Source organism: Acinetobacter sp. TY2 (assembly GCF_046269225.1).
In the GTDB taxonomy this organism is placed as follows: domain Bacteria; phylum Pseudomonadota; class Gammaproteobacteria; order Pseudomonadales; family Moraxellaceae; genus Acinetobacter.
This window is the reverse complement of sequence record NZ_JBJZOR010000027.1, coordinates 1-49,149: the sequence shown is the minus strand read 5'-3', so window position 1 is coordinate 49,149 and position 49,149 is coordinate 1. Positions and strand designations below refer to the sequence as shown.

54 protein-coding genes and 1 tRNA gene are annotated in these 49,149 nt (G+C 37.6%); 36 read left to right on the top strand and 19 right to left on the bottom strand.

Features of this window, described 5'->3' with window-relative positions:
- Position 1 precedes the first annotated feature (1 nt).
- Positions 2-77: transfer RNA gene (locus ACK1JC_RS14495), tRNA-Gly, on the bottom strand.
- 226 nt (positions 78-303) lie between these two features.
- Between ACK1JC_RS14495 and ACK1JC_RS14490 the strand changes: the two genes are divergently transcribed.
- The 5 genes from ACK1JC_RS14490 (at position 304) to ACK1JC_RS14470 (ending at position 3,152) form a co-directional block, all read left to right on the top strand.
- Positions 304-612 carry a BolA family protein gene (locus ACK1JC_RS14490; protein WP_409512579.1) on the top strand — a complete coding sequence of 103 codons (309 nt, stop codon included), beginning with the start codon at positions 304-306 and terminating at the stop codon, positions 610-612.
- Positions 613-620: 8 nt separating this feature from the next.
- Complete coding sequence (locus ACK1JC_RS14485; RefSeq protein WP_409512578.1) at positions 621-1,013, top strand: SirB2 family protein; 393 nt, start codon at positions 621-623, stop codon at positions 1,011-1,013.
- Between the two features lie 92 nt (positions 1,014-1,105).
- On the top strand, positions 1,106-1,942 hold the full coding sequence (locus tag ACK1JC_RS14480) for a ParA family protein (protein WP_409512577.1): 837 nt from the start codon (positions 1,106-1,108) through the stop codon (positions 1,940-1,942).
- 13 nt (positions 1,943-1,955) lie between these two features.
- A complete protein-coding gene (locus tag ACK1JC_RS14475; RefSeq protein ID WP_409512576.1) occupies positions 1,956-2,351 on the top strand; it encodes a hypothetical protein in 396 nt (131 codons plus the stop codon).
- Between the two features lie 204 nt (positions 2,352-2,555).
- Complete coding sequence (locus ACK1JC_RS14470) at positions 2,556-3,152, top strand: LysE family translocator (protein WP_409512575.1); 597 nt, start codon at positions 2,556-2,558, stop codon at positions 3,150-3,152.
- Positions 3,153-3,168: 16 nt separating this feature from the next.
- On the opposite strand, the gene ACK1JC_RS14465 is transcribed toward ACK1JC_RS14470, so the two are convergent.
- Positions 3,169-3,807, bottom strand: coding sequence for a DedA family protein (locus ACK1JC_RS14465; RefSeq protein WP_409512574.1), 639 nt, complete (start codon positions 3,805-3,807; stop codon positions 3,169-3,171).
- 190 nt (positions 3,808-3,997) lie between these two features.
- Between ACK1JC_RS14465 and ACK1JC_RS14460 the strand changes: the two genes are divergently transcribed.
- The 4 genes from ACK1JC_RS14460 (at position 3,998) to ACK1JC_RS14445 (ending at position 9,115) form a co-directional block, all read left to right on the top strand.
- On the top strand, positions 3,998-4,414 hold the full coding sequence (locus ACK1JC_RS14460) for a DoxX family protein (RefSeq protein WP_409512573.1): 417 nt from the start codon (positions 3,998-4,000) through the stop codon (positions 4,412-4,414).
- 166 nt (positions 4,415-4,580) lie between these two features.
- The gene (gene guaA, locus ACK1JC_RS14455) at positions 4,581-6,149 is read left to right on the top strand and encodes a glutamine-hydrolyzing GMP synthase (RefSeq protein WP_409512572.1); all 1,569 of its coding nucleotides are present in this window, start codon (positions 4,581-4,583) and stop codon (positions 6,147-6,149) included.
- Positions 6,150-6,245: 96 nt separating this feature from the next.
- Positions 6,246-7,991 (top strand): McrB family protein, encoded by a 1,746-nt coding sequence (locus ACK1JC_RS14450; protein WP_409512571.1) that lies wholly within the window; start codon positions 6,246-6,248, stop codon positions 7,989-7,991.
- Positions 7,992-8,005: 14 nt separating this feature from the next.
- Entirely contained in the window at positions 8,006-9,115 is a 1,110-nt protein-coding gene (locus tag ACK1JC_RS14445) for a 5-methylcytosine restriction system specificity protein McrC (RefSeq protein WP_409512570.1), read from the top strand.
- On the opposite strand, the gene ACK1JC_RS14440 is transcribed toward ACK1JC_RS14445, so the two are convergent.
- Positions 9,054-10,067: a DNA cytosine methyltransferase gene (locus ACK1JC_RS14440; protein WP_409512569.1), complete on the bottom strand. Its 1,014-nt coding sequence runs from the start codon at positions 10,065-10,067 to the stop codon at positions 9,054-9,056. The two genes, ACK1JC_RS14445 and ACK1JC_RS14440, sit on opposite strands and share 62 nt — an antisense overlap.
- A gap of 365 nt (positions 10,068-10,432) precedes the next feature.
- Here ACK1JC_RS14440 and ACK1JC_RS14435 point away from each other — a divergent pair, with 365 nt between their 5' ends.
- The 4 genes from ACK1JC_RS14435 to ACK1JC_RS14420 all read left to right on the top strand — a co-directional run bounded on the left by ACK1JC_RS14435 (position 10,433) and on the right by ACK1JC_RS14420 (position 13,269).
- Positions 10,433-11,383, top strand: a complete 951-nt coding sequence (locus ACK1JC_RS14435; protein WP_409512568.1) for a pirin family protein — start codon at positions 10,433-10,435, stop codon at positions 11,381-11,383.
- A gap of 114 nt (positions 11,384-11,497) precedes the next feature.
- A complete protein-coding gene (locus tag ACK1JC_RS14430; RefSeq protein ID WP_409512567.1) occupies positions 11,498-11,896 on the top strand; it encodes an OsmC family protein in 399 nt (132 codons plus the stop codon).
- 113 nt (positions 11,897-12,009) lie between these two features.
- Positions 12,010-12,651 carry a glutathione S-transferase family protein gene (locus ACK1JC_RS14425; protein ID WP_409512566.1) on the top strand — a complete coding sequence of 214 codons (642 nt, stop codon included), beginning with the start codon at positions 12,010-12,012 and terminating at the stop codon, positions 12,649-12,651.
- A 6-nt stretch (positions 12,652-12,657) separates the two neighbouring features.
- Positions 12,658-13,269, top strand: coding sequence for an alpha/beta fold hydrolase (locus tag ACK1JC_RS14420; protein WP_409512565.1), 612 nt, complete (start codon positions 12,658-12,660; stop codon positions 13,267-13,269).
- 60 nt (positions 13,270-13,329) lie between these two features.
- Here the strand turns inward: ACK1JC_RS14420 and ACK1JC_RS14415 are convergent, their stop codons facing one another.
- A complete protein-coding gene (locus ACK1JC_RS14415) occupies positions 13,330-13,932 on the bottom strand; it encodes an SPOR domain-containing protein (RefSeq protein ID WP_409512564.1) in 603 nt (200 codons plus the stop codon).
- Between the two features lie 107 nt (positions 13,933-14,039).
- Positions 14,040-15,839, bottom strand: a complete 1,800-nt coding sequence (gene argS, locus ACK1JC_RS14410) for an arginine--tRNA ligase (protein WP_409512563.1) — start codon at positions 15,837-15,839, stop codon at positions 14,040-14,042.
- A gap of 179 nt (positions 15,840-16,018) precedes the next feature.
- Between argS and ACK1JC_RS14405 the strand changes: the two genes are divergently transcribed.
- From ACK1JC_RS14405 to ACK1JC_RS14395, 3 genes are all read left to right on the top strand, one after another.
- Positions 16,019-16,288 (top strand): DUF2798 domain-containing protein, encoded by a 270-nt coding sequence (locus tag ACK1JC_RS14405; protein WP_409512562.1) that lies wholly within the window; start codon positions 16,019-16,021, stop codon positions 16,286-16,288.
- 213 nt (positions 16,289-16,501) lie between these two features.
- Complete coding sequence (locus tag ACK1JC_RS14400; RefSeq protein WP_409512561.1) at positions 16,502-18,199, top strand: NAD-dependent malic enzyme; 1,698 nt, start codon at positions 16,502-16,504, stop codon at positions 18,197-18,199.
- Between the two features lie 130 nt (positions 18,200-18,329).
- Positions 18,330-18,722 (top strand): hypothetical protein, encoded by a 393-nt coding sequence (locus tag ACK1JC_RS14395; protein ID WP_409512560.1) that lies wholly within the window; start codon positions 18,330-18,332, stop codon positions 18,720-18,722.
- 78 nt (positions 18,723-18,800) lie between these two features.
- Here ACK1JC_RS14395 and ACK1JC_RS14390 read toward each other — a convergent pair whose 3' ends face one another.
- Positions 18,801-19,724: a Dyp-type peroxidase gene (locus ACK1JC_RS14390; RefSeq protein ID WP_409512559.1), complete on the bottom strand. Its 924-nt coding sequence runs from the start codon at positions 19,722-19,724 to the stop codon at positions 18,801-18,803.
- A 163-nt stretch (positions 19,725-19,887) separates the two neighbouring features.
- On the opposite strand from ACK1JC_RS14390, the gene ACK1JC_RS14385 reads away from it, so the two are divergent.
- On the top strand, positions 19,888-20,508 hold the full coding sequence (locus ACK1JC_RS14385; RefSeq protein ID WP_409512558.1) for a LysE family transporter: 621 nt from the start codon (positions 19,888-19,890) through the stop codon (positions 20,506-20,508).
- Positions 20,509-20,946: 438 nt separating this feature from the next.
- Here the strand turns inward: ACK1JC_RS14385 and znuB are convergent, their stop codons facing one another.
- The 3 genes from znuB to ACK1JC_RS14370 are packed head-to-tail and all read right to left on the bottom strand — an operon-like array spanning position 20,947 to position 23,009.
- The gene (gene znuB / locus ACK1JC_RS14380; protein WP_409512557.1) at positions 20,947-21,747 is read right to left on the bottom strand and encodes a zinc ABC transporter permease subunit ZnuB; all 801 of its coding nucleotides are present in this window, start codon (positions 21,745-21,747) and stop codon (positions 20,947-20,949) included.
- Between the two features lie 3 nt (positions 21,748-21,750).
- Positions 21,751-22,530: a zinc ABC transporter ATP-binding protein ZnuC gene (gene znuC / locus ACK1JC_RS14375; RefSeq protein ID WP_409512556.1), complete on the bottom strand. Its 780-nt coding sequence runs from the start codon at positions 22,528-22,530 to the stop codon at positions 21,751-21,753.
- Positions 22,512-23,009 (bottom strand): transcriptional repressor, encoded by a 498-nt coding sequence (locus tag ACK1JC_RS14370; protein ID WP_409512555.1) that lies wholly within the window; start codon positions 23,007-23,009, stop codon positions 22,512-22,514. Before ACK1JC_RS14370 ends, znuC begins: the two co-directional genes overlap by 19 nt.
- A 138-nt stretch (positions 23,010-23,147) precedes the next feature.
- Here ACK1JC_RS14370 and ACK1JC_RS14365 point away from each other — a divergent pair, with 138 nt between their 5' ends.
- The 11 genes from ACK1JC_RS14365 (at position 23,148) to ACK1JC_RS14315 (ending at position 32,445) form a co-directional block, all read left to right on the top strand.
- Complete coding sequence (locus ACK1JC_RS14365) at positions 23,148-23,990, top strand: metal ABC transporter solute-binding protein, Zn/Mn family (RefSeq protein ID WP_409512554.1); 843 nt, start codon at positions 23,148-23,150, stop codon at positions 23,988-23,990.
- Positions 23,991-24,160: 170 nt separating this feature from the next.
- Positions 24,161-24,553: an ATP synthase subunit I gene (locus ACK1JC_RS14360; protein ID WP_409512553.1), complete on the top strand. Its 393-nt coding sequence runs from the start codon at positions 24,161-24,163 to the stop codon at positions 24,551-24,553.
- A gap of 112 nt (positions 24,554-24,665) precedes the next feature.
- Complete coding sequence (gene atpB, locus ACK1JC_RS14355) at positions 24,666-25,541, top strand: F0F1 ATP synthase subunit A (RefSeq protein ID WP_409512552.1); 876 nt, start codon at positions 24,666-24,668, stop codon at positions 25,539-25,541.
- An 80-nt stretch (positions 25,542-25,621) separates the two neighbouring features.
- Entirely contained in the window at positions 25,622-25,876 is a 255-nt protein-coding gene (gene atpE / locus ACK1JC_RS14350; protein WP_107008918.1) for a F0F1 ATP synthase subunit C, read from the top strand.
- A 38-nt stretch (positions 25,877-25,914) separates the two neighbouring features.
- Positions 25,915-26,385: a F0F1 ATP synthase subunit B gene (locus ACK1JC_RS14345; RefSeq protein WP_409512551.1), complete on the top strand. Its 471-nt coding sequence runs from the start codon at positions 25,915-25,917 to the stop codon at positions 26,383-26,385.
- 11 nt (positions 26,386-26,396) lie between these two features.
- A complete protein-coding gene (locus ACK1JC_RS14340; protein WP_409512550.1) occupies positions 26,397-26,933 on the top strand; it encodes a F0F1 ATP synthase subunit delta in 537 nt (178 codons plus the stop codon).
- 63 nt (positions 26,934-26,996) lie between these two features.
- A complete protein-coding gene (gene atpA / locus ACK1JC_RS14335) occupies positions 26,997-28,541 on the top strand; it encodes a F0F1 ATP synthase subunit alpha (protein ID WP_409512549.1) in 1,545 nt (514 codons plus the stop codon).
- 89 nt (positions 28,542-28,630) lie between these two features.
- Positions 28,631-29,500, top strand: a complete 870-nt coding sequence (atpG, locus tag ACK1JC_RS14330) for a F0F1 ATP synthase subunit gamma (protein WP_409512548.1) — start codon at positions 28,631-28,633, stop codon at positions 29,498-29,500.
- Between the two features lie 26 nt (positions 29,501-29,526).
- Positions 29,527-30,921, top strand: coding sequence for a F0F1 ATP synthase subunit beta (atpD, locus tag ACK1JC_RS14325; RefSeq protein ID WP_409512547.1), 1,395 nt, complete (start codon positions 29,527-29,529; stop codon positions 30,919-30,921).
- 27 nt (positions 30,922-30,948) lie between these two features.
- Positions 30,949-31,368, top strand: coding sequence for a F0F1 ATP synthase subunit epsilon (locus ACK1JC_RS14320; protein WP_409512546.1), 420 nt, complete (start codon positions 30,949-30,951; stop codon positions 31,366-31,368).
- A 780-nt stretch (positions 31,369-32,148) separates the two neighbouring features.
- Entirely contained in the window at positions 32,149-32,445 is a 297-nt protein-coding gene (locus tag ACK1JC_RS14315) for a hypothetical protein (RefSeq protein WP_409512545.1), read from the top strand.
- 13 nt (positions 32,446-32,458) lie between these two features.
- On the opposite strand, the gene ACK1JC_RS14310 is transcribed toward ACK1JC_RS14315, so the two are convergent.
- A complete protein-coding gene (locus ACK1JC_RS14310) occupies positions 32,459-32,902 on the bottom strand; it encodes an AAA family ATPase (protein ID WP_409512544.1) in 444 nt (147 codons plus the stop codon).
- An 84-nt stretch (positions 32,903-32,986) separates the two neighbouring features.
- Here ACK1JC_RS14310 and ACK1JC_RS14305 point away from each other — a divergent pair, with 84 nt between their 5' ends.
- Positions 32,987-33,448 carry a hypothetical protein gene (locus ACK1JC_RS14305; RefSeq protein WP_409512543.1) on the top strand — a complete coding sequence of 154 codons (462 nt, stop codon included), beginning with the start codon at positions 32,987-32,989 and terminating at the stop codon, positions 33,446-33,448.
- 2 nt (positions 33,449-33,450) lie between these two features.
- Here the strand turns inward: ACK1JC_RS14305 and ACK1JC_RS14300 are convergent, their stop codons facing one another.
- From ACK1JC_RS14300 to ACK1JC_RS14280, 5 genes are all read right to left on the bottom strand, one after another.
- Positions 33,451-34,047 (bottom strand): hypothetical protein, encoded by a 597-nt coding sequence (locus ACK1JC_RS14300; RefSeq protein ID WP_409512542.1) that lies wholly within the window; start codon positions 34,045-34,047, stop codon positions 33,451-33,453.
- Between the two features lie 184 nt (positions 34,048-34,231).
- Positions 34,232-34,774, bottom strand: a complete 543-nt coding sequence (locus ACK1JC_RS14295) for a glutathione peroxidase (RefSeq protein WP_409512541.1) — start codon at positions 34,772-34,774, stop codon at positions 34,232-34,234.
- A gap of 192 nt (positions 34,775-34,966) precedes the next feature.
- Positions 34,967-35,161, bottom strand: a complete 195-nt coding sequence (locus tag ACK1JC_RS14290) for a hypothetical protein (RefSeq protein WP_409512540.1) — start codon at positions 35,159-35,161, stop codon at positions 34,967-34,969.
- 57 nt (positions 35,162-35,218) lie between these two features.
- On the bottom strand, positions 35,219-35,491 hold the full coding sequence (locus tag ACK1JC_RS14285; protein ID WP_409512539.1) for a hypothetical protein: 273 nt from the start codon (positions 35,489-35,491) through the stop codon (positions 35,219-35,221).
- 217 nt (positions 35,492-35,708) lie between these two features.
- On the bottom strand, positions 35,709-36,455 hold the full coding sequence (locus tag ACK1JC_RS14280; RefSeq protein ID WP_409512538.1) for an AraC family transcriptional regulator: 747 nt from the start codon (positions 36,453-36,455) through the stop codon (positions 35,709-35,711).
- Between the two features lie 299 nt (positions 36,456-36,754).
- Between ACK1JC_RS14280 and ACK1JC_RS14275 the strand changes: the two genes are divergently transcribed.
- The gene (locus ACK1JC_RS14275) at positions 36,755-37,630 is read left to right on the top strand and encodes a DMT family transporter (RefSeq protein ID WP_409512581.1); all 876 of its coding nucleotides are present in this window, start codon (positions 36,755-36,757) and stop codon (positions 37,628-37,630) included.
- Between the two features lie 468 nt (positions 37,631-38,098).
- On the opposite strand, the gene ACK1JC_RS14270 is transcribed toward ACK1JC_RS14275, so the two are convergent.
- Genes ACK1JC_RS14270 through ACK1JC_RS14260 form a run of 3 tightly spaced genes read right to left on the bottom strand, consistent with a single transcriptional unit; the run spans position 38,099 to position 41,048 of the window.
- Positions 38,099-38,668 carry an L-threonylcarbamoyladenylate synthase gene (locus tag ACK1JC_RS14270; RefSeq protein WP_409512537.1) on the bottom strand — a complete coding sequence of 190 codons (570 nt, stop codon included), beginning with the start codon at positions 38,666-38,668 and terminating at the stop codon, positions 38,099-38,101.
- 41 nt (positions 38,669-38,709) lie between these two features.
- On the bottom strand, positions 38,710-39,870 hold the full coding sequence (dprA, locus tag ACK1JC_RS14265; protein WP_409512536.1) for a DNA-processing protein DprA: 1,161 nt from the start codon (positions 39,868-39,870) through the stop codon (positions 38,710-38,712).
- A gap of 23 nt (positions 39,871-39,893) precedes the next feature.
- The gene (locus tag ACK1JC_RS14260; protein WP_409512535.1) at positions 39,894-41,048 is read right to left on the bottom strand and encodes a LysM peptidoglycan-binding domain-containing protein; all 1,155 of its coding nucleotides are present in this window, start codon (positions 41,046-41,048) and stop codon (positions 39,894-39,896) included.
- 124 nt (positions 41,049-41,172) lie between these two features.
- Here ACK1JC_RS14260 and def point away from each other — a divergent pair, with 124 nt between their 5' ends.
- The 5 genes from def (at position 41,173) to ACK1JC_RS14235 (ending at position 47,053) form a co-directional block, all read left to right on the top strand.
- Positions 41,173-41,703, top strand: a complete 531-nt coding sequence (def, locus tag ACK1JC_RS14255) for a peptide deformylase (RefSeq protein ID WP_409512534.1) — start codon at positions 41,173-41,175, stop codon at positions 41,701-41,703.
- Positions 41,704-41,792: 89 nt separating this feature from the next.
- Positions 41,793-42,350 (top strand): DUF2946 domain-containing protein, encoded by a 558-nt coding sequence (locus ACK1JC_RS14250; protein WP_409512580.1) that lies wholly within the window; start codon positions 41,793-41,795, stop codon positions 42,348-42,350.
- Between the two features lie 85 nt (positions 42,351-42,435).
- Positions 42,436-44,550 (top strand): TonB-dependent copper receptor, encoded by a 2,115-nt coding sequence (locus ACK1JC_RS14245; RefSeq protein ID WP_409512533.1) that lies wholly within the window; start codon positions 42,436-42,438, stop codon positions 44,548-44,550.
- Positions 44,551-44,656: 106 nt separating this feature from the next.
- Positions 44,657-45,823 carry a hypothetical protein gene (locus tag ACK1JC_RS14240; protein WP_409512532.1) on the top strand — a complete coding sequence of 389 codons (1,167 nt, stop codon included), beginning with the start codon at positions 44,657-44,659 and terminating at the stop codon, positions 45,821-45,823.
- 24 nt (positions 45,824-45,847) lie between these two features.
- The gene (locus tag ACK1JC_RS14235) at positions 45,848-47,053 is read left to right on the top strand and encodes a hypothetical protein (RefSeq protein WP_409512531.1); all 1,206 of its coding nucleotides are present in this window, start codon (positions 45,848-45,850) and stop codon (positions 47,051-47,053) included.
- Positions 47,054-47,072: 19 nt separating this feature from the next.
- Here the strand turns inward: ACK1JC_RS14235 and ACK1JC_RS14230 are convergent, their stop codons facing one another.
- Complete coding sequence (locus ACK1JC_RS14230) at positions 47,073-48,281, bottom strand: oxygenase MpaB family protein (RefSeq protein ID WP_409512530.1); 1,209 nt, start codon at positions 48,279-48,281, stop codon at positions 47,073-47,075.
- A gap of 86 nt (positions 48,282-48,367) precedes the next feature.
- Here ACK1JC_RS14230 and ACK1JC_RS14225 point away from each other — a divergent pair, with 86 nt between their 5' ends.
- Positions 48,368-48,964, top strand: coding sequence for a TetR/AcrR family transcriptional regulator (locus ACK1JC_RS14225; RefSeq protein ID WP_409512529.1), 597 nt, complete (start codon positions 48,368-48,370; stop codon positions 48,962-48,964).
- The last annotated feature ends 185 nt before the right edge of the window (positions 48,965-49,149 follow it).

Sequence of the window (49,149 nt, the reverse complement as noted above, 5' to 3'; positions counted from 1 at the left end):
TTGGAGCGGGAAAAGAGACTCGAACTCTCGACCCCAACCTTGGCAAGGTTATGCTCTACCAACTGAGCTATTCCCGCATGCCGTGTATAATACAGTATGAAACAAGAGGGTCAACATTTTTTTATAGCTGAATACACTATTTGCATAAAATAAAACCAAATTTGCTTAGAAAAAAGTAATTTATGCTGAAAAATGCTTCAGATTCAGTTTTTAATCGATTGTATTTTACCAATTGTAGATTTTGAGCAGATTGAAATAAAGGCTATACTTTATTTCAATCGTTCATTTCAGTAAGGAAATTCTATGAGCCTAGAACAACAACTGATTACTCAGTTAAATGCGCTACAGCCTGCACATTTACAGGTGATCAATGAATCATCGGGTCATGGTGGATATTTCCCCGGAAAAGAATCACATTTTAAAGTTATTATTGTAAGTGATATTTTTCAAGGCTTACGCTTAGTACAGCGCCATCAAAAAATTTATGCAGCAGCAACAGGGTTACTCGAAGCAGGTAAAATTCATGCTTTGGCAATTCATGCTTACGTACCTGAAGAATGGCAAGGTGAAGCACCTGCAAGTCCAGAATGTGCACACGCACCTAAAGCTTGAGAATAAATATGGATTTACATTTACTCGTTAAAATTATTCATATGACAAGTGTGAGTGTTGCAATCATTGTCTTTTTAGCGCGAGCTTTGACACTCTTTAGAGGTATTCAAAATGATCAGCCCAATCCGAAAGGGTGGGTAGCTTATGTGGCTGTGCAACATTTGTCTTATACCTTGATCGTTTTGACGGGTGTAATTCTTCTATTTATGAATAATTTTCAGGTTCAACCTTGGTTCTACGCCAAAATTGTTTTGTTCCTTGTCCTGATTTCATCATTGATTAAAACATGGCGTAAAGATGACACAATTTTATTGGCACAGCGCCGAGCAGGTCTTTTTGTCAGTGCTGTGGCATTGATTGCTATTATTTCATTGGTCATCATTAAACCTGTGTTTAATTAGACTTTTTAAAGATTGTCTGACATAAAAATCAGTACAGGTTAGGCAATCAATTAAACTTCATATTGATAAAATATTAAAATTTTGAGGGAACTATGCTGACACGTGTTGTATTTAACCAAAAAGGTGGTGTGGGGAAATCAAGTATTACGGTGAATCTTGCGGCAATGAGTGCGCATCAAGGTTTAAAGACTTTGGTGATTGACCTCGATCCACAAGCTAATTCAAGTCAGTATTTGTTGGGTGATGATGCAACTTATTCAGCAGATAAAACTGCGCTTGAGCCAAATATTGAAAATTTTTTTGATGATGTATTGGGGAATAATCAACAAAAAGGGTTGCTTGGAAATGCAATTGGCTCATTATTAAAATCTAAAAATAAAGGTTTTGATCAATATATTCATCGTTCGCCTTTTAAAAAATTGGATGTTTTACCTGCCAGCCCAACTTTGGGTGCGCTTGAACATGCATTGGTCAGTAAACATAAAATTTATAAATTACGTGATGCCATTGAAACCTTAAAAGGTCAATATGACCGTATTTTTATTGATACACCACCTGCATTTAACTTTTTTACACTCTCGGCACTCATTACCGCAGATCGTGTACTGATTCCATTTGACTGCGATGTATTTTCAAAACGTGCTTTGCAAACATTAATTGAGAATGTGATTGAAACACAAGATGATCATAATGATCGTCTAGAAATTGAAGGTATTGTGGTTAATCAATATCAAGCACAAGCAAAATTGCCACGTGAAGTCGTTCAACAGTTGAAAGATGAAGGCTTGCCTGTATTAAATACTATGTTGCCACCGTCTGTCTTAATGAAAGAATCCCATCATAAAAATCTGCCGTTGATTTATTTGGCTACAGATCATAAATTGACGCAGGCCTATCAATTATTGTTCAATGAAATTGAAAATAAATAAGCGTGGAAATGCAATGAAAACCATCAACTGGAGTCTATTGGCTCTTTCAGCGGTATTGATGACAGGTTGTGCGACAACGGTTAAACCGACTTATGTTTCTCCTACCCAATATCAAGCGATGAATTGTGCACAATTGGCACAGGAATTCGATCGTATTCAGCAATATATTAACAATGGTGTACAGCCACCGAAAAGTAAAGGTATGGGTGTTGGTCTTGGTTTAGGTGGTGGTTGGGGAAGTCATGGTGGTTGGGGCTTTGGTCCATCTATTTCAGTGAATATGGGGCAGTCTAGCAATACCAAAAAAACCGAATTGGGTCGTTTGTATGGTGAGCAAGATGCACTATCGCAAGCTGCTCAATTTAAAAACTGTCCTTATATTCCCAAACGCCAAGAAGTGAAAAAATAATTGATAGGCAGACTTTTAGTGAATGATTAAGAGTCTGCTTAATAATGGAAATGTTTCAAAATTTATTGATTAAAAATCAGTATATTAAAATAATAATTTTATATTTGAGGAGAGTATAACCCATTTTAAATTGGGTATTTTCCTTGTTTTTTTTACCGTATTTCGTTTAAGGTGTGCCTCGCTTTAAATATTTTTGCACGCTTTATGATCGAAAGTTGGTTTTTTGTTGTCGCGTTATTTGCCGTTCTACTGATTCCAGGACCAGTAAATGCTTTACTTGCCAGTTCCGCATATCATCAAGGTATTGCTAAAACCATTCATTTAATTCCGGCTGAAATTTTGGGTTATTTGTATGGCATAGCCATGTGGGCATTGTTGATTCACTTGAGTATGCCAGTGTGGCCAAATTTGATGCATTGGCTACATTTTATGAGTGCAATTTACGTGATGTGGCTAGCATTCCATTTATGGAAATCATCACAGTTAAAAAAACAAAGTCAGCTCAATTTATTGTTCAAGCCAAGTAAAGTTTTTATTCATACCCTTAAAAATCCAAAAGTTATTTTATTGACGGTTGGTGTACTTCCTGTGGAAACATGGGATTCTTTGGGGAGTTACGTCTTTATTATGGGGATTGTTTGTTTAAGTCTTTTGCCTTGCGCATTGTTCTGGATGTATTTTGGACGAGCATTATTGGCAGGAAAATTAAAGCGAATAAGCACCGACCAAATATATAAAGGGTCGGCGTTGTTATTGATGATTTGTATGTTGCCTGTGGTGTATCGTATTTTTATGGCTTAAGTAAACTTAAAGGATTTTAAGCTTCTTTTTTAGCAAAAAATTTATGACGAATATAGCCAATAATGCCCGGTAAAATGCTCAAGAAAATAATACCAAAAATCAAATGAGTAAAATTATCTTTAACAATTGGCATATTGCCAAATAAATAACCCAAAGTAATAAAAGAACCGACCCAACAAATGGCACCAATAACATTAAAGGTGAGGAAAAATTTATAATTCATGCTGCCTGCACCAGCGACAAAAGGTGCAAAGGTACGAGCAAAAGGAATAAAGCGAGCAAATATAATGGTTTTACCACCGTGGCGTTCAAAAAACTCAGATGTTTTAATTAAATGTTGCTTGTTAATCCATCGAGATTCGATTTCAAACACACGCGGACCAATATATTTACCAATGTGATAGTTTAGCGTGTCACCTAAAACAGCGGCGATAAACAATAAAATGATTAAAACGACAGGATCCATTGCACCTGTAGAGGCTGCTAATGCACCCGCAGCAAATAATAGGCTATCGCCAGGTAAAAATGGCATCACCACTAAACCTGTTTCCACAAAAATAATCAAAAATAAAATGCCGTAGATCCATACGCCATAATTTTTAATAAATTCAAAAAGGTGTTCGTCTACGTGTAAGATAAAATCAATTAAATCCATGGGACTAAAACTATGTGAAATTGTGCACAAAGCCTAGCAGTATGAGCAGGGAAAGTCAGTATGAAAAACTAAATAAATTCCGCTGATATCGTTGCATATTTAATACGATGGATACTAATTTCATATATTTATTCATTTTCTAATCAGATTAAAATAGCTTCAATTCTTAAATAATGAAAAGAGTTTTACCATGTTTAATCCCAATGTTGTTGTTAAAAATATAGTCAATCAACCGACTGCTCAAGCCGTCTTGGCATTACTTGCACGTATTCTTATGGCGTACATTTTTATTGTTGCTGGCTACGGCAAGCTTACAGCATATAGTGCAACTGTTGGGTATATGGAAGCGATGGGTGTTCCAGGTGCAATGTTACCATTGACTATTTTTGTTGAGCTAGGCGGTGGTTTGGCATTACTTTTCGGTTTTCAAGCGCGTTTTGCCGCATTGGGTTTAGGTATTTTTAGTATTATCACGGCATTTTTATTTCATGGTGGTGCAGATGATGCCACTAACTTTATGAAAAATATAGCAATGGCAGGTGGTTTGTTTTACTTGATGCTGTATGGTGCGGGTAAGTTCAGTATTGATCATGCAATTGAGAAATAATTTGTAAAATAAGTCAGTAAATAAAAGCGCAATTTTGTGCTTTTATTTATTTGAAATAAATCATCTTTTTCTTACAAAATACAAGAGTGATGAATACAGTGCGTCTTGCACTGAAAAATGCTAGAATATGGCGCTTAAATCCATTTGCCTGCATAGTTGTATAGCCATGACGACCAATACTCAAATTACTGAAGATCGTATCCTGATTTTGGATTTCGGTTCTCAATATAGCCAGCTGATTGCACGCCGTGTTCGTGAAGCGGGTGTATATTCAGAAATGTACGCATTCGATATGTCAGAAGATGACATTCGTGCATTTAACCCAAACGGGATTATCCTTTCAGGTGGTCCAGAAAGTGTTTATGAAGCTGGTAGTCCACGTGCTCCTGAAGTTGTGTTCAACTTAGGCGTACCTGTATTGGGTATTTGCTATGGTTTGCAAACCATGTCAGAACAACTTGGTGGTAAAGTAGAACCAGGTGATGTTCATGAATTTGGTTATGCCGAAGTCGACATTCAAGTGCGTGATAAACTGATTGGCGATCTTGAAGATGGTAAAGACCAATTAAAAGTGTGGATGAGCCATGGTGACAAAGTCACTGCAATTCCAGCAGGTTTCCAAGTAACTGCAAGTACGCCAAGCTGCCCATTTGCAATGGTTTCTGATGAAGAACGTCGTTTCTATGGTATTCAGTTCCACCCTGAAGTGACTCACACTGCAAAAGGTGAGCAAATTATTTCTAACTTCGTTCACAGCATTTGTGGATGTCGTAACCTTTGGAACTCTGAAAACATCATTGATTTACGTGTTGAGCAATTACGTCAACAAATTGGTGATCAAAAAGTTCTTTTAGGTCTTTCAGGTGGCGTAGATTCATCTGTTGTTGCTGCGCTTTTACACCGTGCAATTGGCGATCAATTGACATGTGTATTTGTAGATAATGGTTTACTTCGTTTGAACGAAGGCGAGCAAGTGATGGATATGTTTGCGAAGAACATGGGTATCCGTGTGATTCGTGCCGATGCTGAAAACCGTTTCTTAACTGCGCTTAAAGGTGAAGTTGATCCTGAAGCGAAACGTAAAATCATTGGTCGTGAATTCATCAATGTATTTGCTGAAGAAGCACGTAAGCTTGATGGTGTAAACTTCCTTGCACAAGGGACAATTTACCCTGACGTGATTGAATCTGCTGCAACCAAAAATGGTAAAGCACATGTGATTAAGTCGCACCATAACGTGGGTGGTTTACCAGAAGATTTAGCATTTGAATTGGTTGAGCCAATTCGTGACTTGTTTAAAGATGAAGTTCGCCGTTTAGGGACAACTTTAGGTCTTCCTTTCGAAATGCTTTATCGTCATCCATTCCCAGGTCCAGGTTTGGGTGTGCGTATTTTGGGTGAAGTGAAAAAAGAATATGCTGATATTTTACGTTTAGCCGATGACATTTTTATGCAAGAACTTCGTGCAAGCGGTTGGTATGACAAAACTGCACAAGCATTTGCTGTATTCCAACCTGTTAAATCAGTTGGTGTTGTAGGTGATGGTCGTCGTTATGCATGGGTCATTGCACTTCGTGCTGTTGAAACTGTTGACTTTATGACAGCTCGTTTTGCTCATCTTCCATACGACTTAGTAGACAAGATTTCTACTCGTATCATGAATGAAATTGCTGATGTTTCACGTGTTGTTTATGACGTGTCTTCTAAGCCACCAGCTACAATTGAATGGGAGTAATTTCCGTAGGAAATTATTTAAATGAAAAGAGCGCCGAGGCGCTCTTTTTTGTGTCTATAATATTGAAATAGAGAAAATAATTTTTACAGGGTATTTATGTCTTTTTTTTCAATTCGTACAAATGATCAGGATTCAATTAAAAAAATTTTAAGTAATGAAAAGAATATAGTCATTCCTGGAATAACTTGGTTATTTGATAAAGTTGGAATTGATGATCTAGTTTTTGTTGTATTAAGTGGGGATGAGGGTAAAAAAGAATTTCCTTACTCAAATGGTTTGAAAGCAATTGCTAGAATTGTAGATAAGATTGTTAATGAATATAAAGATGAAGCTAAAACGAAGATAAAGTCTTATTCTATTCATTTAGATATTATTAGTTTTTTGCCAAAAGTTATTACTAAAAAAGACTTTTATTTATATCCTGATTTGTTGGATTGTCCAAGTATTGGTCCTGAAACAAAAAGTTCACCGAACCAAGCATTAGGACAAGTTGAAGGAGGTATATGTGTTTTACAAGCAATTAATGATTTATATCCAAATGAATTACCACAAGAATTATTGGATTTAATTCCAAATGATTTAGCCCTAAATAAGGTTAAATTAAAAGATATTAAAAAAAGTTTAGAGAAAGTGCCTCAAATATTAGATCGAGAAGTGTTAGTTGGTGAGTTTGTAAAATGGTTTAATCAACCAAAGAACTTTAAAAACTCTTATGGTGGGCTGTTTCAAAAAAAAGTTATTTTAAGTTGGGATAAAATTTTTTTTGATAATAAACTTTTTGAATTTGATTTAAATAACATTCAATTATCCATTGAAAATATTAAGAAATTAAAGAAAAATTATGATGATACTAGTATTGAGTGGATTTCTTTTAGTGGTGGTGTGAGTCGAGGGGCACCTAAAGCTGTCTTAGGGGATAACAATTATTTAAAGTTTTTAGATGAGTTTGATTTCAGCCAATTCATACAATATGAAAAATATGAGTTAAAGCACGTAATTGAAAAAGGATGTTTCATAGACGAAAATGTTTTATCTAACTATCTTCTACAGTTAAAGCAGAAGAAAAATATTATTTTACAAGGTCCGCCTGGAACAGGAAAAACATGGTTAGCACAGCAACTAGCTAAAGTTATAGTTCAGTATCCTAATCAGCAAAATATTCAAAATGTTCAATTTCACCCTAATTATTCTTATGAAGACTTAATTCGGGGGTGGCGACCACGTTCAGATGGCAAGCTGGAATTGGTTGATGGACCCTTTTTAGCAATGATTGATTTAGCAAAACAGTACCCAGATCAAAATTTTGTTTTTATTTTTGATGAAATTAACCGAGGGGACCCGTCTGTGATCTTTGGTGAGATGTTAACTTTACTGGAAAACAGTAAGCGTAGTGAGCAACATGCACTTAGTCTGACTTATCGTAAGCATGAACTGGAAAAGGTTCACATTCCAGACAATCTTTATATCATTGGTACGATGAATACAGCAGATAAGTCACTTAATCATATGGATTTTGCATTTAGACGTCGCTTCGGCTTCTTTAATTTGAAACCAATGCTAAATGAGGCTTGGTCGAGTTGGTTGAGTGACAAATTGGATGTCGAGTTAATAGTGATTGAAAAAATTCGCAGTTTTGTAGGTGATTTGAATCAACAGATTGAAAAGAAGAATGGCGTTGCTTATATGTTAGGCCACAGCTTTTTTGTCCCCATTGAAAAAGTTGGAGATACAGCAGAACAACTTCTGTGGATGCAGAATGTGGTGGAAAATGAGATTAAACCGTTATTGGCAGAATATTGGTATGACGATATAGAAAAAGTACAAAGTATAAGTTTTGAATAATTAGGGGAGTTGCTATGCCAAATATTCCTATTCAAAATTTATGGTTTTTAATGTTATATGCTTCTAAATACTTACATCAAGATTTAACTGATCAATTTCAATTGGACCAGATGGAAGGTTTGGAAGCATTGATAGGAAAAGTATTTTCTCAGCATTTGTCAGATTATATACATCAACATTTAAGAAAACAGTTAAAGGCTAAATCAAAAGAGCTTGCTGTAGTAAAAGGAAAAATTGATTTTTATCAAACAGAAATCCGTCAGTCGTTGGCGAAGGGACGGGTCTATTGTTCATATAATGAAACAACGTACAATACAAATCGTCATGCTTATATGATGAGTGCCTTAGAGTTAATTTTGACATTTGATCTTTCGACAATAGTTCGTAAACAGTTAATGAAAGATCAATTTGAATTGAAAAGTTATGGTGTAATAGCAAATTCAAGATATCGCTTAGATAGAGATCATTTTTCCAGTTTTGAGCATGTGTGTAAACATGTTATCCATTTATCAAAATTGATACATGATATGAAATTATTATCTACAGAAACTGGTGATTCGATACAGCCAAAATTGATGTTAACAAATGAAAAAATAAGAAAAATTTTTGAAAAGGGAATTGCTGGATTCTTTAAATTAAATCTAGATAAAGGAAAATATAGGTTTATTTCTGAGCAAGGTTCTAAAGTTGATTTAGATTTAGACAATCCTTATGGAGGTGTTCATAAATGCTTTCCAAATATGTATCTTGATATGATGATTCAATCAAAAACGAAAGATTTTGGATTGATTATTGATACAAAATTTACAGATATACTCAAAAATGAAAGGAATGGTAAGCGACAAATTAGCAGTGAATATATTCGCCAAATTTATACGTATACAATGAGTTATAAAGTCGCGAATCCACGTAATCATTATGCAGGAATGTTACTTTACCCTATTATTGACGAAAATTTTGAAATGAGTATAAAAATGCTAGGTGTTCCCCTTTATTTTTATACGGTGGATTTAAGTCAAAAAATACCGGATATCCACCGACAATTAATTCAAATGATTGATACTATTTTTGAGGAACTAACACTTCCAAAATCTTTTCTCCAATCCGTTGAATTAAAGGCATAGTGACAGAGTTACCTGCTTGCATATACAAAGCACTATTTGCCATTTTTTCAGGAAAAACCATTTTGTCTACAGGGTAGCCTTGAAAAGCAAAACACTCTTTCGGGGTAAGTTTACGGATCCCAAAATCATCAATCAATAACGGCACATTATGACCACCTGCACCCATATTTGCTGTTAAGGTTGGGCAAACATTACTCTTATTTTCACGTACATAAACACGACGCCACTGATATAAAGTATCACGAGAAGTCATACTTTCTTTCAATGTAGGGTAATACATGTGATCAGGTTTGTAATAATACTTCTGATCAACTTTTTCTGTTTCTAGAAAATCATGAATGGTTTTCGTCAGTGGAATTGCTTCAGGAAATTGAAACTCGGCATGATTAGGAACAAGTGCTTCATTAAACGCTACAATAAAAATACGTTCACGGTTTTGCGGTACATTGGCATGAGTCATACTATTTAAAACTTGAAAATAGACTGCATAACCAAGCTCTATTAACGTATTTTTAATGACTTCAAATGTATTGCCTTTATCGTGAGAAATTAAATTTTTTACATTTTCTAAAAAAATTACACGAGGTTGGTGTCTTTCTGCAATATCTACAATATCGAAAAATAATGTCCCACGTGTTTCATTAAAACCTTTTTGATTACCCGCAATAGAAAAGGCTTGGCAAGGAAAGCCACCACATAAAATATCAAATTTTTGAGGGATTTTTTCTTTAGTGTCATTTAATGTGATATCGCCATCTGGTTTTTCACCATAATTTTGAAAGTATGTCTCTTGAGCATTTTTATTCCATTCACTACTAAAAACACAGCTACCTTTTAAATTTTGCAAAGCCATTCTAAATCCACCTACGCCTGCAAAGAGGTCAATGAATTTAAATTGAGTATTAGCCTGTTCAGCAAATTGAACATTGACTAGCTGAGGCTGAGCTTGCATTAATGGTCTCACGATGTAAGGTAAAAATAAATTTTCTGATAGTAAGCTATATTAAAGTAATTTGCAGCATTTGATGTTAGGTTTTACGAATATTGTTAAAAATAATGGATGGGTTCTGTTTTTGATTAGCTTTTTTAGGACGATTTTTTTAAAAAGCAAAGTTAAACCAAAGAAACCCTGCAAATCAAAACTGGACACAGTTCAAAACGATTTACAATAAAAACAAAACTGTTATTGTCCTATAAACGGGTTTCATCGTATTAACATACGAGTAGGACAATGCAGGCTGAACCGCTAAGATGAAGTGAAATAGGATGTTGCTCGCCTCAACATCCTGAGCTCGTGAACAACTTTAGGATAATAATATGACCAATACCCATGACACTGAAATTTCCCATTCGGATGACTGTGAAAAGTACGTGAATAAATTTATTCAAGACTTTCAAATTCGTTCTGCGGAAATTGGCAAAGGCACAGTCATTAAACGTGCACTACCAAGCCGTGAAAAACGCATGATTGGCGCATGGTGCTTTCTAGACCATGCGGGTCCAGTTCATTTTAAACAAGGTGAAGGGCTTGATGTTGGACCACATCCGCATATTGGTTTGCAAACCTTTACATGGATGATTGAAGGCACGATGTTGCATAGCGACAGTCTTGGAACAGTAGATCAGCTGATTCGTCCAAAACAAGTCAACTTAATGACGGCAGGTCATGGTATTTCGCATACCGAAGTTGCACCTGCAACTGAAACTAAAATGCATGCTGCACAGCTTTGGATTGCATTACCAGATGCCAAAATTGATATGGCACCGCAGTTTGATCACTATCCAGAATTGCCTGTAGTAGAAAAAGATGGCGTTGAATTTACCATTCTTGTCGGTGAGTTTTTAAATACGACATCACCTGTAAAAGTACATACAGAACTTTTAGGTGTGGACTTAACGGCGAAGGAGAAAACAAAAACACGTTTAAGTTTAAATCCGAAATTTGAATATGCATTTATGGCATTGGAAGGTACAGCAGTGGTGAATGGTCATGAACTTGACCAAGATAATCTTGTTGTTCTTGAGCCAGGTTTGACTGAACTTGATATTGAAATTCATGAAGGCGGTCGCATCTTATTGCTCGGTGGTGAACCATTTGAATCACCAATTTTACTGTGGTGGAACTTTGTGGGTCGTACCCAAGAAGAATTACGTATTGCCCGTGAACAATGGATCAATAAAGATCCTCGTTTTGGCAGTATTCCAAGTTATATTGGTGAAAGCTTAAAAGCACCAGTATTCCCAGATAGTATGCGCCCATCAAAATAACTCGGTTATGTATTAATAATTTATATTTCAATAAATTATGTTTTAAAAGTTAGTGGCTTTATTTGGAATTTAAAGCCACTAATTTTGAATAATTAAAAATAAAGGATAATGATCATGGGTACGATTGCCACTGCAAAAGTAAAAAGCTTGCCTGAACCATGGGCAGGTGAAATCATCAGTCATAAACATCAATTTATTACCGATAAACCTGAATCGTTTGGTGGTCAAGACAAAGGTCCTGCACCGTATGACTTTATTTGTTCAGGTCTAATTTCATGCACCATGATCACCTTGCGTATGTATGCAGAACATAAAGGTTTTGATTTGGGCGAGTTTACGGTAGAAGCAGATTTTAAAGCCAACATAGAAGGCAAGGAATGGATTGAACGCCGTTTGTCTTTTGTCAGTCCTTTGGATGAAGAGCTGAGTGCAAAAATCCTGGCGGTTTGTCAAAAAACGCCTGTCACCAAGACTTTATTGCGTAGTGTTGAAATCAATACATCTATTGTTTAAGCAATTGATTAATGAATAAATTTAAAAAATATAGATGCTATTTTGTAAAAAACAGGGTGTCATTTTTTAATCTCTTTAGGTTATATTGAAAGAAACCTAAAGAGATCACAATAATGATTACACTACATCATCTAGAACAGTCACGCTCACTCCGTATTATTTGGGCGTTGGAAGAGTTGGGTGTGGAATATCAAATTAAGCACTACAAACGTTTACCCACTTTTGCTGCACCGCCTGAGTTAAAAGCTATTCATCCTCTAGGTAAATCACCTGTATTGACCGATGGTGATCTGACGATTGCTGAATCTGCCGTAATCCTTGAATATTTACAGGCGACCTACGACAAAGACAATAAATTTAAACCTCAAAATCCTAAAGATTTAATGCAATACAATTATTGGATGCATTATGCAGAGGGTTCACTCATGCCTTATTTGGTCATGACGCTAGTGATGACCAATATGTCAAAGCATGTTCCTTTTATTATTCGACCTATTGCAAAGAAAATTTCAGATGGAGTGAAAGGTGGTTTTATCAATCCACGATTAAAAGAACATACAGCTTTTCTCGAAGATTATTTTTCCAAAAATGAATATGCAGCAGGGCAATTTTCCTTTGCAGATATTCAACTGAGTTTCCCTGTGGTTGCGATGCAAGAGCGAATTAAAGGAAATAAGCCACAAATTGTTGCCTATGCTGAAAGAATACAGCAACGTCCAGCCTTTCAAAAAGCCAAAGCCAAAAGTGGTTTTTAGATCTAAATGAATATGATTTTTTTACCGGGTGCATCGGGTAATACTGAATTTTGGCAACCGCTAATGGATTTATTACCTGAACAAGATGGCAAAACCGTTATTGCTTATCCGAGTTTTGGTGGTTATGGCGATCATGCCAATGTAAATAATTTTTTAGATTTACAGCGCTATGTCCTAGATCGAATATCACAGCCTTCGATCATTGTTGCACAGTCAATGGGTGGCATATTTGCTGTTCAAGCTGCTTTGCAAAAGCCTGACCTTGTTGATGCTTTAGTTTTAGTTGCGACATCGGGCGGAGTTGATTTAAGTACTTTTAATGTTGCTGATTGGCGAAAGGACTATCAACAGACATTTGATGTACCTGATTGGTTTGTACAGCCTCAGGTTTATTTGGATAATTTGCTGTATAAAATTGAATGTCCTGTATTGTTGATTTGGGGAGATGCCGATCCCATTAGTCCTGTCGCGATTGGACAGTACTTACATGGAAAAATCATTTTGTCTGAACTTCATGTAATTCAACAAGGGCAACATGATTTGGCACAGCTACATGCTGATCAAGTAGCATTTTTACTTCAGGCATTTATTGAAAAAATTATGTCAATCGAAGAATAAAGTGCAATAAAAAAAGATGCCTCGGCATCTTTTTTTATTTAAGGTCTGTATTAAGCAAGATTAGCGTTTCACCACAATCGAGTCGATACCGCTATGTTGCAAAGTTTGTTGTGCCATCACCGCTGCATTTTCAGAAGCATATGGTCCTGAAATCACACGATACCAAACCTTATTTCCTTCAGAACTTTGTACAACATCGGCTGAAAGACCATTCAAAATAATTTCAGCACGGCGAGCATCGGCAGCATCAGGATCATCATAGCTTTTCACCTGTAAAATAAATTCAGGTTGTTGGACTACAGGCGCTTGCTCATTCGCATCTACACTCGTATTGACCTCTTCAGTTTTGGCTGGAGCTTCAATAATTAAAGGTTGTTGCTGTGTTTTAGTTTCAGGCACAGCTTGTTCAGGAATAGGCGTGACTTGTTGCTGCGGAAGTAGGTCATAAAAACGGTAGTCTTTATTAGTATCTTCCTGATAATGCGGTGACGTCACTGTATTGTTGCGTGGTTGTACAGGTGCCCAAGGTTTCCACAGGAGCAATGCCACTGCAAAACTTAACACGATTAAAATGACCACGAGCATGCCTAACCATTTTGGTATGAGTGGCTTTTTCGGTTTATTCGGTCTTTCTGATACACCGCGTTGCGTTTTTCCAAACACGAGGAACCTCTAATTATTTTTAAACATCGGGTTTAAGCATAATTTTGCTTTAGCCCGATGTAAAGTAACGATTTATTGTATTACTGATGTATCAAAGAGTACTTTGCTTACATGCTTTCAGGAGCAGATACGCCAAGCAATGTTAAACCATTTCGAAGCACTTGCTGTACATTTGATGATAACAGTAAACGTGCTTGTGATAATGTAACATTTTGATCATCAATGAATTTGATACCATCTTGCGCATACCAACCATGGAACAAGGCAGCCAATTCTTTCAGGTAATTACCAATTTGATGTGGTTCATAACTATTGGCAGCACGAACTAAAACTTCAGGATAAGCAGCAAGCTTCGCTAAAATTTCAGTTTCAGTGTCTAAAGTTAATAAGTTTGCGTGTTCACGAGCAGTAGCAACATTTAGCTCAAGATTTGAAGCTTGTGCTTTTTGCAAAATACGTTGAATACGTGCATGCGCATATTGAATGTAATACACGGCATTGTCTTTGCTTTGTGACACAGCAAGGTCTAAGTCAAAGTCAATGTGTTGTTCAGATTTACGCATTACATAGTAAAAACGTGCGGCATCAATACCCACTTCTTTGCGTAAATCACGTAAAGTCACAAATTGACCTGAACGAGATGACATTTGCACCATCACGCCACTGCGCCACAAGCTCACAAACTGAACTAACAATACCGTTAATTTTTTAGAGTCATAACCCATCGCATCAATTGCTGCTTTTACACGAGCAATATAACCGTGGTGATCTGAACCCCAAATATCAATGATATCGGTATAGCCACGTTGTAATTTATTTAAATGGTATGCAATGTCAGAGGCAAAATAAGTGGTTTGACCATTACGACGTTTCACTACACGGTCTTTTTCATCACCAAATTCAGTCGATTTAAACCAAATGTTGCCATCTTTTTCATATAGGAAGCCACGTTGATCAAGCGTTTGTAATGCTTCATCAATTTTTTCAGTCAAAGATGCTTCACTGAACCATTTGTCAAAAGTTACGCCAAATTCACCAAGGTCATCTTTAATGTCATCTAAAATTGCATGTAAAGCTGCTTGATGGAAAACGCGGTAACCTGCATTTAAATGGTTTTGAGTATTGTGGATTAAACCATCAATATGCTTTTCTTTGTCGCCTGAAAGGACAACTTTATTCCCTTCAGCATCAAGCTCAGCGGCATATTGAACATCTTCAGGTACATCTTTATAAATGTCAGCCACAGGACGGACATATGCATCGCCATCTTTATCAATAATGCTTTTTGCGATTTCTTTAACGTAATCACCTTGATAAGCATTTTTCGGGAAAACGAGTTCCTGACCTGTCAATTCTAGGTAGCGTAAATAAGTTGAAGTTGCAAGAATGTCCATTTGACGACCTGCGTCATTGACATAGTACTCACGGTCAACGGTTGCACCAGTTGCTTCAAGTAAGTTGGCAACCGTCATACCGTATGCTGCACCACGACCATGTCCTACGTGTAGGCTTGAAGTCGGATTTGCAGATACAAATTCAACTTGAATGCGTTTTGCTGCATTGACAGTTGTTTGACCAAACTGATCTTTCTGTACTTGAATTTGGTCAAGTACAGCAAAGCGTTGATCTGCATTTAAAAAGAAATTGATAAAACCTGGACCTGCAATTTCTGCTTTAGAAATATCAGCAACTTCAGGCAAATTTGCGAGAATTTTATCAGCCAAATCACGAGGTTTCATACCCGCAGCTTTAGATGCAATCATCGCAATGTTGGATGCAAAGTCACCATGACTTCGATCTTTAGTTCGCGTCAGGATACTCGTGTTGTTCCAATCAGATGGAAGCGTCCCTTCAGCTTTTAGGGACTGTACTGCATGATCAAGAGCTGCTTGTATGGCCGTATTCATAATCTATCGAGAAATAAATGTCGCAGAAAAACGCTAAATATAGCAAATTTCGAGGTCTTTAGGTGAATGCATTTTACAGAATAAAACTTATCCGATAGATAAATGTGATGGTTAAAGCATATTCGTTGTTGATCTTATACAATACGGTACAAAATGATCTAATTTAGCTAGAGCGTGATATGTCTGAAAATCGTCCAATGATTGTGGGGAATATTCCAAAACTTCCCGCAAAATATGCCATGTGGATTATGCCTTTATTCTTATCATGTTTGATGAGTGGTATGGTGTCACTCATCAATCTAATCTTGAATGTTGGGTTAAGTGGACATTTTTTTAAGAAATGGCTGTCGGCATGGTTGATCTCATGGGTTGTGGCTTATCCTGTGGTTCTTATAGTTTTGCCTTTGGTGCGAAAATTGACAGGTATACTTGTAGATATGCGTGATTAGAAGCATTGTGTTTTAAAAAATAAAATAACCGAGTGTAAAATGTACAATTTTAAAAATATGATGGATTTATCATTCTGTAAAATATATGGCATATCATTATCACGTATCTAAATACCCATTTGCTTCAAAATAGGCTTAAGCTTGTCAGAAATTAAAGTTGTATTGGATTAAATCCTAAACGTATAGAGACGTTTTAGGTCGATGAGAATGGAAATGACCACTGAAAATTTAAATAGATATCCGCTGTATATTCACTATGCAGGCAATGCTTTGCTTGAACTCCCTTTACTCAATAAAGGCTCAGCTTTTACTGAAAATGAGCGCACTTCTTTTAACTTACATGGTTTGATTCCGCATGTTATTGAAAGTATTGAAGAGCAAAGTCAGCGTTCATATCAGCAATATTGCTCATTTAATGAAGCGATCAATAAGCATATTTATTTGCGTAATATTCAAGACACCAATGAAACATTGTTTTATCACCTCATTGAAAATCATCTCAGTGAAATGATGCCCATTATTTACACGCCAACGGTGGGTGAGGCTTGTCAGCGTTTCTCAGATATTTATCGCCGTCATCGTGGTGTCTTTATTTCTTATCCTGACCGTAAACACATTGATGAGATTATTCATAACGTCAATCGTAAAAACGTCAAAGTGATTGTAATCACTGACGGTGAGCGTATTTTAGGTTTGGGAGATCAAGGTATTGGTGGTATGGGTATCCCGATTGGGAAACTATCACTTTATACTGCCTGTGGTGGTATTAGCCCTGCATATACACTACCAATCACACTTGATGTGGGTACAAATAATCCACATTTGCTGAATGATCCAATTTATATGGGTTGGTCTCAGCCTCGTATTAGTGGTGATGAATATTATGCATTTGTTGATGAGGTCATTCAGGCTGTCAAACGCCGTTGGCCAAAAGCTTTAATTCAGTTTGAAGATTTTGCACAGAAAAATGCGATGCCTTTATTGCAAAAATATCGTGATAAAATTTGTTGTTTTAATGATGATATTCAAGGTACAGCAGCCGTTTCTGTTGGTACGTTGATTGCAGCAAGTCGAGCAGCAGGCAAGCAACTCAAAGATCAAGTGATTGCCTTTTTGGGTGCTGGGTCGGCAGGTTGTGGTATTGCAGAGCAGATTATTGCGCAAATGGTGGCAGAAGGTTTAACCGATGCACAGGCACGCTCACAAGTGTATATGGTTGATCGCTTTGGTTTACTCACTGAAAATCAGCCAAATTTACTCGATTTCCAAAGTCGTCTTGTGCAGAAACTCAGTGTAGTTGATGGTTGGGCAAGTGCAGATAATATTATTTCATTGCTTGATGTAGTGAAAAATGCCAAACCAACTGTGTTAATTGGCGTGTCGGGTCAGCCAGGTTTGTTTACTGAAGAAATTATTAAGACCATGGCTGCGCATTGTGTAAATCTAATCGTTTTACCGTTATCTAATCCAACTTCACAAGTCGAAGCTGTACCTGCAGATATTATTCAATGGACGGAAGGTCGTGCGCTCATTGCAACAGGTAGTCCATTCTTGCCTGTAACTTATCAGGGTCAAACCTACAATATTTCACAGTGTAATAATTCATATATTTTCCCAGGTATTGGCTTGGGCGTAGTCGCAGTAGGTGCGACTCGTGTAACCGATAGAATGTTGATGGTTTCAAGTACTGCATTGGCAGATTGTTCGCCAAAATTGACTGATCCATCTGCGGACTTATTACCAGATTTAAATGAGTTACAAGCTGTTTCTCGTATTATTGCCTTGAAAGTTGCAAAAGCGGCAATTGAAGATGGTGTTGCTCCGCAAATCAGCGATGAGCAAATTCAGGAAAGTATTGAACAGAATTTCTGGAAACCTGAATATCGTAGTTATCGTCGTGTGCCGTTCTAAAGCAGGATCAGGTATCTTTTCAATGTTCATTTGAATGTTGTTTTAAAAGCAGTATCGGCAGGTACTGCTTTTTTATTTTGAATTTTAAACATACTATAAAAATGATTTGAAAATAAGGGGGGGAAGGTTAATGTTAAAAACAGTCAGTATCGTGTTAATGGTGGCAATGGGTTTGGTGGCTTGTGATGGGTCTGAGCAAAAACAATCAAATGAACAAAAAGTGAATGTTAGCGAAACAGCATCTCGAACTGAACAGCCAAAGCCAATCGGTACTTCTAAAACCTTGTGCGATACAGTGAATGTTGAGCAATGGTCAGGTTTTGATGAGGCAGAAGAAGACCCAAAGTGCCAAGTGATTCAGGCTTATCAGTTATCATCGTATCATTGTGATATTTCAAAAAATGCTTTTGGCTTTGAGCAGGATGCAGCATTCATCGAAAGTGGTGAGCATCGTATTTTTGCATATTCAAATGATGAAATTTGCCGTAAAGCCTTGGATGTTCGTAATTCAAATGCGCCTTGATCAAGAGCATTGATATATGTGAAAAATAAAAAACTCCCTGTGACGATAGTGTGACAGGGAGAAATATTATAAATTTTTTTATTCTTCACCGAGAATTTCGGTCAGTAAATCTTCGCTTGGAGCAAAATAATAGGCACCATCAACGGCTGTAGTGAAGTGCAACAAACGATCATGGACTCCGTCACCTGTTGTACCAAACATATGTTTTAGCATGTCATCTATAATACTGAGATTTCTGGTATATGCGATAAAGAATAGTCCTTTATCACCTTGACCATCACCATAGGGTAAAGAATGGCGTAAAATTTCTTGCTCCTCACCTTTTTCATCTTCAATAACAACACGGGCAATGTGCGCATTTTCAGGTTTGACATCGTCGTCCATTTCAATGCTTTCAAGTTTAGAACGACCAATCACATGCTCTTGGGCATCTACTTTTAAACGTTTCCATTTGTCTAAAGCATGAACATAGCGTTGTGCAAAAACAAACGAACCATCTGCAAAAATACCTGCATCCTCACCTAAAAGTGTAGTTTCAGCACGATCATCATGGAATTGTGGGTTTTCAGTACCATCAATGAAACCTGTTAAATCACGTCCATCAAGATAACGGAAGCAAACACGTTCATCTAAAACGTCGACTTGATCTTGAATTCCTTCAAAAAAAGCTTGGCTGAGTGCAAAACATAAATCTACACGTGCAGAAGCAATATGAATGATGACATCGGCAGGTACGACGGGCATATTAAATGCACCATATACAGGGTCAAGTTGCTTGAAGCCTGTTGGTGTCTGTTCGTGAAGTTGTGCCCAAAGTGTGGGACCAAAAGCAACTGCTGTTTTTACTTCTGCGCTCGGGTGTTGTCCAATGAGGCGGTCACGTGTAGAAAATAGAGTATTCAGTTGTTGTTTAAGGTCTTCAATCGACAAATTTTTTAAATTTAAAACAATAAAGCGTGCATGGTTTGAAGGTAAGGGTAAAATGACAGATTGTGCGGTCATATAAAATGAGTCCTTGAATTTATGAGCAATATTTTTAATCTATTGTGCATGATATAGGAGAAGTTAGACAGTTTTTGTGGATGGTTTTTTAAATCAAATTCATCGAAAAATACGACAATAAAGGCATATAATTGCTTGTTTCGTATTCTCCTGAAAAATAATTATGTTGTTTCAAATTTGGCTTGCATATATGGCTGCATGTTGGGTGATTAGTGTATCACCCGGTGCGGGGGCAATTGCTTCAATGTCGAGTGGTTTAAATTATGGTTTCCGTCGTGGGTATTGGAATGTCATTGGGCTGCAAATCGCACTTTTGGTTCAGATTTGTATTGTGGCAGCCGGGGTAGGGGTTTTATTTGCGACAACACCATGGGCTTTTTTAGTGGTGAAATGGTTTGGGATCTTGTACTTATTGTATCTTGCTTACTTACAATGGACAGCACCAGCACAATCTATTGATATTCAATCGGAAAAAAAATTAAAGTCGATTCCTAAAATCATTTTGCATGGTTTTATTGTCAATATTAGTAATCCGAAGGCGATAGTTTTTCTATTGGCAGTTTTGCCCCAATTCTTAGATTTATCGAAACCACAGTGGATTCAGTATGTGATTATGGCTGTAACAATGGTTACGATTGATATGATTGTCATGGCGGGTTATACAGGTTTAGCGGCGAAAGTTTTACGCTTATTGAAATCGCAAAAACAGCAAAAAATTATGAATCGGACTTTTGCTGTGCTATTTAGTTGTGCGGCAGGTTTATTGAGTCTGGTACATCAGTAAACCTTATAGGTTTTTGAGTGTTGATTTGAGTGCTTTTATAATTAGTGTTGTCATTAAAATGTCGGCATACTTTGAATGTCAGGAAGATTAACAATTATAGATTTAACGGATGAAGCTGATCCTCTAAGTCCAAAATATAGGGTCTGCCTTTTATACTGGAACGTGTATTTTAGTTTGTTTAACATGACGTTAAACGTTGACCAAATCGCTGAACCTAAATATCTGTAAGCTTTTGAATATCAATATACCTTGTTCTTAAATTATAAATAAAACATGAAAATATTCTGATTTAAAAACAGGACATTAAAGGATCATTTTTTGTTTTATGGAAGAGACCTATTGGCTTTTTTGACGAGATTGAAATTTGGGAAAAATGCATGCTCGATTCGTATTTGATGAATCCAAGCATGTCGTCCTTCACTTCTAAGATTAATCGTTTTAAGCCATTTTTTTAAATTTTTGAATAATAAAAATAATGGCAAACAATAATGACATGGTTAAAACAATCGTTAAGCCTGTAGAAGTATCTAAGCCCGCACTTGACCATAAGCCGACAGTAATACCGAACTGAGCAATAATGAACGCACCAATCATCATTTGTTTAGGTGAATGTGAAAGTAAACGTGCGGCTAGGGCAGGAATGACTAATAATGCACCCATCAATAATGAACCGACTGCACGTAAAGCAAGTACCGTAAATAAAGCCAAGAGCATCATAAAAACAAGGCGTTGCCATTTGGCATTCACACCTTCACTGACCGCAATATCGGGATCAATTGCAATTTGAATCTGTGCTTGCCAATTTTTATATAAAATCGCGAGTGCAACAACAATAACTGTAGCAAACATAGGTAAATCAGACCACTCAATGGTGAGTAAGTCACCAAATAAATAGCTGAGCAATTCAGGACGTAAGGCAGGTAAATGTTGAATCAGCAGTAAACCTGAGCAAAGTAGCGTTGCTGAACAGAGAGCAAGTAATGCATCGTTGGGTAAACGAGGATCATGTAACACCCACAAAACGGCAACAAGTAAAACAGCCGTGAATGTTACGCCAATCCATAACGGTAGACTTAGAACTGCAGCCAGAGCCACACCGAGCAATGTGCCGTGTGCCATGGTATCTGCAAAAAAAGACATTCTACGCCATAACATTAAACAGCCGAGAGGGGCAGTTAAAAACACCAATAACGTGCCCATAATCCATGCAGGTAATAGCAGTTGTAACCATTCCATCATGGATTAAGCTTCCGGTTCTGGGTGAATGTGAGGACGAGGGTCATGCAGACAAGGTGTTGCGGTATCGCCATGTGCACAATGATTGTGATGATGTTGATAAAATGCCCGATTTGTACCAAAAAGTGCTTGGTACTCGGGATGTTGTTGAATACTATCAGGTAGACCACTACAACAAATATGCTTGTTCAAGCACACGACACGTTGCGTACCTTGCATGACCCATTGTAAGTCGTGGGAAACAATTAAAACAGAGCAATTGTAACGTTCAGGCAGACTACGTACATAATCATAAAGCTCAGCTTCAGATTGAATGTCTAAGCCTTGCATTGGCTCATCAAGTACTAGAATGTGAGGTTGGCGAAGTAACGCACGAGCCAATAAAACCCGTTGGCGCTCACCGCCTGACAGTTGCTGAACTTTCGATTCAAGTAGCTTTGCAATACCCGTATCTTGTACGATTTCAGCTTTAATCACAGAATCACATTTCTCAAGATTGAGTAAATCTTTTACTCGTAACGGCAAGCTATGAGATGGATTAAATTTTTGTGGCACATAAGCCAGCTTCAGTGATTTTTTATTTTGAATTTGACCTGAAGAGGGCTTGGTAATACCCAAAATTACTTTAATCAGCGTAGATTTACCTGCACCGTTTGGACCAATCAGCGTGACAATTTCATTTTCATGAATTGAAAAATCAACATTTTTTAAGATGTCACGTTCGTCAATGCGGACATTGATCTGATTCAACTGAACCAGAGGTGGCGTTAAGCCTTGTTCGAGCATTGCTGACAAATTCCAGAAATTTCAATAATACTGTGGTGTGCTTTAAATTGATCAGATGCTGCCAAATGATCTAACTCTTGAATCAATCCTTTTGCAGATGCCTCTTTTACAATATGACATTGGCTACAAATTAAAAATGCAGCCTGATGCCCTGCACGGGGGTGGCAACACGGAATATATGAATTAATGGAGGTTAGACGGTGGATCAGACCCTTTTCAAGTAAGAAGTCCAAAGTACGATAGACTGTCGGTGGGGCAGCAGGGCGGTCAGATGTACCTTTGAGTTTAGCAAGTAAATCATAAGCGCCGACAGGACCTGATGCATTTAAAATGAGCTCGAGTACTTCTTTACGTAATGGAGTAAGACGAGCGCCTGTTGCTGTACACAAGGTTTCTGCTTCATCTAGGCGAGCTTCAATATTATGATGATCATGAACGCCGTGCAAAGTATCATGATGTTCGTGTGAACATAAGCTCATAACAGACCCTCTGGATTTCTTTTAAATGAAGAGACAATCGAATATCTTAACATGAAGCCATAACTTCTTACGAATGGCATAGGTATTTTTTCATATTTGTTATATTATAACATGAAAATATTTTGGTAATTTCTCGTCATGAAACGCGTGTTGGCTTTTCTGCTGTGTGCTGTTCTAAGTGGTATGGCATGGGCTCAATCTCCTTTGGTTATTTCTACTCATCCTATTTATTTGATTGCCAAGAAAATTACACAAGGTGTGGAAACACCAGAGTTGTTATTGGGAAATCAGTCAGGACATGATGTACAACTTACACCAGCACACCGTAAAGCCATTCAAGAAGCAGGCTTGGTGATTTGGTTGGGGCAAGCACATGAAGCTCCACTCGAAAAAGTGCTCGGTGAAAGTAATAAAGCGATTGCAATCCTCGATTCAGGCATCATTCAAGCATTGCCTTTACGTAGCACTCGTGGTGTGGCAATTAAAAATACCATTGATACTCATGTTTGGCTTGATCCAAACAATGCTGTTCGTATTGGTTTTTTTATTGCAGCATTACGTTCACAGCAATATCCTGAACATAAAGCAATGTATTGGAATAATGCCAAAAGTTTTGCCCGTGAAATGATTTTAGCATCACAGAAATTTACTACATCAGGTAATCCCAAACCGTATTGGGCATTTCATGATGCATACCAATATTTAGAGCGCCCATTAAACTTAAAGTTTGCAGGTGCTTTAACAGATGATCCGCATGTTGCTGCTACTGTTGCGCAGATTAAATATTTAAATGACACACGCCCAGTTACAAAAATGTGTCTGCTTGCAGAAGGTAGTGCAACCCCTGCGCAATACAGTAAATTAGGCAATATTGCTTTTCAGGCTGTAGATGAAACTTTAGCAAAATATCAAGATTTTGTGGTTGCATGGCAAAGTTTGGCAAAAGAAACACAAGCCTGTATATATAGTGCACGGAAATGATGCAAAAAATAAGCATCAATTGTACAGATCGAAAGCAATGTCGCGTTTAAAAAAACACGACTAAGATCGGGAAAAGATTGCATGTTCAGGGGTGTAACCCTATAATGCCTGCGATTAAAAACGATCATCAGCTAAACTTGTCAAGCATTTATGCTGTGAGTGAGTAAAAAATGAGCCGAGCCAATCGCATGATTGACCGACGATTAGCGAAAGCTTTGGTCCTTTTACAAGCACTAATGATTCCTGTTTCAGCCTTGATTGCTTGGGTAATCAAAGATACTACAGCCGCACTCAGTGCAGCTTTAGGGGCTTTGGTCTGTTGGCTTGCCTGCAGTTACTTTTCATGGCAATCATTTCGGGCTGCGGGAGCACGTGCATCCAAACAGGTTCTGATGAACATGTATCAGGGCATGATGGGCAAATTTGCAATAGTGATCGTTGGTTTCATTTTGATTTTAAGCAATGTTAAGCCGTTGTCAGCGGTTGCATTGTTTTGTGGTTTCATTCTTGTTCAGTGTATGTCGTGGTTTGCGCCTTTATTGGCTGCACGATTACAAAAATAGGCGTAGAAACAACAAAAAATGAAGTTTTTTTAGAACTTTAACGAGATATCAAGCAGCACGCGATGTTCGTTAAAGTTCTAATTTAGTATTTGACATTAACCAGGTGTGATTTATGGCTGCTGAAGAACATACCCTTACCTCGTCTGAGTATATTCAGCATCACTTGACCAACATGACTTATGGCAAAATGCCAGACGGTACGTGGAAGTTGGCTGAGACTGCTGCTGAAGCTAAAGATATGGGGTTCACTGCTATTCACTTGGATTCGATGGGTTGGTCAATCGGTCTTGGTCTGATTTTCTGTTTGTTATTTTGGATGGTAGCGAAAGCTGCAAATGCTGGTATCCCTGGCAAATTCCAATCTGCAATTGAGATGATTATCGAGTTTGTTGACTCAAGCGTTCGCGATACATTCCATGGCAAATCACGCTTAATTGCACCACTAGCATTAACCATTTTCGTGTGGATTTTCCTCATGAACTTAATGGACTTAATCCCAGTTGACTTTATCCCGTATACAGCTCAATTGATCGGTGCACACGTATTTGGTATGGATCCTCATCACGTTTACTTTAAAATTGTTCCAACTACTGACCCTAACGTAACTTTGGGTATGGCATTGTCAGTATTTGCATTAACTATTTTCTATAGTATTCGTGAAAAAGGACTTGTAGGCTTTGGTGCAGAATTTGCACTTAACCCATTTAACCCAAGTAACCCATTGCTAAAAGCTTTACTTATTCCTGTAAATATCTTACTTGAACTTGTAACTTTTATTGCACGTCCAATTTCATTGGCACTTCGACTGTTCGGTAACATGTATGCAGGTGAGTTAATCTTCATCTTGATCGCGTTACTACCTTTCTGGGTACAATGGGCGTTGTCTGTGCCTTGGGCGATCTTCCATATTCTTATTATCACGTTACAAGCATTCATTTTCATGATGCTGACTATCGTGTACATGAGTATGGCTACCGAAAAGCATTAATGAATATGGCTCAGCTGCACTAAGGCGGTTGAGCTACAGTTTTTTTGTTTGATTTAAACTCAACCTCTGAGGATTTTTTCATGGATTTAGTAGTTGGCTTATCTGCTGTTGCAGCTGCCCTTTTAATCGCGTTTGGCGCATTAGGTACTGCAATTGGTTTTGGTCTTTTAGGTGGTCGCTTCCTTGAAGCTGTGGCTCGTCAACCAGAACTTGCTCCACAACTTCAAACTCGTATGTTCTTAATCGCGGGTCTTCTTGATGCTGTGCCTATGATCGGTGTTGGTATTGGCTTGTTCATTATCTTCGCAAATCCGTTCATCGGCTTATTGGGTTAATTCGCTACATTCCGAAATCAACTATTTGAGGAATAGCAATGAATATCAACCTCACATTGATTGGCCAAGCGATTGCATTTGCGATGTTTGTCGCATTCTGCATGAAGTTTGTATGGCCACCACTAATCAGTGCGATTAGTGAGCGTCAGCGTAAAATCGCTGATGGCTTAAATGCTGCTGAAAAAGCGAAAGCTGACCTTGCGGATGCGCAAGCTCAAGTGAAAGCTGAAATTGATGCAGCGAAAGCACAAGCAGCTCAGTTGATCGAGCAAGCGAACCGTCGCGGTGCGCAATTGGTAGAAGAAGCGCGTACTCAAGCATCTGCTGAAGGTGAGCGTATTCGTCAACAAGCGAAAGATGTTGTTGATCAAGATATCAATGCTGCTCGTGAAGAATTACGTCAACAAGTTGCTGCTCTTGCAGTTGCCGGCGCAGAAAAAATTCTGAACCAGCAAGTTGACGCAGAAGCTCATAATGCCATGCTGAATCAGCTGGCAGCTAAACTTTAAGCGAGGCGAATATGGCTGAATTCTTGACGTTGGCACGACCATACGCTAAAGCAGCATTTGCTTATGCTACTGAACAGAATGCAACTGACACTTGGTCAACTGTATTACAACTGCTCAGTGCTGCGGTGCAAGATGAAGCATTTTCCGCTTATTTAAGTCGCCCAGAGTTGACTCCTGCTCAGCAGGTCGAACTTTTTGCGAAAGTTTTAGGTGAACAACAAACTGCATCAGTGTCAAACTTTTTGACACTTCTTGCAGAGAATGGCCGTGTGGCTTTGTTACCTGAAATTGAAGCAGAATACGAACAACTTAAAGCACAGAACAACAACACTGTAGATGTCATTATTGAATCTGCATTTCCACTTGATGCTGTTCAAGAACAGAAACTGGTACATGCGCTCGAAAAGCGTTTTAACAGTGCTGTGAAAGCAACGGTAGAAGTGAATAAGGCATTAATTGCCGGTGTAGTTATTCGTGCTGGCGACCAAGTGATAGATGATTCTGCGCTTAGCAAGCTTGAAAAAATGCGAACACGTCTTCTTGCATAATGATTGATAAATCAAAATTGCATAAAAGAAGACTGAACATTAAAACGATTGAGGTATAGCGCAATGCAACAACTGAATCCATCCGAGATCAGTGCGCTCATTAAACAGCGTATCGGCGATCTGGACACCAGCGCGACCGCTAAGAACGAAGGGACCATTGTTATGGTTTCCGACGGTATTGTGCGTATTCACGGCCTAGCTGATGCTATGTACGGTGAAATGATCGAATTCGACGGCGGCCTATACGGTATGGCACTGAACCTAGAACAGGATTCAGTGGGCGTCGTTGTTTTAGGTAACTACTTAAGCCTTCAAGAAGGCCAAAAAGCGCGTTGCACAGGTCGTGTATTAGAAGTTCCGGTTGGTCCAGAACTTTTAGGCCGTGTAGTAGATGCTTTGGGTAACCCGATTGATGGTAAAGGCCCGATCGATGCAAAATTAACTGATGCTGTTGAAAAAGTAGCACCAGGCGTAATTTGGCGTCAGTCGGTAGATGAGCCTGTACAAACTGGTTATAAATCAGTTGATACAATGATTCCAGTTGGCCGTGGCCAACGTGAATTAATCATCGGTGACCGTCAAACTGGTAAAACAGCAATGGCGATCGATGCGATCATCGCTCAGAAACACTCTGGTATTAAATGTGTATATGTAGCAATTGGTCAAAAACAATCGACTATCGCTACTGTTGTGCGCAAGCTAGAAGAAACTGGCGCTATGGCGTATACAACTGTTGTCGCAGCAGGTGCATCTGATCCAGCAGCAATGCTGTATTTAGCTCCGTACTCTGGTTGTACAATGGGTGAATACTACCGTGACCGCGGTGAAGATGCGTTAATTATTTATGATGATTTGTCTAAGCAAGCAGTTGCTTACCGTCAAATTTCATTGTTATTACGTCGTCCACCAGGTCGTGAAGCGTATCCAGGTGACGTATTCTATCTTCACTCGCGTCTTCTTGAACGTGCTTCGCGCGTATCTGCTGACTACGTTGAGAAATTTACTAACGGTGAAGTTAAAGGCCAAACTGGTTCATTAACTGCATTGCCGATTATTGAAACTCAAGCGGGTGACGTATCTGCATTCGTACCAACAAACGTAATTTCGATTACTGATGGTCAGATCTTCCTTGAAACTTCATTGTTCAATGCGGGTATCCGTCCAGCTGTAAACGCAGGTATTTCTGTATCGCGTGTTGGTGGTTCTGCTCAGACGAAGATCATCAAAAAATTGTCTGGTGGTATCCGTACTGCTTTGGCGCAATATCGTGAATTGGCAGCATTTGCTCAGTTCGCTTCTGACCTTGATGAAGCAACACGTAAGCAACTTGAACATGGTCAACGTGTAACTGAATTAATGAAGCAAAAACAATATGCTCCATATTCAATTGCTGACCAAGCTGTTTCAGTTTATGCATCTAACGAAGGTTATATGACTGACGTTGAAGTGAAGAAAATCGTAGACTTTGATGCTGCGTTAATTTCTTACTTCCGCGCCGAACATGCGCCGTTAATGCAAAAAATTGACGAGACTGGTGCTTACGATAAAGAAATCGAAGCAGCATTCAAAGCAGGTATTGAGAAGTTCAAAGCGACTCAAACTTACTAAGTTTCAACCAGTTGAAATTTAGTGATGGTTTGGTTCACGGAATCAACCTTCGGAGGCTCGAAAGGGCCTTTGAATACTAGGTTTAGCGTATGGCAAATTTAAAAGAAATTCGCGCCAAAGTAGCTAGTATCAAAAGCACGCAAAAGATTACTCGAGCGATGCAGATGGTAGCAGCTTCTAAGATGCGTCGTGCGCAAGAGCGCATGGCTCAAGGCCGTCCGTATGCCGAAAATATGCACCGTGTAATTGCTCATTTGGTACAAGCGAACCCTGAATACAAACACCGTTATATGGTTGAACGCCCTGTTAAACGCGTTGGCTATATCATTGTTTCTTCAGATCGTGGCCTTGCTGGCGGTTTGAACATTAACTTGTTCAAGAAAGTGGTTAAACACGTTCAACAGCAACAAGAGCAGTCAATTGAAGTTCAATTTGCTTTGATTGGTCAAAAAGCGGTTTCGTTTTTTAAAAACTACGGCGGTAAAGTACTAGGTGCGACTACGAATGTAGGCGATACACCAAGTCTTGAACAGTTGTCTGGCTCAGTACAAGTAATGTTGGATGCATTTGATAAAGGCGAGTTAGATCGTATTTATCTTGTATCTAATGGCTTCGTCAATGCAATGACTCAAAACCAAAAAGTAGAACAACTTGTTCCTTTGGCTGCGGCTGAAACGGAAGAAGGTCTAAACCGTCAATATGGTTGGGACTACTTGTATGAACCAGAAGCTGAAGAGCTATTAAATGGTTTATTGGTTCGTTATATCGAGTCAGTGGTGTATCAAGGTGTGATTGAAAATATTGCATGTGAACAATCTGCACGTATGGTGGCAATGAAAGCTGCAACCGATAACGCAGGCGACATCATCAAGAGCTTACAACTTATTTATAACAAGCTGCGTCAAGCCGCGATTACTCAGGAAATTTCTGAGATCGTTGGTGGTGCCGCTGCCGTTTAACATTATTTTGAATTGAGGAGACAGCAATGAATAGCGGTCGTATCATTCAGATCATCGGCGCGGTTATCGACGTCGAGTTTGAACGCAACAGCGTTCCTAAGATCTATGACGCTCTCCATGTTGATGGTACTGAAACTACTTTAGAAGTTCAGCAACAACTTGGTGATGGCGTAGTTCGTACTATTGCAATGGGTTCTACTGAAGGCCTTAAGCGTGGTTTGAACGCAACGAATACTGGCGCTCCAATCTCTGTACCTGTAGGTACAGCGACTCTTGGTCGTATCATGGACGTTCTTGGTCGCCCGATCGATGAAGCTGGTCCTGTTGCAACCGAAGCGCGTTTGCCAATTCACCGTCAAGCACCTTCTTATGCTGAACAAGCTGCTTCTACTGACCTTTTAGAAACTGGTATTAAAGTCATTGACTTACTTTGCCCGTTTGCTAAAGGTGGTAAAGTTGGTCTGTTCGGTGGTGCCGGTGTTGGTAAAACTGTAAACATGATGGAGTTGATCAACAACATCGCTAAAGCTCACTCAGGTTTATCTGTGTTTGCTGGTGTTGGTGAGCGTACTCGTGAAGGTAATGACTTCTATCACGAAATGAAAGACTCTAACGTTCTAGACAAAGTAGCAATGGTCTACGGTCAGATGAATGAGCCACCAGGCAACCGTTTACGCGTAGCGTTGACTGGTTTGACTATGGCTGAGTATTTCCGTGACGAGAAAGACGAAAACGGCAAAGGTCGTGATGTATTATTGTTCGTAGATAATATCTATCGTTATACACTAGCGGGTACTGAAGTATCAGCACTTCTAGGTCGTATGCCATCTGCAGTAGGTTATCAGCCTACACTTGCAGAAGAGATGGGTGTTCTTCAAGAACGTATTACATCGACTAAGTCTGGTTCTATTACGTCAATTCAAGCGGTATACGTACCTGCCGATGACTTAACAGATCCATCGCCTGCAACTACATTTGCTCACTTAGATGCAACTGTAGTATTGAGCCGTGACATCGCATCTTCTGGTATTTATCCAGCGATCGATCCACTTGACTCTACTTCACGCCAATTAGATCCTTTAGTTGTTGGTACTGAGCATTACGAAATTGCTCGTTCAGTTCAAAACGTTCTTCAACGTTATAAAGAATTGAAAGACATTATCGCAATTCTTGGTATGGATGAGCTTGCAGAAGAAGACAAATTGACTGTTTACCGTGCGCGTAAAATTCAACGTTTCTTCTCTCAGCCATTCCACGTAGCTGAAGTGTTTACTGGTGCTCCTGGTAAACTTGTACCGCTTAAAGAAACGATTCGTGGCTTTAAAGGTCTGTTAGCTGGTGAATTCGACCACATTCCAGAACAAGCGTTCTATATGGTTGGTGGTATTGACGAAGTGATCGCTAAAGCCGAGAAGCTTTAATTAGCAACTCTATTTTAGGAGATTCACATGTCGACTATGCAATGTGACGTTGTAAGTGTTAAAGAGTCTTTGTACTCTGGCGCTGTGACTATGCTAATTGCAAAAGGTGCTGGCGGTGAACTGGGTATTATGCCTGGTCATGCTCCGTTGGTAACTTTGCTTAAGCCGGGCGCGATTCGCGTTCTGCTTGAAAATGGTACAGAAGAGTTAATCTATGTATCTGGTGGTGTTTTAGAAGTTCAACCGCATGTTGTTACGATTCTTGCAGATACTGCAGTTCGTGCCGATAACTTAGATGAAGCTGCAATTTTAGAAGCACGTAAAAATGCTGAAACTTTGCTTGCAAATCAAAAGAGCGATTTGGACTCGGCTGCTGCTTTGGCTGCTCTTGCAGAAACTGCTGCTCAGTTGGATACCATCCGCAAAATCAAGAACCGTGCTCAATAAGACACAGTTCGAGATTGAAGAACCGTCCGAAAGGGCGGTTTTTTTATGCTATAAATAAGATTAAATATGAACAATATAAGGTCTTTTGATGTAAAAGAATAATTGATTCTGTCCAAGGTTCTAAAAAAATGAGAAATTAGAGCAAGTTGAGAATTTTGAAAAATGCTTATGTTTAATTTGTAACGTTGCCATAAAGCATGAAGTTTTTATAAATATTAGAAATCATATAATTTATGAAGATGAGTGTCTTAGACTTTATGAGTGTGAGCAAATAATAAATTGCCTTTATTAACTGAATTCGGTTTAAGCACTCTTTTTAGAGAAATTAATTAAGTATTTTGGGAAATCTGATGATTTAGGGGGTATTTTAAATCAATTTGAGAGTGGTGGATTTATCTTTACAAAACAAAGAGAATTGTTGGGTAATATTCGTTATTTAGGTAATTATGCAACTCGTCGAGCAGACTTTAAATCTAGTAAAGAGCTAATTTCATATCTTAAGGTTTTAGAAAATTTAATTCATCAGCTTTTTTGTATATTACAAATTGGAGAATGAGGTATCAAAAAGAGTAGTGAATAGCGTTAAGTTGAAATCATCTCCAAGACACTTTAAAACCATACATAAAAGAAAGCCAAAGAAAAACTGTAATTTTCTAAATTTAGGCACATGAAAGCTCTATATATCTACTGATTTAATTTAAAGATAGACCACCTAAAGTTGCATGTATTAAATTGTGTACTTAGCATAATCTAAATAATAAAAAAGGATTTCAAAAAATTATGCACCTAATCGAACAGCAACCACACTTTTGGGAACTCTACCAAGATGATTCCAATTACTATCTCAGCATTGCAATAGATATGAGTTCAGTTGTCTCTTGTTGGGATATTAAACTTACTGAAAATGAAATTAAAAGATTCCAATCACAAGGTAGAGTGGCTATTGAAGAAATAGCAGGTTTAATTGTGAGGGAAACTTATCGTGGGGATTTCTCCACTTTAGAATCAAGAAAAGTATCAGCAGACATTGAACAACAAATTCAAATGACTTTTACAGCGTGGCGCTCTACTCAATAACTATTGATTACTTTTAGTCATTTATGGGTAGGATCGAAAATCCATCGTTTTCAATTAGTTTAACTTTAAACAGTGCATTAAACCCTTCTGAAGATGTCGGCTTTTGCAGTTTGTAGAAAGTGGCTTTCACACCTTGTTCAGGAATATTGGCTTTGCCTTCACGTTGTGTATTGCGGTGTAAAGTACTTTCTAAATCGGTTTCAAAATAAAAAGAAACTACATCAAAGTCAGCATCTTTTGCCCGTTGAATATAACGCTCACGGTCATAAATCGTCATATTGGTATTATCAATTACCATTTTGGTTTTAGATCGTAATGCCGCCTCAAACAAAATATTTTCACGATGCCTAGTTTTCAACATATCGAGGTTGATGCGCAGATGTGTATCATAAAAATAATGTTTATAAAATGTTGACTTACCCGATGCTTGAACACCTGTAAAAATAATCAGTTGCATAGATGGCTACAAAAATATGCTAAATTGTGTGGTAAATCATGCAAGATAGACCTATGAGAATCAAGCTTAAGTTTAAAAATTAAAATGAAAAAAGTGTTATTAGAGAAGGCCTTATTGTATTTTTGTATTGTAAGTACTTTGAGCGCCTGTCAGCATCAATTTGAACTAACCAAGACTCAGCCAACTGAAGCGGCTTTGGTGGCAAATTCAATTCAAAATGGCATGCAAGCAGAATTAGAAATTAACTATTTACAAGCCTACAAAAATTTAAAATTAGCCTATAGCCAATGTATTGCATTTACATCAAAGCAAGATTTTGTTTTTACAGATAGTAAATTGGAAGAACACTTTGAAATGGGGACGATTTTCGCTCGAAGTAAAGGCGGTGCTTATTTATCTAAAGTTTTGTTAGAAAGTATTGAGCCTCATAAAACTCATTTAACATTATTTGTACCAAAGGATTACCCTTATGCAAGTTCACGGTTTCGTCAGGAAATCAAACGGGCAAAAGGGCAGGATACTCAATGTAATATTAAAATAGAGTAACTTTATTCCTTTGTGGAATTAGCATCAGCAGTTGGAATGAGCATAGCCGCAAGTTTAAGCATTTCAGTTTGAATATTGCCAACTTGTTGTTCAAACTGTTTAATGTTGATTTTACTCACATCAATATTGCCATTGAGTAATGCTGAATTGAGTAACTCTTTATTGCTTTGTAAAACATGTTGACGAATATCATCAATTTCCTGACTTTTTAAATCTAGGGAAATGAGGGCTGTATTGAAGCCTTGTAGTTCTTGGCTTAATGTTTTTACTGTATTTTGCAATTCATTTTGGTCTTTGGATTCAATCGCATTTTGTAGATCTGCTTGTGCTTGGGTCAATTTTTCAACATAGCCACCTGCTTTAAATTGAACATCAGCTACATCGCGAGCGATATAGAACATATTGCCACTTTTAAGTTCAGATTGAGTTTGTGTTGTATCTGCCTGATTTTCATGGTCACTATGAGCCTGCTCTGATGACGCTTTAGCATTTGAGTTCTGAGAGTTTGATTGTTCAGGTGATGGCTCACATCCCAATAACAAAATACCTGAGGTAAAAATGACGAAAGGGAGGAGTGCCCCTTGGACGAGCTTTTTCATTGCATGCATCTGAATTTCTTTAAAATACTTTGACTATTGGTTTTGAACTATAAAGTGGAAATGTGAATAAAAATTGGATTGTTGCAAAGTCATAACAATAAGTCATATCAATACATAAAAAGGAACGCTATTCGTTCCTTTTTACCGTGTATTTGAATCATTCTAAATTGGGTCAAGCAATAACTTATTTAGCAAGTTCAGTCTGCAAAACTTCGAGTAAGCGTGGATCATCGGCTGTAATGTCTGGTGCAAAACGCGCAACAACTTCACCTTGTTTATTTACAACAAATTTTTCAAAGTTCCATAGCACTTCAGGTTTTGGATTTGGTGTTAAACCATAATCAACAAGATCTTTCCACCATGGACCTTCACCTAAACGTTCAGGAATAGCGTGAATGAGTGTGTCATACAATGGGTGTTTGTCATCGCCTGCCACAGAAATTTTGGCAAATAATGGAAACTCGACATTGTAAGTCAAAGAACAGAACTTCTGAATTTCTTCATCTGTGCCTGGTTCTTGTGCAAGAAAATTATTTGCAGGAAAACCAAGAATTTCTAAACCTTGATCTTTCTTTTCAGAATACAGTTTTTCAAGTCCTTCATATTGTGGAGTTAAACCACATTTTGAAGCAACATTAACAATTAAAAGAACTTTGCCTTCATATTGATTAAGTGTGGTGTCTGTACCTTGTATGGTTTTGACTGGAATATCGTATACAGATGCCATGCTGAAATCCTTGCTATGTTTATCTAGTTTGAGTGTATGTTTTAACGATAATTCAGCGTCTAGACAAGTTTTTCTCAACTTAAATGCAAATTTAATTTTTAGTAGATCAATCAAGTGTGAGTGAGATCAAAAAAGCAGATCAAATGATCTGCTTTTACAGTAAAAACAAATAATTATAGATTTAGATCATGATTATTTTACAGCTTGTAGAGCTTGCATTTCAGCGAGTACAGTTTTTTGAAGTTCCATTGCTTGAGTTTGTAATTGTTGAAGTTTTGCTGTATCTGGTGGCATTTTAATACTTTCTTCTGAAAGCGAAAGGCTCAGAGTATTTGCTTCTTTCATTTTGTCACGTAGAGAAGCACCTTCACTACTTTTTAATGCCAAACCATCTAAATCATTATTGAAATTGGTAACGTAGGTTTTTAAATTATCAACAATACCTCAAATTGCCGATTTATCGCCTTTTTGAGCTGCTTTCATCATGTCTTGCTGAAATGTTAAAGCTTCTTGTGCACGCGTACTAGAAAGGGTTTGGATGGTAACAAAATCACTTTTCATATCTGCACTATTTGCTGTACTGAGTGTTGCAGCAGGAGCAGATGTTGTGGTTGCTGGTGTATTGCTTGAGCTTGAAGTGTTTTCGTTAGATTTTTTGTCACATGCAGTTAAAATTAATGCTGCTGTACAGAGTGAAACGAGTAATGATTTTTTCATTATAAGACCTTTATTATTGAGAATAAAAATTTAAATCCGAATACTTTATGGCATATATTGAAATATGCTTGCTACATATATAAGTTAAATTCTCATAATTAGACCTAAATTGACTATAGTTTTTTTGTATATAAGGTTATTAAAATAAGTTCATAGGTTGGAGTGCTGGTTAAAAAAAACAGAATAAAAAACATCCAATTTATCTTTTTAGATACGCTTATTGGTGTCGCATTTGGGCAGGAGTTTGACCTGTAAAGCGTTTAAAAAATTCAATAAAACTAGAGCTATGTTGATAACCAAGTTCTAAACCAATTTTTTTAATGGATACACCTTGTTGAATTTGTGAGATAGCGTAGATAATTTTAGAGCGATTACGCCATTCAGATAGACTCATTTGTAATTGTTGCTGACTCAGTCGCAATGCATGCCTTTCAGAAATTTGAACCTGATCTAAAATTTCTTGCAAACTTAAATGAAAATGCTGAGTTTCAGACAGGCGATCAAGAATGGGTTTTAAAATAGGATGATTACTCTGTGGAAGATAATGTTGATAATGGGTACTTTTTTGAATTTGTCGAAAGAGCAATTGTAAAAGTTGCTCATAATATTCGGGGTCGCTACATCTTTGTTTTTGTTGCTCTAAAATTTCAGTTATGGTCTGACGTAAAAAAGGGCGTACATTTAATGTTTGAGTGAGTTGAGCAAAAGACTGACACAGTTTCGGGTGAATTCGAATACAAATATAATGGGTTAAATGCTCATTCACCGCAGTACAACAATGTTCAGTCTGTGGTGGAATCCATAGACCATAATTGGGTGGTGATAGATAAATCTGGTCTGCGACATTGAGCTCCAAAGTACCATTTAAACTCAAATTAAAATCTCCCCATAAATTGCAATGTGGAGTCACAACATCATGTTTTTGATAAAAAAATTCATCAATTGAAATCAGTGTGGAAAACATATTTACATCCATTGATCTTCAGTACAATTAGCTTGCTTGGCACTATAATAATTGTCAACTGTACTTCAGCTTGATTGTTATTGTGCACGGTGTAGGAAGTAATTGATTAATCACATTCTCTCATGCTTTGATTTTAAAATATAAATGGGGCGGAAATGCCCTATATATGTCTGAAATACCATATTTTAATTTAATTGGACTTAATTGATAATGTTTCTCAGTAAATAGGTGAGCGTAATGGGCGTAACCTTGATTGTTTCAGTAGCAGAGAGATGAAAATGTTAAAGACTCAACAAAAAATGTGGTGGGCATTTGCGCTTCCTGTGCTTGCTGTATTTATTTGGTCAATGAATATTGCAGTTACACGCTATGTAGCAGACTACATTTCACCTGTGAGTATTAGTTTTTATCGTTGGTTGATTGCTTTTATTGTTTTGACCCCATTTATGGCAATAAAAGTATGGCAACAACGTCAATTAATTAAAGCTCATTTACATCAATTTGCTGTACTGAGTGCTTTTGGTATGGCGTTATATCAAGGTCTAGCGTATAGCGCATCGCATCATACTTCGGCGACCAATATGGGTATTATTAATGCCTTTATTCCTGTATTTACGCTCTTTGTATCATTCGTAATTTTAAAAGAAGTGCCTAATCGTTTTGCTGTAATGGGCAGTCTTTTGTCATTTACAGGTCTACTGTATGTCATGGGACAGGGGAGTTTCATCAGCTTATTGCAACTTGGGCAACATTGGGGCGATATTATGATGATCTTTGCTGTTTTTTTCTACGCATTTTATGGTGTTTTTTTGAAAAAATGGCAACTGAAGGTTCCCTTACTCATTAGCCTTTATGTTCAGATTGGATTTACCTTGATCTACCATTTACCCTTTGTCTTATGGAATGGTCTAGATTCGCTAAATGCAGAAAATGCCGCTAGTGTTTTTTATGCAGGTATTTTCCCTTCATTGATGGCACCTTTGCTGTGGATGATGGCAGTGCAATATATTGGTCCTAATCGAACGAGTATTTTTATGAATTTGATGCCTGTCTTTACTGCCATTATTGCGTATTTTTGGTTAAAAGAAGCGTGGACGGTTTATCATAGTATTGGCGGTGTAATTATTGTACTTGGCATTATATTGGCACAAAAAAAGCGCAAAGTTACGGTATAAATCTCAGTTATTTATATTATATAATTAGACAAAAGTGGAAAGTTACACCAATTTGATTAAAAAACAAACAAGTAAAACCTATTTTGGGGATCAAATGCATGATTTTATGAGCTTATAGTGATCTGAATAAATGTAAAAAAAATAAATTTAATAAACTATAAGAATAACTTAGTTTGAATACCTTTTTTGTATTTCACTTTTTTTCATTTATATCTCTAAACATAAGATAAATAAAATATTTGTATAAAAAAATCATTTATCGCATAATACTCGCATTGAAAATCACAGTTCTTCTAATAATTTATAAACTGATTTTCTCAATGAATTTTCAAGACCCTCTGGATGTGTTTTGCACATCCTTTTTCATGCTCAGTCACTTAGTTATGACTGAGCTTTTTTTTTGTCTATTCAATTATAATTAACAAAATGAATTAATATTTAAGAGATGTTTAAGCAATAAAATTACAGTTAAGCACGAATAATGTTTCCAGATTCAGCATCTAAAATTTTACTAGGTTCAGTGCCTAAGCCTAAGTCCCCATTTAAGTAATTGATTTCAAAGTTAAAGTATTGATTTGCATCTTGTAGTGAGCGTGCAGGTTCAAGCCCAGCAGGATTGGCACTAGTCGATACAATAAAGCCATTAAACGCATTACAGAGAGCAACACAGAGTGGATGTGTTGTGACACGGACAGCAACTTTAGGATGGTCACCTTTAATCCAAGTCGGAATATGCTCATCGGCAGGAAGTAACCATGTCGTAGCGCGATCGGTCAATGTACGATTTGTCCATGTCTCAATAATTTGTTCACGAATAGCAGGTTGTAAATTTTGTAACAGATGCTCAACTTGATTGATGTGGCTAGCAAGCAAAATCACTCCTTTTTCAATTGGTCGTTGTTTCAGGCGTAAAATTTCAAGGAAAGCGTGTTCATTAAATGGGTCGCAACCTAAGCCCCATACTGCTTCTGTCGGATAGGCAAGTACTTTGCCTTGAGTTAAATATTCGGCAGCTTCAGCAACTGAGGTTGTAATCATAGATCCGTACCTTGGCAAAGTTGAAAAGGTTATTGTGAACCTTAAAAACTTTTACGGCAACGTAAGTAAAGCCCAGATTGTTGAATACACAGTCCTAAAAGTTCTAGTTCCATGAGTGATGCAGTTAATTCGGCAATATTGATATTGAGTTTTTCTGAAAGAGAATCAATATCTTGTCCAGTCCAATCAAGTTGCTGATACAGTAAAAATAGATGTTGAGGAATGTCGTTAGAAGTACCAGTATTTATTGTTGGGCTTATGTCAGTACGTGAACTTTCATCATTTTTTTGTTGGTAATGCCATTGTGTAGGTAGGGCAACATCTTCAATCAATTGCTCAGGATGATCAACCAAAATCGCTCCTTCACGAATCAGTTGATGACAACCACGATGAAAATCACTGTAAATATGCCCTGGAATAGCAAAAGTAAGTTTACCTTGTTCGGCGGCTAATTTTGCTGTAATGAGTGAGCCACTTTCGACAGCTGCTTCGGCAACGAGTATTCCAATACTGAGCCCACTGACAATACGATTGCGCCGAGGAAAGTGTTGTTGCAATGGCTTTGTATTCGGTAAAAATTCAGAAATCACGGTTCCTGAATTTTGTAGAATCTTCTTCTGTAATCCTGCATTTTGTGATGGATAAGTGAGATCAAGCCCTGTACCAATCACAGCAATCGTTCGATGATTTTCAAGCGCTCCCATATGAGCAGCTTCATCAATCCCTTGTGCTAGTCCACTCGTAATAAAAAAGCCTTTTTCACTTAAATAATAGGCAAAATCAAAAGAAACCTGTTTGCCGTGTGGACTAGGCTTACGACTACCAACAATAGCAATTTGGGGTTGACTTAAATTTTGAAGATTACCTTTGCCAAATAAAATTGGAGGATGATCATTATAGGGAAGTAATTGTTGAGGATAGGACAGTTCAGACTCAGTCACAATAAAATCTGTATATTGCTTGATTTGATCAAGACAACGCTGAAATTTTTGCTCCCCAAGAGGTGTAAGTATCTCTTTGGCACGTTCTAAATGGCTTTTGTGGAGTTTGATTTCAGACCATTTAGATAAATTTTCGGTTGAAACCGCAGCTTCAACCGAACCAAAAAATTGTTCTAATTTACGAAAAGCAGAAAGTGAATGCTGAACCAAATACCACAGTTGAATGGTCTTTGCATGTTGCAAAGAAATTTGGTTCAGCATCGTTATTTACCTAAGTAAGAAGATTAGTAGCCTGTTGTAGGAGGTGGCTGAATTTCAGCACCAACTTTAATAGGTAATGAACTATCGAGTACATAAGCATAGCTTAACTGATCAAATGCTTTGAAAATCATGACTGTACCGACACGCTGATTAGGTAATTTCACCATTTCTTTAGTTTGCGGATCACGTACTGTTTCACCTTTTTGGTAAATGCTAAAGACTTGACCTGATTTCACACCATGTAATGCACCACGGTCTAAAGTGACAACACCATGTTGTGCAGCAGTTCCAATCGAACCTTGTACACGTACGACCTGACCACCGTCCGTCACTTCATTTGGAATTGTTGGATAGAACAGGCTTGGCATGTTGTTATCGTATTGTGGTAATACAAAATCACCTTTACGTACTTCAGCATTGAAACTCTTCGTGAGTTCAAGTGTTGTAATATCATTTTCATTTGCGACGGCAGTTGCAGATGCGACTTCAACTAGCTCAATGCCTGCATTGATTTTTTTACCTGTTGCGTCGGTAAATGTATACGGTTCACCTTGACGGAAAACACCATACTGCTGACCTGTCACCAAGCCATTACCACGTGCATAGACAGTTTGACCGGCACCTGTAATCACACGATTATCGGCTGCACCTAAAATATAAGGAATATTGGTCAGTGATTCAGGGGAAACTACAATACTATGATCAAGCCATTGTTGAATATATGCCAAAGGAACGACAGGAATAGTGTTGGCTAAAGATTCAATGCGTATCTGTGGTTGAAGCGAAGCACCACCTTGATGACGACGAATAATGCCTTCGCAACCATCGCCTTCATCTTTACCAATGAGTGGGCGACCATCAAGTGTACAGAGCAAAAGTTTATCACCAGGATAAATCCAGTGTGGATTTTTAACGTGGCGGTTGCTTGCCCAAATTTCTTTCCAACGCCAAGGACTATTTAAGAATTTCCCAGCAATATCCCACAGCGTATCGCCACGTTTAACGACATAGACATAGGGTGCACTTGCTTTTAATGCGGGTGGATTTTGGTTCGGACTTGCTGCAACAGCAACATCCATATAAGCGACACCTGCGCTAACACAAAGTGCGATTGCAAGAACGTGTTTTTTAAACCCCGTGGCATGAAAGTTAACTATGCCCTTGAAAACCTTTTTCATTATCATAATTCCTGAAACTATGGATCTATATGCGTTATAATAAACATCTTACACATTTTTTTTTAATGAAGCATAATTCTTCATTTAGTTTTAAGATCAATGGCATAGCCAGTGAGGATACAGTATGGCCTTATTACCTATTTTAAGTTTTCCTGATCCCCGTTTGCGCACCATTGCAAAACCTGTCGAAACCGTGACAGATGATATTCGTCAATTGGCCGCTGACATGTTTGAAACCATGTATGAAGCACCCGGTATAGGCTTGGCTGCGACACAAGTTGATCATCATATTCAGCTCATCGTTATGGATTTGTCTGAAAATAAAGATCAACCGATGGTATTCATTAACCCCAAAGTTACTTCATTGACTGAAGAAATGCTACCGTATGAAGAAGGATGTTTATCCGTTCCTCAAATATACGATAAAGTTGAGCGTCCGTCACGCGTGAAAATCAATGCAATTGGTTTAGATGGTCAAGCATTTGAAATGGAAGCAGATGGATTACTCGCAGTGTGTATTCAACATGAAATGGATCACTTGAACGGTAAACTATTTGTCGATTATCTTTCGCCTTTAAAACGTCAACGGGCACGTGAAAAAGTAGAGAAAGTAGTACGTCAACGTGTGAAAGATAAAGCACCTGTAAAGCGTTAGAATTTTGTTTTACATGTATGTGAAAGATGAAGCCCAATTTTGATTGGGCTTTGTTATACTAAAACCATGAAAATGTTGAGATGAACGTTTTGTTGTTGAGAATGGGGCTGCTGCTAGGATTCGGCGCAGTATTTTTACAGATTGCTGTTTTCTTACAGCCTTTGTTACCGAAGCAATATCAAATTGCTCCGGTCTGTGAAACTGTTTCTCAAGCTTTGTTACAGAGTAATTATTATCAAATTAAAAGTGCTCAGAGTCAGAGTAATCAACATTTAAACCATCAGCAATATGAAAAATCTTCGCTACATGACCATGCTCATTATGGCAGCAGACATGATAGCCATCAACAAGTGCCTCAGCAAAGTGCAGTTGAACATCAAAAGTCTGCTATTTACGTTGCCTCTGATCATCAAGTCCAGCAAGCATCAGTCAATCTAGGTCATGATCATCATGATCCAAATCATCAATGTCAGTATTGTACTGTTTATGGCAATTTAGTTTTACCTCCTGTGCTTGAAGTCAAAGAAGTCTTGGTGAAAATTCAAGTTCGTCTGATTGCTTTTCAGCAAGCCTATCTTCATGTTTGGTTTGCACTTCAACGTTTATTTCTGCTCCCTCAAGGGCGAGCCCCTCCGCTTTTTGCATAACTTTAACGTTAAAACTTAGAACTTTAAATTTCAGAGTCTTGAATGGCTCTCGTACAGTTATATTTATGCATTAAGTGAGAAGAAAATGGCTAAGCCTAACTTTCTATTACAGCCTCTTGCGGCTGCGGTTTGTGTTGCGTGTTATTCAGGGATGATTCATGCAGAAGAACATTTAAAAACATCGGAATCTAGTGATTTAGTCGAGCAGTATTCCGCTGAGAAGTTAGCACCTATTGTCGTTACAGCCCAGTCAGCAAAGGGCGGTAATGGTTTAATAATTCATGCAGACCCTAAACAGCCGATTCAACCTGTACCTGCAACAGATGGTGCAGATTATTTACAAAGCATTATGGGTTTTAGTGCAATCAAAAATGGTGGTACCAATGGCGATGTGACCTTTAGAGGCATGTTTGGTTCACGTATTAAAATTTTAACGGATGGTAATGAAAGTCTAGGTGCTTGCCCAGGTCGTATGGATGCACCGACATCTTATATTCAGCCTGAAAGTTATGACCGAATTTCAGTCATTAAAGGACCTCAAACAGTCCAGTATGCCAATACAGGTTCGGCAGCGACGGTGATTTTTGAACGTCAGAAGCCAAAATTAAACAATGAAAAGCATTACGAAGGTCAAGCAAGTGTTCTACTTGGTTCATTTGGTCGTTTAGATCAGAATGTTGAAACTATTGTGGGCGATGAAACAAAGTATGTTCGTTTAAATGCCAATCGTTCAGAGTCTAACAGCTATCAAGATGGTGATGGCAATACCGTACCATCGGCATGGGAGCGTTGGAATACCGATGTCGCAGTGGGTTGGACACCAAATGATGATACTTGGTTAGAGTTGACAGCAGGCAAAGGCGATGGTGAAGCCTTATATGCAGGTCGTGACATGGATGGTTCACAGTTTGCTCGTGAAAGTTTGGGGCTACGGTTTGAGAAAACTAATATTACTGATGTAATTAAGAAAGTAGAAGCATCAGTTAACTATAGTTATAACGATCATGTGATGGATAACTTTAGCTTACGTACACCACCAATGATGGAAATGACACATGGTCATCATACGATGTCGATGCCAAATCCTTCCGAGATGCAAGTTACACGTAGGACGCTCAATTCACGTTTGGCTATGACATCAGAATGGAATCAACTCAGTTTGATGACAGGTATCGATACACAGCAAAATCATCATGCTGGTAGTATGAAGTCAATGATGATGGATATGCCTTTAGCTACCAATATGAAGTTCAATTCATATGGTGCTTTTAGTGAACTTGGTTACCAATTGAATGATCAATATAAAGTAGTTGGCGGTGCGCGTATTGATCAAGTGAAGATTGATGCGATTAAGCTAAATGATGATCGAAAGGAAACATTACCAAGCGGGTTTATTCGTTTAGAGCATGAAAGCGCAGAGCATCAAGCAAAGAGTTATATCGGATTGGGTTATGTTGAACGTGTACCTGATTATTGGGAACTTTTTAGTACGGCACATGGTAATTCTTTACCAAGTACGATGGGCATGTCGAAACCGACATTTAATGATCTAGAGACAGAAAAAACGTTACAACTCGATTTGGGTTATCAACATCAACATGGCGCATTTAACTCGTGGGTTTCTGCTTATGCAGGCCTGATTAATGACTACATTCTTATGAGTTACCACAATCATCCAACGATGGGGGGGCATGGTCATGGTTCATCTTTTAGTGCTGGTGCTAAAAATGTCGATGCTGTGATTGCTGGTGCAGAAGCAGGTGTGGGTTATCAATTTACCGATGCTATTCAAGCAGATTTAAGTGTGATGTATGCATGGGGTGAAAATAGTGAAAGCAATGATCCATTGCCACAGATTGCCCCACTAGAAGGACGCTTTAACTTACGTTATGTACAAGATAAATATACATTAGGTTTGTTATGGCGTGCCGTTGCACAGCAAGATCGAGTGAGTTTAAATCAGGGTAATATCGTGGGTTACGATATGGGTGAAAGCAAAGGCTTTAGCACTTTGGCCTTAAACGCTACATATCATATTGTAGATAATATTGATTTAGCTCTAGGCATTGATAATGTCCTTGATAAAACTTATACCGAACATTTAAACCGTGCAGGAAGTTCAGGGTTTGGTTTTGCATCTAATGAACAGTTTAATAATACTGGGCGCAATTATTGGGCACGGATTAGTATGAAATTTTAATTCAGCCTTTTGACGTTATGAATTGATTTTGAAAATAGAAACCATTGTCTGCTGACGGTGGTTTCTGTCACAATGTTTGCGTATAAAATTTAAGCGCAATTCATACATGAATGAACAAATCGAAATTTATATCAATAAATTAAAAAATTTTAGTGAAGTTTCTATTGCTGATACAGAGTGGACGGCTGAATTTGAACAAGCATTTCGTACAGAATTAAAACAGCAGGGAATTGATGAAATTCGGATTTATCGAACCCTTCAACAGCCTGATCGACGTCTAATTTGTCGTGTTTTTCATAAACCGAGTATAGAGGTTGAACAAGAATATAACGCACGCTCAATGTTAGGTGTTTTACTTCCGATTATTATTTTAATTTTATTGTACTTTTTACTTATTTCTCTCATTGCTTTGCGTCAAGAAGCCATGTTGACGACTGCATTTTTGATTTTTTTACCATTCAGCTTTGGGGCTTTAGTTGAATATCTGACGACATTAAATCGTCCGCATTCTATTGCTAAAGTTTTACTGCAACAATTATGGGTTTTACTCGCGATTATTGTGGTTGGTGGTGTAATTTTAAGAGAAGGCGTAATTTGCTTAATTATGGCAGCACCGATTTTTTTCGCATGCTCGACTTTAGGTGCTTTTGCAATGCGAGCGCTGTGTCGTCATTTGTGGAAACCTTCTAAAAAAATCTATTCGATTGCACTGTTGCCACTCTTAGGGCTTTTTCTATTGCCCGATTTATCGCAATATCATAATGGTATGACCAAACAAGAAATTGTGGTCAATGCGCCAATTGAAACTGTTTTTGCTTCTATTAATAATATTCAGCAGATTCAACCCAATGAAATTAAATATAGTCCTATTTTTACCATGGGCTTTCCAAAACCAATTTCAGGGATGACTGAACAAACAGAAGATGGATTGATGCGCCAAATTTATTGGCAACGAGATATTTATTTTCAAGAAAAAATTACGCAGTCCAATGCGCCAACACAGTTGGCATGGACGTATGTCTTTACACCACAATCTTTTCCAAAAGGCTCACTCGATGATCATTTGAAAATAGGTGGTCAATATTTCAATTTACTCACGACTGATTACAAACTTGAAGCTGTGAGTCCAACACAAACGCGTATGACCTTGAACATTGATTATCGCCTGTCTACAGAGGTGAATTGGTATGCCGATTTGTGGACACGTTATGTACTCAATGAATTTAGCGATGTTGTACTAAATATTTATAAACGTCGTTTGGAAAATAGTTGATGATTGAATAAAAAGGAAAAAATCATGATAACAGATGATGAAAAACAAAAAATTTTAAATGAATTAAAAAGAAAGCTCTGTGCAACTTTAATTGTCGAAGAATGGTGTGATGAGTTTAGAGCGGAATTAGTTGATTGGTTAGATTCTCATAATATTCAAAATTATCATTTTTATAGGAGCCTTAATGATGAAAAATTATTTTATATTGCATTAAAAAAAACCTATATTAATGAGCGTTTAGTCAGCGTGTATACAAAAAGTCAGGGTTTTAAGCGAAAATTTTTACCGTTTCTTGTCGCAATGTTCATAATTTTATTCACAGTTCTTTTAATGCGACACGGTTTTCTTAATGTTCGAGAAGGTTCAATAGAACAAAGTTTAATGCAAGCGACTGTCATCATTTTTGTTCCATTGTTGATAGGCATGTTTATTGAATATATTTCAAGCTTTGAAAATCCAAACTTATCTTTTTGGCGCATGGGAATAGATAGTCTTATAGGCTTGAGCTTACTTTTAATTGTCGGTGTACTTATTTTTCATGAAGGAATGGTTTGTTTAATTGTTCTAATTCCTTTGGCTTGGCTTGCAATTATGGTTGGTGCTGGTTTAATGCAAATCATTTGTTATTTTTTTTGGAAGCCCACAGCACAAATTTATTCATTGGCTTTACTTCCGCTTTTACTTTTTTTGATTTTACCTGATTTGAGCAAGCATTATTACGGGCAAACGCAACGTGAAATGATCATTCATGCAACTCAGGCACAAGTTTTTCAAGCGATTAATCATATTGGGAAAATTAAACCTGAAGAGGTTCCCAATAATTTTATTTTCACAATGGGTTTTCCAAAACCTATTTTTGGTATGACTGAACAACGAGCGACAGGATTGGTTAGAACGATTCAATGGGAACGAGGTGTTCAATTTGAAGAGCAAGTTCAGGCAAATCATAAACCTTATTTGTTGAGTTGGAATTATCAATTTGACACTAATTCATTTCCAAAAGGCTCATTAGATGATCATGTGGAAGTAGGTGGAAAATACTTTGACCTACTCAAAACAGATTACCAATTAGAACAAGTGGACGCGAAGACCACAAAACTAATTCTCACTATTGATTATCGAGTATCTACAGAATTTAATTGGTATAGTCGGCTGTGGGTAAATTATATTTTAGGTGAATTTAGCGATGTCGTGATGAGCATTCATAAACATCGTTTGGAAAAAAGTTAAGGTTTAGTACCTTAACTTTTTACTGATGCATACTCGCCAATTGTTTTCCTGCATTTTGATATAAGGCGAGTGCATATTCTTGTTCTGCTCGGCCATGTTGTTGTAAATATTTTTTGAGCAGATCACTATGCCTTGCACCATTATAAATCAGTGTATTTTTTGCCAATAAATATAAGGGATACCATGCAAAGGGACGCGGTTTTAAGCCTAAGTCTTTCATCTTTTGTTTACCCAAAAATAACTGCGTAATATCGAGATGATTTCGATAGGCTTTTTTCTGAAAGAAAGTATTGAAATGTTTATATTGGCGTTCAAATGGTTCTTTGGACAAACTCTTTGCTAACATCTGACTGCTTTGATCGATTTTGGGATGGGCATAATTCATCCATTGTAGTAATTTCCATGCTTCGGACTCTTTGTTGACGAGCCATTTTTCTTCCACACCCATGAGCCAACCTGCATATTTCCAAAAATGCAGTACCGATTCGGCTTCTGATTTATTAGGGAAAATACCAATAGCACGAATCCCGAGGAGTAAGACACCACTAAAAGCAACATTTGTCATGGCTTGATCATATTGATTAATCGGTGTTCCCCATAGGTTATTGTCCCAATCAGGTGATTTTTTCAGTTGATAACGAATTAAAGAATGAATAAAACGTACATAAATTGTCGATGTAAAACCTGCATTAAAACGCTCGAAGCTGTTTGTTTGGTTAACATCAAGCCACCATTTATGTGTTTCAGCTAAACGCCTACCTGCAAATTTTTTCAATGCACCTGTCATAATTAAAGGCTGATTGAATCCTGGGTATTGATAACCCGTCATAAGTGCTAAATCTCGCAAAATAAAGGTGCCATTGCTTCCTAATCGTTGCGTGAAATTTACAGCATGATCAAGCTTGTCTTTGTTTAGCCATGTTGGTGGTGTTTCAATATGTTTAAAAAATTCAATTAAAATAGACTCAGGTGCTTCAAGTTGATCTACACCTTGATACAAAGCCATTTCAAAACGCTTGCGGTTACGCCGTGGATCAGTCATCACCCAATCCATCACTCGATCCATGGCAATATCACCCGCATATAGACTGTCATTCAATTCTAAATATTCTGCATAACTGGGAATAAAATTTTGATCGGTGATTTTATGTAGTACTTTAGATACCACATCACTCTTTGTTACACGCTCATAAGAAGCTAAACGTTTTGCAATTGGATGATTAAACATTGCATTGACCTTTTGATTGTTATTTAATCAAAACTATAATATGAATAATTATTCGCATTCAATTCGCATTTCAGAGAGTAGATACTGTGAGGAAACAACCACAACAACAACGTGCCAAAAAAATTGTTGATGATATTTTGGAAGCAGCACAGCTTTGTATTGCAGAGCAGGGAATTGTGCAGGTTACGACACCTAAAATTGCAGAAAAATCAGGGGTCAGTGTAGGTTCAATTTATCAATATTTCGAAAATAAAGATGAAATCATTCAAGAGCTATTACGCCGTAAAAGTGAAAACTTAGGCATGGCGTTTAAACAGATTGCAATTGCACAAGAAAACTTAACACTCGCAGAAATTGTACCTATTAGCATCCAATTCGGTTTTGACATGATGAAAGCTGATGATGGCTTCTTTATGGAGGTGCTGAAACATTGGCATGGATATAACAATTCAGAAGCGGCGCAGATTTTAGAAAAGCATTTTTTTGAAGTGGGCATGTATGTCTTTAATCGTTACTTTCAGCACTGGAACTTCGAAACCTTAAGAAATAAATCCTTTGTGATTATCAATAGTACCTTGTTCACAATGATGCGATACGTGAGTAATAATAGTTTTCTTATTTCAGAACAACAACTTAAAAAAGAATTAAGCCAAATGATTTTGTCATACTTAGTATTTGATTAAAAAATTAGCTTTTAATCTTAGAGTAATTATTTATAAAAAACATATATTTATGATTTTTGTGGTTTATAAAGCGAGCACCTAAAAAATAAAAATTCAAAAAAGGGTTGTGTGGTATAAAAAATACTGTAGAATGCACATCCATCGGCGGTGATGAAGATTAAAACTCCTTGATAAACAAGGACTTG

Bases quoted from the DNA above. Each gene is read 5' to 3' on its own strand.
- ACK1JC_RS14445 (WP_409512570.1), top strand. From the start codon at position 8,006: ATGCCAAATATTCCTATTCAAAATTTATGGTTTTTAATGTTATATGCT.
- ACK1JC_RS14235 (WP_409512531.1), top strand. From the start codon at position 45,848: ATGATAACAGATGATGAAAAACAAAAAATTTTAAATGAATTAAAAAGA.
- ACK1JC_RS14390 (WP_409512559.1), bottom strand. From the start codon at position 19,724: ATGACCGCACAATCTGTCATTTTACCCTTACCTTCAAACCATGCACGC.
- ACK1JC_RS14460 (WP_409512573.1), top strand. From the start codon at position 3,998: ATGTTTAATCCCAATGTTGTTGTTAAAAATATAGTCAATCAACCGACT.
- ACK1JC_RS14280 (WP_409512538.1), bottom strand. From the start codon at position 36,455: ATGTTTTCCACACTGATTTCAATTGATGAATTTTTTTATCAAAAACAT.
- ACK1JC_RS14365 (WP_409512554.1), top strand. From the start codon at position 23,148: ATGAAACGCGTGTTGGCTTTTCTGCTGTGTGCTGTTCTAAGTGGTATG.
- ACK1JC_RS14340 (WP_409512550.1), top strand. From the start codon at position 26,397: ATGGCTGAATTCTTGACGTTGGCACGACCATACGCTAAAGCAGCATTT.
- ACK1JC_RS14300 (WP_409512542.1), bottom strand. From the start codon at position 34,047: ATGAAAAAGCTCGTCCAAGGGGCACTCCTCCCTTTCGTCATTTTTACC.
- ACK1JC_RS14305 (WP_409512543.1), top strand. From the start codon at position 32,987: ATGAAAAAAGTGTTATTAGAGAAGGCCTTATTGTATTTTTGTATTGTA.
- ACK1JC_RS14230 (WP_409512530.1), bottom strand. From the start codon at position 48,281: ATGTTTAATCATCCAATTGCAAAACGTTTAGCTTCTTATGAGCGTGTA.
- ACK1JC_RS14400 (WP_409512561.1), top strand. From the start codon at position 16,502: ATGACCACTGAAAATTTAAATAGATATCCGCTGTATATTCACTATGCA.
- ACK1JC_RS14475 (WP_409512576.1), top strand. From the start codon at position 1,956: ATGAAAACCATCAACTGGAGTCTATTGGCTCTTTCAGCGGTATTGATG.
- ACK1JC_RS14345 (WP_409512551.1), top strand. From the start codon at position 25,915: ATGAATATCAACCTCACATTGATTGGCCAAGCGATTGCATTTGCGATG.
- ACK1JC_RS14430 (WP_409512567.1), top strand. From the start codon at position 11,498: ATGGGTACGATTGCCACTGCAAAAGTAAAAAGCTTGCCTGAACCATGG.
- ACK1JC_RS14435 (WP_409512568.1), top strand. From the start codon at position 10,433: ATGACCAATACCCATGACACTGAAATTTCCCATTCGGATGACTGTGAA.
- def (WP_409512534.1), top strand. From the start codon at position 41,173: ATGGCCTTATTACCTATTTTAAGTTTTCCTGATCCCCGTTTGCGCACC.
- ACK1JC_RS14450 (WP_409512571.1), top strand. From the start codon at position 6,246: ATGTCTTTTTTTTCAATTCGTACAAATGATCAGGATTCAATTAAAAAA.
- guaA (WP_409512572.1), top strand. From the start codon at position 4,581: ATGACGACCAATACTCAAATTACTGAAGATCGTATCCTGATTTTGGAT.
- atpG (WP_409512548.1), top strand. From the start codon at position 28,631: ATGGCAAATTTAAAAGAAATTCGCGCCAAAGTAGCTAGTATCAAAAGC.
- ACK1JC_RS14440 (WP_409512569.1), bottom strand. From the start codon at position 10,067: ATGCAAGCTCAGCCTCAGCTAGTCAATGTTCAATTTGCTGAACAGGCT.
- ACK1JC_RS14295 (WP_409512541.1), bottom strand. From the start codon at position 34,774: ATGGCATCTGTATACGATATTCCAGTCAAAACCATACAAGGTACAGAC.
- ACK1JC_RS14405 (WP_409512562.1), top strand. From the start codon at position 16,019: ATGTCTGAAAATCGTCCAATGATTGTGGGGAATATTCCAAAACTTCCC.
- atpE (WP_107008918.1), top strand. From the start codon at position 25,622: ATGGATTTAGTAGTTGGCTTATCTGCTGTTGCAGCTGCCCTTTTAATC.
- ACK1JC_RS14370 (WP_409512555.1), bottom strand. From the start codon at position 23,009: ATGAGCTTATGTTCACACGAACATCATGATACTTTGCACGGCGTTCAT.
- ACK1JC_RS14270 (WP_409512537.1), bottom strand. From the start codon at position 38,668: ATGATTACAACCTCAGTTGCTGAAGCTGCCGAATATTTAACTCAAGGC.
- ACK1JC_RS14385 (WP_409512558.1), top strand. From the start codon at position 19,888: ATGTTGTTTCAAATTTGGCTTGCATATATGGCTGCATGTTGGGTGATT.
- ACK1JC_RS14315 (WP_409512545.1), top strand. From the start codon at position 32,149: ATGCACCTAATCGAACAGCAACCACACTTTTGGGAACTCTACCAAGAT.
- ACK1JC_RS14470 (WP_409512575.1), top strand. From the start codon at position 2,556: ATGATCGAAAGTTGGTTTTTTGTTGTCGCGTTATTTGCCGTTCTACTG.
- ACK1JC_RS14245 (WP_409512533.1), top strand. From the start codon at position 42,436: ATGGCTAAGCCTAACTTTCTATTACAGCCTCTTGCGGCTGCGGTTTGT.
- ACK1JC_RS14485 (WP_409512578.1), top strand. From the start codon at position 621: ATGGATTTACATTTACTCGTTAAAATTATTCATATGACAAGTGTGAGT.
- ACK1JC_RS14240 (WP_409512532.1), top strand. From the start codon at position 44,657: ATGAATGAACAAATCGAAATTTATATCAATAAATTAAAAAATTTTAGT.
- ACK1JC_RS14275 (WP_409512581.1), top strand. From the start codon at position 36,755: ATGTGGTGGGCATTTGCGCTTCCTGTGCTTGCTGTATTTATTTGGTCA.
- ACK1JC_RS14310 (WP_409512544.1), bottom strand. From the start codon at position 32,902: ATGCAACTGATTATTTTTACAGGTGTTCAAGCATCGGGTAAGTCAACA.
- ACK1JC_RS14490 (WP_409512579.1), top strand. From the start codon at position 304: ATGAGCCTAGAACAACAACTGATTACTCAGTTAAATGCGCTACAGCCT.
- atpA (WP_409512549.1), top strand. From the start codon at position 26,997: ATGCAACAACTGAATCCATCCGAGATCAGTGCGCTCATTAAACAGCGT.
- ACK1JC_RS14260 (WP_409512535.1), bottom strand. From the start codon at position 41,048: ATGAAAAAGGTTTTCAAGGGCATAGTTAACTTTCATGCCACGGGGTTT.
- znuB (WP_409512557.1), bottom strand. From the start codon at position 21,747: ATGATGGAATGGTTACAACTGCTATTACCTGCATGGATTATGGGCACG.
- znuC (WP_409512556.1), bottom strand. From the start codon at position 22,530: ATGCTCGAACAAGGCTTAACGCCACCTCTGGTTCAGTTGAATCAGATC.
- ACK1JC_RS14285 (WP_409512539.1), bottom strand. From the start codon at position 35,491: ATGAAAAAATCATTACTCGTTTCACTCTGTACAGCAGCATTAATTTTA.
- ACK1JC_RS14425 (WP_409512566.1), top strand. From the start codon at position 12,010: ATGATTACACTACATCATCTAGAACAGTCACGCTCACTCCGTATTATT.
- dprA (WP_409512536.1), bottom strand. From the start codon at position 39,870: ATGCTGAACCAAATTTCTTTGCAACATGCAAAGACCATTCAACTGTGG.
- ACK1JC_RS14465 (WP_409512574.1), bottom strand. From the start codon at position 3,807: ATGGATTTAATTGATTTTATCTTACACGTAGACGAACACCTTTTTGAA.
- atpD (WP_409512547.1), top strand. From the start codon at position 29,527: ATGAATAGCGGTCGTATCATTCAGATCATCGGCGCGGTTATCGACGTC.
- atpB (WP_409512552.1), top strand. From the start codon at position 24,666: ATGGCTGCTGAAGAACATACCCTTACCTCGTCTGAGTATATTCAGCAT.
- ACK1JC_RS14320 (WP_409512546.1), top strand. From the start codon at position 30,949: ATGTCGACTATGCAATGTGACGTTGTAAGTGTTAAAGAGTCTTTGTAC.
- ACK1JC_RS14480 (WP_409512577.1), top strand. From the start codon at position 1,106: ATGCTGACACGTGTTGTATTTAACCAAAAAGGTGGTGTGGGGAAATCA.
- argS (WP_409512563.1), bottom strand. From the start codon at position 15,839: ATGAATACGGCCATACAAGCAGCTCTTGATCATGCAGTACAGTCCCTA.
- ACK1JC_RS14420 (WP_409512565.1), top strand. From the start codon at position 12,658: ATGAATATGATTTTTTTACCGGGTGCATCGGGTAATACTGAATTTTGG.
- ACK1JC_RS14395 (WP_409512560.1), top strand. From the start codon at position 18,330: ATGTTAAAAACAGTCAGTATCGTGTTAATGGTGGCAATGGGTTTGGTG.
- ACK1JC_RS14360 (WP_409512553.1), top strand. From the start codon at position 24,161: ATGAGCCGAGCCAATCGCATGATTGACCGACGATTAGCGAAAGCTTTG.